Raw genomic sequence first — 57,671 nt, forward strand, 5'->3', positions numbered from 1 at the left:
GCTTTTGGAACCAACTCACTGCCCACTGGATTTTACCCCCTTTTCCTTGCTTGCCTTTTGGTTGGCTCTGCTCTGCCTCTATGAACTTACGTCTTGCATGGTAAGCGTTCACCAGGATAGTTTGATTGTAAACGTTCACCAAGATAGTTTCATTTATTAAAAAGGACGGGTACGCCTTAAAGATTAAAGACGTTTGGGTACGGTTTCTTCTCAACGACTGACGTGATGATTTCACTCAACACTGACATTGCTGATAGACCGCGCTTTTTGCAGGTTTCGATAAGTGTATGGATACGGCTACGGAATTTATCGCCTGCATCCGAGGTCGTTCCGAAGCTGATTTTCCTTTGAATGACAAAACCTCTAATACATCGCTCAGCTTCATTATTGGTTAAGGGGATCGACGTTTTCTTGAGGAAAACCCACAAGCTCTCTCTATGTTTGAGCAGTAACTTGCATCGCCCTCGATACCGCTTGACCATCACACCTGTCCCTTTGCTCAACCAATGGTCGAACGATTTTTTTAGCCTGTGCATTCGCCGCAAGTACCGTGAATAATCCAATTCACCTTGCTCGTAACGATGTCGAGTATGGAAAATGGCGTTCGTCAGCAAACATAGATGTTTGCCAATATAAGCAGTATGGCCACCGCCACTATAAACCGCCATTTGTTGAAGGTTGCGTTTCACATGTGCCCAACATAGCTGATGACGGTCTGCGGCTATCCAGTTATAGCTTGGGCACTGGTCGCTCACCACAATGCCGGCATAGTCTTCATCAATGACCTTTTTCGCTGAGGAGGTCGATCGAGAATACAATATTTGTTCATAGACAAGGTCATCACTGGCCACTAACCAACACCAACGAAGGCTTTGCTCATCATTCCTATGATGAGAGGTTTCGTCGGTATGAACCAAAGGGGCTTTCTTTAACGCTTGTTTTATCGCTTGATGCAATGGAGTCAACATTTAAGCGACTTTGGTTTGCGCTTCGCTAATCGCACCGACCGAAAAGGTTGTGCCAAGCTGCTCTTTGAGCAGTGATTGGATTTTTCGAACGCTGAGATGATATTGTCCCGCAAGCACGCCAATGTAGCTGAGTAAATTGGGACCGATAATACCTTGTGATGCATTGTCGGGCTTTCGAGCATTCACTGTTTCTTTACAGTGGCGGCATTGACCTGAAAATAAACGGTATTCAGTGATATCGACAGTGGGTTTTGGAATATCGAAGACCTGATGACGGTAGTAAGGACCACCTTGAATATCGATATCTGACTGGGCACAGCAAGGGCACACTTCAGGAAAACAATCGATAACTACATCCGTTGCTTTCAGTCGTGAGAGTTTTCGTTGATGCCCTGTGTGGCCTTCTTTAGCTCCTCTCGAATTGCGACCACCAGAGCTTTGATCTTTTTTCGCTCATGCTTGTCCTTAGGGTTGTCAGACGAAGGTGGTTTCGAGGAATTTTTGGAGTTAGTTGCTTGTTTATCTGTAAGGTGGCGCAACTGTTCCCACAGCTCTTCAATCAGTGCGTTTGCTTCATTAAGGTCAGAGGCTACGGGTGGTTCCTCTTGAAATTTAGGGGCTTTCTTTCTGCTCATAACAAACAGGATGAAGCACTGGAATGATCACTCAATAGTAAAAAGTGGATCAAGTGCTGAGTGTCACACTTTTTCTGTCAATAGGGCTTGGTGAACACTTACGACTGACAACACGAGCAGGTTTTTTCTGATTCTGGTATGTCCACCACGACTCGCTCTCGTGGCAGGTCTTCGGGAAGCTTTGGGCGACCACGACGTTTTGTCTCGGATGAAGTGTTTTCCGCTTCCGAAGCGTCATCATTCGGATTATCGGATGCTTCCTCTTCACCTGTCGTATCGGCATGAGTCTTGGCCTCATTGAACTCTAAGTCCTGAGGGGGCAGGGTTTCATTAGGCTTGCGCCCTAAATGCTGCTCAATTGTTTGGATATTTAGTCTTCGCCCAAAACACTTAATTTACTTTTGATGAAGTCTTTGTGGTCAACATAGAGTAGTTCTGCGGTTTTTCGGATCACTGAATCTTCAAGTGGGTCAATCTCTCCATCGGCATGCGCGACTTCCCACATAGCTTTGATCAAGTCTATGCGAACTGGCTGAGAAAGTTCTCGCAGTTGAGAAGTGAAGTCGTACAGAGAAACAAATTGTTCAACTTGAGGTTCAGCTTGTGCCAATAAGGCTTTTGATTCTTCTTCGGTTATGTTCAACAAACGTTGAAGCAAGTGAAGCTTGGCTTCTTGTTCTGAATCATTGATCGCGTGGTCTGCACCAGTGACTTCACATAACAAGCTGGCGATAGCTAAGTTAGGTGAGGCGGTGGGCGTTTTGCCTAAATCAGAGCCTTCAACTAATTGTTTAAATAACGAGGTAAGTGAGTTAAACATAAAAGCGTTCCAGTTATGGTAAATATAATTACTATTGGGCCTACAGAGTGTGATTGCAAGCGTCTTTACTTAAAACTGACATTACGGATGCGCGAGCGATAAGGAGCAATTTATTAATTAGGCTCAGGAAAATGCGTGACTTTTCCATCACCACTTAACGTCATAATCGCTTGTGGTTTCCCGTCGCTATCTAACCTTAACTCACCAATGGCACTGAGGTTTGAAAGACGATAAAAGGTCTGATTATCAGGGCTACGCTTTTCGATTTTTAGGCGCTTTCGCTTGGTGAAATAGTTAAGAACTGAGCGCGGGCTATACAATAATCGGTCACACACATCGCAGAATTTAAGCAATGGTGCAGGGAACTGATTTTTGATACCACTACAAGTAATCTGGTAGATATTCGGGCTGTTTCGGCGATACCTAAGCTTGATGTCGTAGGCAAACGAGTAGTGAACATCACCAGAAAGCACCACGAAGTTGGTGGGCGTTTTGGTGTGGGTAAAGATACTGATGAGCGTGTTAGCACTGCCTGGGTGTGCCATCCAGTTTTCAGCATCAATCATCAATGGCTTACCTATTGTCGTCGCCATCTTTTGTAGTGTTTCAATGAACTTAACACCGAACATTGGCGCAGCAGAAACAATCACCACCTTTTCTTGGTTAATCAATTGATGCTGAAATTCGGTCAGCGCTTCCCAGTCCATCAAACCCGATGGCTTGTTCATTCGTGATTCAGAACGCCAACGACGTGTCCGAGTGTCCAGCACAATCACTTTTGGTGACGTGTTGATGGTGTAATGCCACTCTTCAAAGCGATCGATCATCTCTAAGTATTGTTGCTGCTTTTGGGGATCGATATTCTTACTGCGATCGCCGTGGTTTTTGCCATTCTTTTCGACATAACTTTCGCTATCGCTTTCGACGTGGCTTTCGCTTTCGTTACTGCTAATCACTGGAGAGAAAAGCTGTTTGGTCTGCTCAATAAATTCACGGCTGAACTTCTCTGGCGCATTACCCCAGCCTTGGCAAATCCAATAAGCAGCAAGGCCGTTACCAATCACTTGAGTCGCAAAGCGATTTTGATCGACGGCATGTTCCCAACCGACTGTTAAGTTCCAATCATCAGTGACATCGTGGTCATCGAAGATCATGTAAGTCGGAATATGAGCGAACAATCGTTGCACTTGTGGTAAGCCTGCGACGAAGTCATCAATGATAATGCTCTCATCTCGCCACTGTTGTTGCTCGGCAGGCGTTAATTGACGTTCGGCCTGCTTGAAATCATTTTCGATTAATCGTTCACGGTTGATGCATTGCCACAAGGCCGGAGACCAAACCAATAGGTACATCGCGATGAATTCAGACAAGGTGACCAAGTGGTTCTCACAATCAGTTGAGCTGAAGATAGGAATCCCGCGTTTAGGCAATAACTTATCGAGCAGCGAATCCGAAGTGTTGTGGTGTGGCAGTAGGTGATGGCGTTGGTAGAGGTGATATTCACTCTCAAACAAGGCATTACTACTATTGATTTGGTTAACCTGTGAATCGGTTGGTAACTCTTCACCAATCAGACCAAGCAACTGAATCACTTGCTGAATGGCATCCAACGTTGGACCTGCAACGTGATCAGCGTAGATCTGATCGCCACTCATCATCAGCATATCTGGTCGTTCAAGTACCGTTTGATTTGCGATTTTGTTGTCTGCAGCGACTAGGCTGTCTTTGCTCGGGTGATGAGGGTTACGACAAGATCCATGCAAGATGTAGTCGGCAGCTGTAGATATCTTAAATTCGATTCGAGAACTGTCGTTGTTGGTTCGCGTGTCCTTATAAACCAAATGCGGTGCCAGCTCAGTGATTGAACCTTGCTCGGTCTCTATTTGATATTCCAACGGAACGTTGGTGGGGAACTCGCCCAGTAAATGAATCAAGGTGACCCAAGCGTATGTGCCGACCTGTATCGACTCTTGCTCATCGAGTGATGACGAATAAAATGGCGTCTCTTGCTCTGCATTGAATAGTTGAGTTGTGCCCGAAATCTGGGTGCTGGTGACGACCCAGAGTACCACCTCAGTTGCGGTGGTTTTTCTTAAAATTGGGCCAGCAAGCAATAGGGGGAGAGGTGATGTCGTCGAGCGTTTCAATGCGGTTCCTAAATCGTTGGAGGTGAGTCGTTGAGTTGTTTCGTTTCAAGAGCGGAGATTTCGATTTCTGGTGTTTAAGTTTCGTTAGTTTTGCAAGCCGATGTTACCGGTACTGTAATATCAAATTCATTTTTTCGTACTTTGTCGTTTTATGCTCTGCAGCTTTCTGCTCCGTTACCTAAGACTCAGCCATTTCAGTTTCTGTCGTCTCAAGAACTTCGATAACTTCTGAGCTAGAAAGTTCATGACCCATTAGAAATATTGCCAATAGGGCATCGGCTTTAGTCTTAGTATCGGAGGGTTCGCCTAACAAGTGTTCAAGCTTTTCTCTAATCATAGCAACCTCGTGCTCAACAAAGCCACGGCCTTCTTCGTCCCCTTGGTTTTCTTCAGGGGCATTATCAAACTCCATAAACAGCAGCTCACCGTCTAACTTTGTATTGACTAATCGCTCTGGCAACCATTCCTCGCCCACAACGATATCTGGGTCGGAATCATTGGGTAATTGCTCTATAATGTTTTGTAATTCTGAGACTTTCACAATACGTTCATTTAACCGAGAATATTCTACATTGTAACGGCCTATCCCGATCAAACCTAAAATTTGTTGGCTACATTGGTCAATAAATGTCTATTCAGTAACACAATATTTATTACAAAGAGTAATTACACAAGAATGAAGCACAAATTTTCACCTAAGCTCATTTCATATGGAGCGGTTTTATTAAGTAACGCTGTTTTAGGTAATAGCGTGGCGTCGGCTGCGGAAGAGCAGGAGTGGGGCATTGCCGCAATGTTCCGTACTGCGAGTATTCCTTACGACACGTCTGGTGGTGACCAATCGGTTAACTCATTTGTACCGATGTTGTTTTTTAAAAATGATTATGTGTTCATTGATGGCACTGAAATGGGCGCATACCTGTATCAAGCCGATGATGAAAAGTGGTCCCTAAACGCTATTTCTCGTATGCGTTTTATTGATATCCCAGCTTCAGAGCAAAACGCGATTGAAGGTGATACCGCCGATTTCGGTGCTCAATTTACTTATCAACTGGATGAACAGTGGGCCCTCGAAACGGAAATTATGAGTGACAGCGATTACAACTTTCACGGTTCCCTGCGAGCAAAAGCCAAGTATGAAAGCGGTGATTGGGAGTTTTCTCCAAGTGCCACGTTGCGATACAAAAGTGCCGACTTCAACAGTGAATATTATTCCGCTTCGGGCGAAACCATCGCCGCCGGGGTTGACCTTAATGTCGGTGTAGAAGCGCGTTATCACGTGTTTTCGAACCTTTACCTATTGGGCTCAACCAGTGTGACTCGATTGGATGATAACGCTTTCGATTCATCCATTATCGAAGACCGTTATCAAGGTGAACTCTACTTTGGTTTTGGTTTCTTTAATGACAAAGAAAAAGCACCAAAACCTAAACTAAGTAATGCACCTTACTTGCGAGTAGCGCATGGTTGGGCAACACCATCGAATATTGGTGAAATTATTGAGTTCGATAGAGAGAAAGACGAATACAACAACCAGCTTACCTCATTCTTCTATGGACACCCTTTAACGGATGAAGTATTCGGCTTCCCATTGGATATCTACCTAACGCCAGGTATCGCGCACCACTGGAGTTCGGATGTTCAATCCAGCAGTACCGAATACATCATTGCAATCAAAGCCTACTATACGTTTAACTGGCCAACAGAGTGGCGATTCGGTGTTGCAGAAGGTATGTCGTACATCGATTCGATTACCTATATCGAAGGCTCTGAGATGGATCGCAAAGGGTATACCGCGAGCCATCTGTTGAACTACTTAGACTTCTCATTTGATGTGAATGTTGGTGACTTAATCGGTAAGAACGATTTGAACAACTTGTGGTTTGGTTATTCTCTACACCACCGTTCAGCAATCTTTGAAAACGCCTCTCAGTTTGGTCGTATTAAAGGCGGCAGTAACTACAACACCGTTTACTTCCAGTACGAGTTTTAAAAGCCAATTCAACAACACATGCCGCTCCCTAAATGAGCGGCATTTTTTATGATCTTTAAGTCTGCTTTCACGCTGAGGAAGTGTTAATTGAGTTCTGCGTATTAATTAAACCATTCAGGGCTCGATATATGTCAATAAAGCGAGGATATTTAAATTGAATATTGATGGTTGTGTAATTAATAAATTGAATTTATTAATTTTTAGTTGTTACTTTTTAACTATTTATGGCTTTGTTGCTTAATTCAGAGAGAAGGCATGCCTGCCCCATTGTGCTTAATTCTTAATCGATATACTGTGTTTCAGGCATACCAAGCCCTGTAAGCTTATTCAGGGCTTTAATCATAGCGTAAGTCTCGCCAACTTGAGCGTTGTAGTTCCTCAGGCTTAATTTCCCACCTAGCAGCTGTTTTACTCGGTACATCGCGGTCTCTGATAGAGAGCGCTTATGATAGCCATACCGCTCTTTCCAATACTTATTTGAGCCATATAACTTCTGGCAACCCACGGCGAGATTTCGGGGGTGACCACGCTCCCAGAAGGCAGCCCCTTCTCTTGGTGGGATGAGCGGAACAGCTCGCTTGATCCGTATGGCATCATGGCAATTCCTTGTGTCATAAGCGCCATCACCTGATATCTCAATGATTTTCCGACGTGTCTGATTGAGTAAGTTGGGGAGCACTTCGGCATCGGTTACGTTAGATAAGCTCAGCTCTGCTGCGACTATTTCGTGGGTGCTTGTATCTACTGCGATGTGCAGCTTACGCCAGACTCTTCGCTTCCCATCAGTTCCATGCTTCTTGACCTTCCATTCACCTTCGCCATAAACCTTGAGACCAGTGGCATCAATGGCTAGGTGTTGTATCGCACCTCTGGTTTTAGTTTTAAATGAAACCTCAACATCCTTAGATCGACGACTTATACAGGTGTAGTGTGGGCAAACCAGAGGGATGTTAGCCAGCTTAAAGACGGAGTCTAGAAAACCTTGCAGCGCTCTCAATGGCATAGAGAAAACGCGTTTCACCATCAGAGCGGTAGTAATGGCTAAGTCGCTGAATCGGCGAGGTCTACCACGCTTGCCTTGTTTGTTTTGCTTCCACTCGGCTAACGTCTCCTCATCAATCCAAAAGGTCAGAGAGCCACGGTTGATTAAGGCTTTATTATACTGCTTCCAGTTAGTTGTTTTGTAACGAGGTTTAGGCATGAGACTACGACGATTGATGGGTGTATCCGATCAGATCGTAGCTTCCTGATTTAGTTCCATCGATTTAAGCAACAAGGCCACTATTTATATCCATTCGCAACTTGTTTTTACTATGCTCTTATCAATGTTGGCTTAGGCGCTCTAAGCCAACATTCTTCCATGATGTTTTTGATGGTACATCTATAACATCTATAACTCTCATAACCCTCCCTCGGTTTGCAAGTACGAAAAATAACCACTTAACACCTTGTTCTCATTGATTTCGTGGACGTTTAGGCCGCTAATTACCCTTGCTTTGTGTTAACTCGTTACCGTCCTTTATGGTACAATCGCGCGAGTTTAATAAGTACAAGAATAGGACACGCTTTGACTTCGTCTCCGGAAAAAGCAGACAACAACAAGAATGCAGCACAGCCAAGTTCTCCACAGAACGAAGCGAAATCGAATAAGCCTGCATCGAAACGACCTGCTAAACAACCAAAAGCTAAACCTGCCGAGCATTCAGCAGCCAATACAAAAGCATCTCAAAATAGTCCAGCTTCTCTTCGTAAAGCGCTCAACGAATGTATGATGCGCGATCGCTTCCGACTGAGTAAGCGAATTGCAGGTGCGAGTAGAATTAAAAACGAACAATCCAAGAACGTTGTCTTCGATGAGATAGCGTTAGACATTGCCAAGTCAATGATGACGGCAAATCAGCGTGCCTCGCAAAAACCAACCATTGAATACCCAGAGATTCTCCCTGTTAGCCAAAAGCGCGATGATATTGCGAAAGCCATTGAAGAAAACCAAGTGGTTATCGTGGCGGGTGAAACGGGTTCGGGTAAGACCACTCAGCTTCCTAAGATCTGTTCTGAGCTTGGCCGCGGCCGCTTTGGCCTAATTGGTCACACTCAGCCTCGTCGTCTGGCTGCTCGTTCGGTTGCGAACCGCATCGCGGAAGAGATGGAAACCCAGCTGGGTGAATTTGTTGGTTATAAGGTTCGATTCAACGACCAGATTTCTGACAACACACAAATCAAACTGATGACCGATGGTATTCTACTGGCGGAGATTCAACACGACCGTTTCTTAAATCAGTACGACACCATCATTATCGATGAAGCGCACGAACGTAGCCTAAACATCGATTTCATCATGGGTTACTTGAGAGAGCTTCTGCCAAAGCGTCCTGATCTTAAAGTTATCATTACATCAGCGACCATCGATCCCGAGCGTTTCTCGAAGCACTTTAACAATGCACCGATCATTGAAGTGTCAGGTCGAACGTACCCTGTCGATACGCGTTACCGCCCGTTAGGTGGTGATGACAGTGATTCAGACCGTGACCAAATTGAAGGCATCTTTGAAGCGGTCGATGAGCTGTGTGATGAAGGGCAAGGCGATATCTTGATCTTCATGAACGGTGAGCGTGAAATTCGTGACACGGCCGATTCATTAAGCAAGCGTAACCTGCGTGATACTGAGATTGTTCCGCTTTACGCACGTCTATCGGCGGGCGAACAGAACCGTATCTTCCAGTCTCATACTGGTCGACGCATCGTTCTGGCAACCAACGTGGCAGAAACCTCATTAACCGTTCCGGGCATCAAGTATGTCATCGACCCAGGTACGGCGCGTATTAGCCGTTATAGCTATCGTACTAAAGTACAACGCCTGCCGATTGAGCCAGTGTCTCAAGCGAGTGCGAACCAGCGTAAAGGTCGTTGTGGTCGTGTTGCGGAAGGTATCTGTATCCGTTTGTACTCCGAAGAAGATTTCGAATCACGCCCAGAATTTACTGATCCTGAGATCCTTCGTACTAACCTAGCATCCGTTATCCTTCAGATGACCGCGCTAGGCCTAGGCGACATTCAAGCATTCCCATTTGTTGAAGCGCCCGATAAGCGCAATATTCAAGATGGTGTAAGACTGCTTGAAGAGCTCGGTGCAATCGCGACAGCCGAACCAGCTGCGAACAAAAACAAGAATCAAGGCGACGATAAGAAGAAGCTAACGGCAATGGGTCGTAAGCTCGCTAAGCTACCGATTGATCCACGTTTAGCGCGTATGGTGATTGAAGCGCCAAACAACCGCTGTTTGCACGAAGTGATGGTGATTGCTTCTGCATTGTCGATTCAAGATCCTCGTGAGCGTCCATCAGACAAGCAACAATCGTCTGACGATAAACACAAGCGCTTCTTTGATAAAGAGTCAGATTTCATCACGTTTGTGAACCTTTGGGATTATGTTAAGCAGCAACAGAAAGAGTTGTCGAGTAACCAGTTCCGCAAACAGTGTAAGCAAGATTACCTGAACTATTTACGTATCCGTGAATGGCAAGATGTGTACTTCCAAATTCACCAAGCAATGCGTGAATTGGATACCAAGCTGAATACAGAGCCGGGTAGCTACGATGGCATTCACATGTCTCTACTATCCGGTCTGCTTTCGCACATCGGTATGAAAGACCAAGAGAAGAATGAATATCAAGGTGCACGTAATGCGCGCTTCCATATTTTCCCTGCGTCTGGCCTATTTAAGAAACAGCCCAAGTGGATCATGTCTGCTGAGCTGGTGGAAACCTCAAAACTTTGGGGTCGTGTTATCGCCAAGATTCAGCCTGAATGGATTGAACCACTAGCAAAACACCTTATTAAGCGAAGCTACAGCGAACCACATTGGTCGAAGAAGCAAGCGGCGGTAATGGCACACGAAAAAGTGATGCTTTACGGAATACCAATCATCCCGAAACGTTTGGTTAACTACGGAACGATTGATGCCACTGTCAGCCGTGAGTTGTTTGTGCGCAGCGCTTTAGTCGAAGGTGAATGGGAAACCAAGCACGCCTTCTTCAAACAAAACCGCAAGCTTCTGCAAGAAGTGGAAGAGCTTGAGCATAAGTCTCGTCGCCGTGACATCTTGATCGACGATGATGAGTTGTTCGACTTTTATGATCAACGTGTTGGCGAAGAGGCTGTGTCAGGTCGTCACTTTGATACATGGTGGAAGAAGACCAGTCAGATAACCCCTGAGCTGCTGAACTTTGAAAAGTCGATGCTGTTCCGTGGTGATGCTAGCCACGTTACTGATTTGGATTACCCGAACTTCTGGCACCAAAATGGTATCAAGCTGAAGCTGAGCTACCAATTTGAGCCGGGCGACGACAACGATGGTGTAACGGTACACATTCCGCTGCCTATCTTGAATCAGATCGACCAGAACGGTTTTGATTGGCAGATCCCAGGTTTACGTCAGGAGCTGGTGATTAGCCTAATCAAGTCGTTGCCAAAAACGCTACGCCGTAACTTTGTGCCTGCGCCAAACTACGCCGATGCGTTCTTGGCTCGTGTGACACCACTTGAAGCACCGTTGCTGGATTCTCTTGAAAAAGAGCTGCGCCGCATGACCGGTGTGGAAGTGCTACGTGATGACTGGAAGTTAGACCAGATCCCAGAGCACTTAAAGGTAACATTCCGCGCTGTAGATCATCGCAAGCGTAAGCTTAAAGAACAGAAAGACTTGCATGAGTTGAAAGATAGCCTGAAAGACAAGGTTCAAGAAACGCTTTCTAAAGTGGCAGACGATGACATCGAACAGCAAAACCTGCATACGTGGAGCTTTGGTGAGTTACCAAAAGTCTACCAGCAGAAACGCGGCGGCTACGATGTTAAAGCGTTCCCAGCGCTGGTGGATTCTAAAGACAGCGTAGAGATCAAATTGTTTGAAACCGAGCAAGAGCAGATCTCGGCAATGAAATCGGGTCAGCGTCGTTTAATCCTGTTGAACGTGCCATCGCCGATCAAATATTTGCACTCGAATTTACCGAACAAATCGAAACTTGGTTTGTACTTCAACCCATACGGACAGGTACTCGATCTTATCGATGACTGTATCGCTTGTGGTATTGATAAGCTGATCGAAGAGAAAGGCGGTTTGGTTTGGGAACCAGAGCAGTTTGAAGCACTGAAAGAGCACGTACGTGCAGAGCTGGGCGACAGCGTGGTTGAGATTGCTCAACAGGTTGAAACCATCCTAACTACGGCATTTAGCATCAGTAAAAAGCTCAAAGGACGTGTCGATCTTTCAATGGCATTTGCACTTTCTGACATAAAAGCTCAGATAGAAGGTTTGATTTTTAAGGGGTTTGCCACAGAATGTGGGTGGAAACGCCTGCCGGATATTCTACGCTATATGAGAGCGATCGAACGCCGCATGGAAAAACTGCCGATTGACCCGAACAAAGATCGCTTGCATATGATCAAAGTTGAGTCAGTAATGAATGATTACAAAGAGCTGCTGAATAAAATCCCAAAAGGGATCGCGGTTCCAGAAAATGTAAAAGAGGTGCGTTGGATGGTAGAAGAGCTTCGTGTGAGTTTCTTCGCACAGCAGCTCGGTACGCCTTACCCTGTATCAGACAAGCGTGTTAAAAACGCGATTGATGCTTGCTAAAGGAATAAAACTAGACGTAATGGCAAGGTTTGGGTATAAATCTTGCTTATTGCATTACTCATTAAATAGTTACTATAAAAAGGGCGACTTGGTGGCAATTTATGACCACGCAAGGCCTGCCACTCGGACGAAAAGGTCAAATATGAAAAAAACGTTATTGGCACTAGCACTGCTAGGTGCATCTTCAACAGCAATGGCTGATTCTTGGTTGTACGGCGGCGTAATGGGTGGCCAAAACTCATTGGGTAATGAAGAAGAGACAGCGGTGGGTATCCACGTGGGTACAGGTATCCTGCCATTTATCGGTGTTGAAGCGGGTTACTGGGATCTAGGCTCTTTCGACAGCGTTAAGTACGGTAACCGCAATGTTACAAACTTAGATGCAAGCACTGCTTACCTAGCAATCAAACCAAGCATCGACTTCGGTCCTCTTCACGTATACGCGAAGGGTGGTCTTCACTCTTACGAGCTAAAAGGCGACAACTTTAAGCAAGACGACGTTGATATCATGTACGGTGTAGGCGCAGAATACTTCATCTTTGGTCCACTATCTGTCGGCGCTAGCTACCAAAACTTCAAAATGAAAGATGACGATTCAGGCGTATTCACGCTAAACGCAACTATTCACCTACTGTAATTGTTTATAGTAAGTGACGAGCTGATAGTGAGTCATTTACTTACATTTGATTATCGATGTTCATTGAAGAGTTCGTAAGAATGTATAAAAATGCCAGCTTGATAGCTGGCATTTTTGTATCTGCTGAATAGCAATGTCACTCTGTTAACTTGCTTGTCTAGAAAGCCAGGAAGTGACTTATTTCCTTTTTAGACAAAGAAGGTTCTATTTTTGAGCAGCAGAGAGTTATATGTTTTTCAGTTCCAGAGAGTTACTTCTTACTGTTTAGAATCTTCTGGATTCTTGGGTTAATCGTTTTACCGTGTTGGCTTTCATACTCTTCGCGTTTCAAGTCGTTCAAGTTCTTCACTGAGTTAGCGGCAAGAAGGAACCCTGGCAACTCGGTTTCCAGCATGCCTTTCTCATCTAAACGCTTTGCTTCCAAGTAGTATTTCTTAAACAGGCCATCGAGCTTGTTTTCAGCCGTGCGCTTCAAGTCGTACAGTTTGTTTTGGATAAGCCATTTTTCAATCTTGTTATCAGCACTACGCGACAACACACGAATGCGGCTGTCTAGAAGCTCTTCTGCAGTCAAAGAATCTTTAAGGATCCAAAGCTCACCCATTTGCGGCGGCCAACTGTTCCCAAGTTGAATACGTTCATGGCAGTGCATTAGCACGCGGTTAAGGCCGTCTGAGTCAACAGAGTGGGCAAACTCAAGAAACTTACCGCTCGGTTCACTACCGTATTGGTATTCCCACTGAGTTTCGTACACGCTCAAGAAAGAACCGAACACATGGATACACCAATCGGTCAGCTCTAATTCTGCTGGTTCTTGATCAACAACAGGCACTTGCTGTGACGCACCAGAGCCAGCAGAATTTGGTGTCGCTATTTTTACTTCGCTACTTTGCGCTTCAATAACGTCAGGTAATGAGGGATCTTTAGGCAGAGCGGTAGCGTCATGAACAACAGGTTGGGCTGGCTCAGAAGGTTGGCTTTTTGCCTTTTTGAATGAGCTGCTGCCTGAAGCGTTCAGATGGGCTAAGCTTTTGTCGATACCCATTTCCTTGAGCTTGTCCTGCATTTCCTGAATATTGAGAGGTCTTCTGCTGTTGTTGTCTTTCATTTTGCTTCTCGTTAACTAGCCAGTACTGCAGCTTGGATTCAATCCGAGATAATGGCATTAATTCATTGGCTTTGGCTTTATACCAGAGGACAAATTTCTTCCATACTAAACTATGGTCACCGGCTAAACCGGAGAATTTAAACGCACGTTCCGCCCACGATGGTATCTCTTCTTCGTTGAGATCATGGGTAGAGACGGTGTTGCTGTTCATTGAGCCTCGACCTTGTGGGCGAGGGGCTTGCTGCATGTGTTGCATTGGTGCCGGAGCAGGCTGAAACTTAGGTGCAGGTGCAGGTGCAGGTGCAGGTGCAGGTGCAGGTGCAGTAGAGTAGACCGGAATACTATTGGTCGGTTGAACCTCAACGTGCGCCGTAGCTTGCTCTTGCTCAATGAGCATTTTGAAAACGTGAATCTCTTGTTTATCTCGATAATCTACTTTTATCTTATCGAGGAAACCTTGGTCGACTAAACACTTAAGGCAGTCGGCTAAACCAAATGTAGATAGAGCACAAAGCTGACCTGCCGTTTGTAGGCACACATTGGTGTAACCGAATTCGTCAGCACCGTCTGCAAGCATCAATAAAACCAGCTTTTCTGCTGGGCTTGAAGTATTCACTTGCCAAGCTAAATAAGAATATTTGGCGCTCAATATCGTGTTCTCAAAAAAGGTAAGACATTGTCACTATTGTAAGTCACCCCTTACCGAATTTATAGCAACTTAACAGAAAACGGCATTAGTAAGTCAAATATTCACCATAAGGAGAGGTCTGCCCTAAAGAATCAGTCTTTGTCGACAAATATCAATAAGACACTCGCAGAATCTCAATGGGTGAACTCACCGACTGAATGGAATCAAACTGTCTCACCTGGTGACGTTTTTGGATCGGTTTCTCTTTGATTTCATCGATTTCAATCAAATTCTGTTTTCTAACGTTAAATTTGCCGTGTTTTTAGTCAATAACTTGTTCTTTTAGCGATTCAATTTGGCATTGGTTGCGTGTTTGATTACTATGTGTAGCTATCTAAAAAAACTAATCATCCGATACGGACACTACCAACGGGTAGATGAGGAAATGATGCAACATCTAGAAGAGATCATTGCTAATGCAACGACTGCTATTGATACAGCAGATTCGTTAGTCGCACTTGATGAAGTGCGAGTTCAGTATTTAGGTAAGAAGGGTGAACTCACTCTTCAACTACAAAGCCTAGGTAAACTTCCACCTGAAGAGCGTCGTACTGCTGGTCAAGAGATCAACAAAGCGAAAGGTGCTGTTCAACAAGCGATCGCAGCTCGCAAAGACGCACTACAACGTGCAGAGCTTGAAGCGAAACTAGCTGAAGAAACTATCGATGTGAGCCTACCAGGTCGTCGCATTGAGAACGGTGGTCTTCACCCAGTTACTCGCACAGTTGAGCGTATCGAACAGTTCTTTGGTGAGCTTGGCTTTAGCACTGAGTCTGGCCCTGAGATCGAAGATGCATTCCACAACTTTGATGCACTAAACATCGCAGACGATCACCCAGCTCGTACTGATCACGATACTTTCTTCTTCAACCCTGATCTAATGCTACGTACGCACACTTCTGGTGTTCAAATCCGTACGATGGAAAACGGCAAACCGCCATTCCGCTTCATTGCTCCGGGTCGTGTTTACCGTAACGACTACGATCAAACTCACACGCCAATGTTCCACCAAGTGGAAGGTATGTTAGTTGATGAGAACGTAAACTTCGCACAACTTAAAGGCATTCTTAACGATTTCCTTTGTAACTTCTTTGAAGAAGAAGTTGAAGTGCGTTTCCGTCCTTCATTCTTCCCGTTCACAGAGCCTTCAGCTGAAGTTGACGTGAAACGTAAAGATGGCAAATGGTTAGAAGTTCTAGGCTGTGGCATGGTTCACCCTAACGTACTTCGCTCTGTTGGCATCGACCCTGAGAAATACTCTGGTTTTGCATTCGGTATGGGTGTAGAGCGTCTAACGATGCTTCGTTACGGCGTAAATGACCTTCGTGCGTTCTTCGAGAACGACCTTCGTTTCCTTAAACAATTCAAGTAATCCGGGGCAGTCAAAACTATGAAATTCAGTGAATCTTGGCTACGCGAGTGGGTTAAACCTGCAATTAACAGCGAAGAGCTAGCTCACCAAATCACTATGGCTGGTTTGGAAGTTGACGATGTAGAACCTGTTGCGGGTGTTTTCACCGGCGTTAAAGTAGGTAAAGTGGTTGAGTGCGGTCAGCACCCAGACGCAGACAAACTACAAGTTACAAAAATTGATATCGGCGCTGTTGATGCAGAAGGTAATAAAGAACTTTTAGACATCGTATGTGGTGCATCTAACTGTCGTCTTGGCCTGACGGTAGCAGTAGCAACCGTTGGCGCAGTACTTCCTGGTGACTTCAAAATCAAGAAAGCAAAACTACGTGGCGTTCCATCGCACGGCATGCTTTGTTCTTTCTCTGAGCTAGGTATCGACGTAGAGTCTGACGGCATCCTTGAGCTACCAGAAGGCACAACGCTAGGTATGGACGTACGTGAGCTTCTTGAGCTTAACGACGTAACTATCGACGTAGACCTAACAGCAAACCGCGCAGACTGCTTCAGCATCCGTGGCCTTGCTCGTGAAGTTGGCGTACTAAACCGCGCAGACGTTACAGAGCCAACAGTTGATGCTGTTGCAACAAGCATTGAAGACACAGTATCTGTTGAAATCAAAGCAACTGATGCTTGTCCACGTTACCTTGGCTGTGTGGTTAAGAACGTAAACGTGAAAGCGGAATCTCCAATCTGGATGCAAGAAAAACTGCGCCGTTGTGGTATCCGTTCAATCGACCCAGTTGTAGACATCACAAACTACGTGATGCTAGAGCAAGGCCAACCAATGCACGCATTTGATCTCGCTAAGATCGAAGGCGGTATCGTGGTTCGTCTAGCAGAGCAGGGCGAAAAGCTAACACTTCTAGATGGCAACGAAGCTGAACTCAACAGCAACACGCTTGTTATCGCAGACCAAAACAAAGCACTAGCAATCGCTGGTATCTTTGGCGGTCAAGATTCAGGTGTTACGACTGAAACGACTGACGTACTTCTTGAAGCAGCATTCTTCGCACCGGATCACATCCGTGGTCGCGCACGTGCTTACGGCCTTCACACAGATTCTTCTCTACGTTTCGAACGTGGTGTGGATTCAACACTTCAAGCAGCAGCAATGGAGCGTGCAACACAGCTTCTAATTGAAATCTGCGGTGGTGAAGTTGCGCCAGTAAACGGCAGCGAATCTGAAGCTGATCTTCCTAAAGCAAACGTAGTTGCTCTACGTCGCGCTAAGCTAGACAGCCTACTAGGTCACGAAATCCCATCTGAAGACGTAGTGGAAATCCTAACTCGTCTAGGTTGTGAAGTAGAGACGACAGAAGCGGGTTGGACGGCAACGTCTCCATCTTGGCGTTTTGATATCGCAATCGAGCAAGACCTAATTGAAGAAGTAGGTCGTATCTACGGTTACGATAACATTCCAAACCAAGCGCCTAAAGCGGCACTTAAAATGAATGACCACAAAGAAGCTAACCAACCGCTTAAGCGCGTTCGTGACCTTCTTGTAGACCGTGGCTACCACGAAGCAATCACATACAGCTTCGTAGAACCAGAACAGCAAAAGCTTGTTCTACCTGGTGTTGAACCGCTAATCCTGCCATTCCCGATCTCTGCGGACATGTCAGCAATGCGTCTTGGCCTAATCCAAGGTCTCCTAAACACAGTGGTTCACAACCAGAAGCGTCAACAGTCTCGCGTTCGTCTATTCGAATCAGGCCTACGTTTCATCCCTGAAGAAACAGCTGAAAACGGCATGCGCCAAGAAATGATGCTTGCGGGCGTTATCTCTGGTACTCGTGGCGAAGAGCACTGGGACATTGCAACTAACACTGTTGACTTCTTCGACCTGAAAGGCGACCTAGAAGCAGTTCTTGAGCTTTCTGCAAACGAAATCGCATACAGCTTCAAAGCAGCTAAGCACCCAGCACTTCACCCAGGTCAAACTGCGGCTATCGTAGTAGACGCTGGTTTAGAAACAGAAAGGGAAGTGGGTATCATTGGTACTGTTCACCCAGAACTAGAGCGTAAGTTTGGTCTTAACGGCCGCACTATCGTATTCGAAATCGAATGGGCAGCTATCAACACTCGCGTGCTTCCAGAAGCAGTAGCCGTATCTAAGTTCCCTGCAAACCGTCGTGATATCGCAGTAGTTGTTGACGAAGCAGTCGCTTCTGGCGACATCGTAGAAGCGTGTATCGCAGCGGGTGGCGAATTCCTAACAGGCGCTAAACTGTTCGACGTATACGTTGGTCAAGGCGTTGAAGAAGGTAAGAAGAGCCTAGCAATCGCACTTAGCCTACAGTCTGTAGAGCGCACACTTGAAGATGCAGACATCGCTGGTTCAGTAGAGGCTATCGTAGCTTCAATCTCAGAGAAATTCGGCGCAGCACTTCGCGACTAATCTCTTCTGATAGATAGAAAAATCAAAGGCCTCGCATTGCGAGGCCTTTTTTAGGATATAAAAGATATAATTTAAGTTGCTTGAACTTATGCTACGGATGTCAAAGTCACTTCTTTCTCGGTAATATCTTCGTATTCTGATAAATAGTTAGCACTGATTATTGGCCAAGATTTGAATAATTGTAGTTTAGTTGGGTCATATTCAATGTTTGCTTTGATTACTCTTTTAGCTTGAGACTCTTGGTCTAGTAAGATATGTGCACATAATTTTACGTGCTCAGAAGGTTCGTTAGCAATGATGTTACGTAATTTTACTTTATCTATAGCTTTACCTGAAAATTTTAATGCTGCTTGAGCATTTACAGTTATAATATTCTTCTCTTCCTGATCAATAAGTTTATCTATATTATTTTCGACAAATGCTTGTAACTGAGTATATTGTTTCATTAGTAAAAGAATATAAACTTTATTTGTAATATAAGTTTGCTTATCGTTTCCTGAGCGATATCCTACTTCACAACAGTCTAGAGCTTCATCTAGCTTATTTTCAAAAATAAGAATGTCACATAAGTTTGAATAATAATCGGACTTTGATATTTTGCTTTTCGAACTTTCTAGAAATTCTCTACAAAAATCAATATCTTTCAATTGTTTAATACCCATATTTATTATTTTATTGGATAAGTTGTAAGCATCTTTACATTTACTTGCTGCTAGCAAATGTTCTTTAAAAGAACTAAAATCCTTGTCAATATTAAAACTGTTAATTGCTTGAATTAATCTGAAACTGCAGATCCGCTCTTTGTCTTCAAAACTTGAAACGCTTTTTAATGTCAAAAACTCTGAGAGGTTCTTTCTATGGTCAACATCTTTTTTTGATTGACCTAATATCTCAATATAAAGCATACAGATATAATCTAAGAATACACTTTTTCTGCTGAGGCGAGAGCTCTCATAACTATATATGATATCATTTATAGTTGTCTCTATAGTATTTGGTATAAATCGTTTACCAAGGGTACTCAACCTTACCTTAAGGGCGGGATCGAACTTTAGTTATTGAAAATAAATAACTTTATTTTCAATTGGAACTTTTCCTGATAGTCACGATCAGATCATGAAATAAAAAATATGAGAAACTCGCATGATTATCATTGAACAGCTAAAAAAAGTGAAAGATACCCGTTCGCACATCAACCAAGTCTACCCTGTTATAGAAGTCGCTTTTGTTGTCATAACAGCCATGCTTTGTGGTCAAAACAAGTGGACGGATATCAAGGATTTTGGTGAAGGAAATATCGACTGGTTACGTGAGTATTTCCCCTACGAAAATGGCCTTCCTACTCGTCATAATATTGCAGCAATTATGAGGACTATTGTTCCTGAAACACTCTTAGAAGCTATGGTGGGCTGGGTTAATTTGCATAGAGAGAGGCATGCTCAACCTATCATCAGTGTTGACGGGAAGGTACTAAAAGGTGCTAAAGCAAACAAACAAGATAACCCCCTTTATATGGTCTCGGCATTCGATGTTGATGAAGGTTTGACCCTCACACATCAACCCTGTAAAGGCAAAGGGACGGAGCTAACAGCGATAAAAAACCTGTTAGATACTTTAGATATAAAAGGATGTCTATTAACGGCTGATGCCCTGCATTGTCAGGTTGAAACTCTGAATAAAGTGGTTGATAAAGGTGGCGATTTCTTAGTGCAAGTCAAACTGAATCAGCCCAGTTTGCTTGCAGAAGTGGATGCACAATTCCAAGACTATTGGTCTTTGCCTGAAGATAAACAAGAGTCATACATCACCGAAGATAAAGGGCATGGCAGAAAAGAGGTTCGTGAGGTTTACGTTCTCCCAGCAGCCTTCAGTGAAGCACTCAGAGAAAAGTGGTCTGTCGTTAAAAGTGTTGTTGCAGTGGTGAGAGATAGAAGTGTCAAAGGGAAAGGAAGTTATGAAACATCGTATTATATTTGCACAGATCACTTGTCGTTAGAGTTAGCCTTACAAGCGACCAGAAAACACTGGCACATCGAGAACCAGCAGCACTGGGCGTTGGACGTTATTTTCAAAGAAGATGAACAATGTATTTATGCTGGAGATTCAGCACTAAATATGGCTTGTTGCAGACGTTTTGTTCAGAACTTGTTTAGAAAATCCGAAGGGAACTTGTCAGTACCCAGGAAGATGAATAAAGCGGTATGGGACAAAGATTACAGAGCTTCGGTTTTGTTTACATCAAATTAACAAAGTACATTCGTGCCCTTACCTTACCTTAAAGCAGGTCATATGGTTTGGATTTATATTTTTTGCTTTATGTATCAGTTCTTCAACATCGACCTTCAGAGCCTTGTTGGCTTTTTGATCGTTAACATTACTGTGCTTAAGAGAAAGAACATCACACTTTAAAATCCAAGCTCCATTATCTAAAGATGGGTCTAGCTTCAAGCTACGCTCTACGATCTCTAAAATCTCGTCAATATTAAATGTAGGAGCATCAGAGTTGTTGATGTCTTTCATTCCTCTGCGAATTATATGATTATTGAAACGCACTACGTTCTTGAAACGCTCTAAAAAAGGTTTAAGGTATTGACAGGTTTCACTAGTTGTTTCATAAATACTCCCTTTTAATATATAATATTCATGATTTTGTTCATCTAGTTCAATTAGTTTGTCACAGTAGTTATGTGCATCTTCTCTATGTTTCATCATATTACTGATGTAAACTAATTTTCTTAAGTACCTTATTTTTAAGTAGATGTTATCAGCGTTAGATAAATGACTTTCAGCTAATGATTTAGCATGCTCGTACTTTTCAGCTTTAACAAAAGTATCGATCTTTAATAGAAAGTTAAATTCGGATTCAGAAATGTGACCAATATCATTTTCATCTGTATTATTTAGTTCTCTTATTGAATTTGAAATATCCAACTCATTCTTGTGTTTCTTTAAATTAGCGAGATCTTTTGATATGAAAGCAGAAGAGATCGCTAAATTTGATTTGTCACGTGTGAAACTCTCTACGATGCGTTCTTGCTTAGATTCTGATAGGTTATCTTTTATTGGTAGGCCGCCTTTCAGATTATGGTGAAGTTCAGCCATGATATTATCAAAACCATCAACTTCAACCCAATACACTCGATCTTTCCATAATAATTTGCGTAACTCTGGGCTAATAGGATCTCCTGTTCTTACACACCAATATATACCATTTTTAAAGTATTCTTCTGACTTAAGTAGATGTGTGATGACATCCATTATAGAGCGGTCGTGTCCGGCATAACCCATTACAATCAGGCCATACTCTTTTGAAAATTCAATAAATTTATTTTTGATGTTTGATTCCAGTGATTCTGTTTCTCGCAACGTACTTTTTATGTCATCGAATAGGTAATCTCCATGAAGTTTAATTATTTTGGGTCTTGTAGAGCTGACGCTAAGAGATTGAACGCTTGAATCATGAGCACAGACCAAAGGACGATGATGTGAAAATTGGTAGAAAGCTTCATTAATTAGGTCGTCAAAATTAGTCGTAAATATTGTATCAAAGAATCGATTTGCACTATCTGCGAGGGATGCTAAATATGCGTAACCTATAGAAGGCATTGCTTTATCCACTTCCATTTCAACAAATCGTCTACGTTGTGACGGTAAGTCAAACTTTTTTTCAAATAGAGCTGAATATTCGTTTGCCTCTGTATACCAAGACCCCTCATTAGATATTAGGTAATCTTTAGCTATCTTATCTGATACAAAAGTTTCACGGCTATACATTTCATAGAGATCTTGTCGCCATTCTTTGACTAATGCTTGTCCGCTTCTAATACCAGAAGTAACAGATGCACCAGCTCCAAGTAATAGACTGTAATTTGGGCAAGTGTCGCTTACTCTAGTTCCTAAATATGAAGTTAAATCTTTAATGCTTCGCTCTTTATGTGACAGCTCTTTTCGCAGATCATCGAATTTCATTATGCATCTCTGTACTATTTTATGTCGGAGTATTATAGCGTTCAAAGTGTTAATTTAGACAGTGATATCAAGCACATATTTTCGATTCCCTTGATAAGTTTGTGAAAGTTAGACTCAGCATTAGAAGCTTGACCTGTCTACAACTTCACACTTTATAGCGACTATATTGATTGAGAGGGGGGCTTTCTGTGTCCCCTCCAAAGTAAGTCGAGAGACACTATGAAACGTTTAATTCTAAACATCACATTCTTGGTATTCATCGCACTTAGTAGCATGAATACCATGGCTTATGACTCAACGGTTAAGTATGATATCGCGTTATCTCACGATGGTGAGCAAATTGCTTATGACAAAAGTGGCAGTGGGGATACGGCACTGATCTTCATTCACGGCTGGAGTTTAGACAGCAGTTCAACGCAACCTTGATGAAAGCGGTGAAGTCAGTGAAGTAGGGCGGTTGTGATCATTTTATAGATAAAACGAAGGCCTCGCGTGTGTGAGGCCGTTAGTTTGATATGGAATAGGGTGCTAATTGTAAATGGTACAAAAGCGAGCCAACATACACCTCCCGACCTCCAAGGTGGACAGACTATAAATCAAGGCAGTCAAGGCTAACTTATCCCTAATGGAGGCGAATTTTATAACTCTTTTACAAGGCAGTATGTGACATGGCCTTTGGGGTAGTCGGGTAACTCACCAAAAACTTTATAGCCACGCTTCTCGTAAAAAGGCTTTGCTTGAAAGCTGAGTGTTTCAGTTCGCATGTAACTGAAGCCTTGTTCTTTAGCATAGGTTTCAGCAGCATCCATTAATTTGTTTCCGCCCCCCTGACCTCGATTCTTATCGGATAGCCATAGTAACTCAAGGATGCAATAGTTCCAGAAAGCACAGGCCCTAACTCCACCTAATACATTTCCATCATCGTCTTTTGCAAAGGCCGCAAATCTTGTGTCTGGCTCAAATACCACAGCATCAGGTATGTGTTTTTGATTAAAGGATTGAATGCCCTTACTTATGGTTTCAAGGTCGTTTTTATTGGGAGATGTGGTTACTTCTATTCTCATGGTACATCCGTAATTTTTGAGTTATGTCCCTATTATGCACATATAATTATTAAGCGTAATGATACCCCTCTATTCCGCAGACCCTAGTAAGGTATGAGGGGAAAGTAAGGCAAAATACATTGTGATGATTTCAAAGGTTAAGCATCGCTGTCACGAAAGGGGAAAGAAATCCTTCATCTTCTTATTATTTTTAGGAAAGTTTTGGTCTAGCTGGTCAAAGGGAAGTAAAAACGTCTAATGTCGGAACCGTTATTCAAACATAGAGCATTGATGCTTGGCACATATCGCTTCTTTTAGCGCCGACTGATCTTTCTTGGCACAAACTGGCTATAACTAACTGTTGCGGGTAGAGCCAACACCCGGAAAAGAGGTGGAGGAGCGAGATGAAAGATGAAGTCATACTAGTGACGGAAGATGATGTGGAAGTCGGTCACTGCGAAAAATTGAAAGCCCACAAAGACGGGAAATTGCATCGTGCTTTCTCCTTAATGATCGCAAGAAAAACGGCCGAGGGGTATGAGTTTTTGCTTCAAAAACGTGCATATGGGAAGTACCACAGTGGCGGAAAATGGAGCAACAGCTGCTGCTCTCACCCGCGTCCAGGTGAAGCCTTAGAAAATGCAGTTCAGCGTCGTGTTGGCGAGGAGCTAGGCATCAGCCAGCCACTACGACTCACCTCTCTCGGGTCATTCATTTATCAAGCACAACTCGAAAACGACCTTACAGAGCATGAGCTCGACCATGTCTTCTTAAGCTTTATCAAACAGCCCTTGTTAGCCCCAAACGCATCTGAAGTCAGCGAAGTTGAATGGTTTTCGACCGAGTCTATCCAGGAGACACTTCACCAACAGCCTGAAGCGTTTACGGTGTGGTTCCCTGACGTTTTTTATAAATTGGTCGAGTACCTTAAGATGGAATCAGAGAGTGCTGACTCACGCCAATTTTCCAAATAAGATTCAACGCTGCTTATCATCATTACTGTCCTCATTGGACCCAGTCTCTTTAAGCACAATTTCTTGAGACTCATCCACTTTTAGAAAGTAAGCATGTTGGGTTTGCGTTGAAATAATGTGTGGTAGGGCGACAGCACACACTTGGACAAGACTGGTATTGAGAAAATATTTACATAAGGAAAATACAGATAGCGATTCGCATGAGAATATTAACCAGTGAACGGCTCTAACTTGCCCATTGAGGTCACTTTATAATCCTCTCGATCCTTTTAAATACATTATCAGTTTCCACTCAAACCGCTTCCGTTAGTTTTTGCTTTCTTCACTCAGTCTAAATTTCATTGTCAATAAATTTTATGTTTCAAAAGTTTCCGGTTTGTTATTTTTGTGATCGTGTTTTAACATTTAATCGTAAGGTCTTGAGAAAAGCGAGGAATTCACGAGCAGTACTCGCGATAACCATAGCTAAAGTGAGATAAAAATTATGGAAATTAAACTAACAGCAGCAAAGCTCGGCGTACGGAAATCGACATCTTTCAAAATAAACGTAATCGCAGTAAGCATGTTCGCTGCATTTTTTTATTCAGGCAGTGCTAATGCCGCTGCAAACCTCAAACCAGATGACTTTGTAGGAATATCTTTTTGGTTAATCTCCATGGCGCTAATGGCGTCGACAGTGTTCTTCTTGTGGGAAACACAAGGGGTGACTGCAAAGTGGAAAACGTCATTGACAGTATCCGCTCTCGTGACTCTCATCGCCGCAGTACACTACTTCTACATGAGAGATGTGTGGGTTGCGACAGGAGAAACTCCAACTGTTTACCGATACATCGATTGGCTCCTTACAGTGCCGCTTCTGATGATCGAATTTTATCTCATCCTGAGAGCAATCGGTGCGGCTTCACCAGGCATTTTCTGGCGTTTGCTCATCGGTACGCTGGTCATGCTGATACCTGGTTTTATGGGCGAGGCGGGCTATATCAACGTCACGGTCGGGTTTGTCATAGGCATGCTTGGTTGGGCCTACATCTTGTACGAAATATTCTTCGGTGAGGCGGGTAAAGCAGCCACTAGAGAAGCCAGTGACTCTGTAAGATTTGCTTACAACTTAATGCGCTGGATAGTCACTGTTGGTTGGGCAATTTATCCAATCGGCTACGTTCTAGGGTACATGATGGGCGCGGTAGATGACGCATCTTTGAACTTGGTTTATAACCTCGCTGATGTCATCAACAAAATCGCGTTTGGTCTGCTCATTTGGTATGCAGCAACTTCTGAAAGCCAAAAGGAAGCTTAGCCAGTTAGAGAGCCGACGTCGGTCGGCTCTCTCTAATTTCGCAGAGTTACACCCACTCACATCAGTACACAGGTGGCACATATGAATAGTCCACTGAGATTGTCATTAGCAGATAAAACAAAGAGCGTGCAAAGACAGTGCGAGCGCTTCCTGAACTCACAAGTAGCCGGTCATCAACCCGCCGACTATCATTTGAGAACTGGTGGTAGCCGTACGAGAATGAAAATTTGTATCGGTGCTTCCCTTTCGTTGGGATTATCTGACAGCGATGCTGTTAGGCTATCAGCATCGATAGAGTTGATGCACAACGCATCCCTAGTGCATGACGACATACAAGACCATGATCCAACGCGTCGAGGTATGGAAGCGGTGTGGTCTAAATTTGGGCACAACGTTGCCATATGTACAGGCGATTACCTCATCACTAAGGCCTTTGGCTCACTCGCGTCGGTGTCTTGTTCTGGAGCTTTGCCATCGCTGTTGGAAGAGATGCAACAATCCGTAAGCGAAACGATCTATGGCCAGCTTGAAGACTTGACCACAGAGGAGGTGACATCTGCTAAGCAATATGAGCAGATTGCGGCGAGGAAAGCCGGACCGCTACTTTATCTGCCGTTAGTTCTTCCACTCGTAGCATCCAATGAGACCGTGTCAGTTTCGATAGCCAAGCGTTCTGCAACCAACTTTGCCGTCGCTTACCAGATACTCGATGATTTGACCGATAGCGTGGATGATGATTCAAAGTCCCGACCAAACTTGCTCAACTTTTATAAGCAACACAACGATTCATCTACGGCGTTTAAGCTGACCGTCCAGCGCGCTCGTTATCTTCTGAAAAGTTGTGAAAGAGACTTTAGAAAGCTCCCGAATGATTGCGCTGCAGGTTTTTTGGATAAAACGATATATTTACTGGGCGAGCTTGAGAGGCAAACGCATGAAAGCAGACACCAATAAGCATTCTATTCCAAGCGCTGTGGTTATCGGTGCGGGCTTCGGCGGAATGGCCTCAGCCCTTAGGCTAAGAGCTAAAGGCTATGACGTTACACTTATCGACAAAGGCGATCAACTGGGAGGCCGCGCTCGGGTGTTTCATCGTGGTGACTTCGTTTTTGACGCTGGACCCACAGTAATCACAGCTCCTTTTCTCATCGATGAACTTTTTCAGCTTTTCGGAGAGAAGACGCAAGATTATGTGACTATCGTTCCTGTCTATCCTTGGTACCGTTTTCACTACCATGATGGCTCTACGTTTGACTATGGCGGCTCATTAAACCAAATTCTAGCGGAAATCGAGTCTATTTCACCCGAAGACGTGGATGGCTATAAGCGGTTGCTCAGTACATCGAGAGACATTTTTGACATCGGCTTCTCCAAGCTTGCCGACGAGCCCTTCGACAAACCAACCTCCATGTTCAAGCAGATTCCAAACCTTGTTAAACTTGGCTGTTACAAAACAGTTTGGCAACTTGTCTCTGATCACCTGCAACATGAAAAGTTGAGACAAGCTTTCTCAATACAACCTCTATTAGTGGGCGGCAACCCATTTGACACAACCAGTATTTACAACTTAATACACTTTTTGGAACAAAAGTGGGGAGTGCATTTCGCCATCGGTGGTATGGGTGCTCTCGTCAAAGCGCTTGAACAGTTAATGCGAAGTAAAGGCATAAAGATCCGTTTAGGTGAAGAGGTTGAAGGTGTCATCGCTAAGGAGAAGAAAGTGACAGCCGTTGAACTTAAGGGAGGCAAAAGGATCCGATGCGACATCGTTGCTTCCAATGCAGACCCGGCATATCTCTATAAGAAGATGGTGCCAAGAGATCAACAACGCTGGTCAGCCAAGGTAAAAGCCAAATATTCGAAGTTTTCAATGGGTCTATACGTTCTCTATTTCGGTACGACTAAACGGTTCCCAAATATCGCGCATCACACCATATGGCTAGGAAAGCGTTATGAAAGTCTTCTTGACGACATATTCAATCGCCAAGTACTCGCGGATGACTTCTCTTTGTATGTTCACCGACCAACGGCGACTGACCCAAGTATGGCGCCGGAGGGCTGCGACAGCTTTTATGTACTGGCACCCGTACCGAACTTACAGTCGGGCGTAGATTGGGAAAAAACCAAAAATAAATATGGCGACCAGATTATTAAGGCTCTCGATAACAGTATGATGCCGGGGCTGTCCGAGTGTATTGTTGAACGCTTTTGCATGACTCCGAAAGATTTTGAGTGTAACTATAACAGTGTCCACGGTGCGGGCTTCTCCATCGCTCCAACACTCACTCAGTCGGCCTATTTTCGTTTTCACAACCGCGGTGAAGGCCCAGAAAACCTATTTGTGGTTGGCGCGGGTAGCCACCCAGGTGCAGGGTTACCCGGCGTACTTTGCTCGGCAAAAGTGTTGGAAAAAATAGTTCCCTCTATCGAACCGATGAAATCCAGTGGCTCTAACATCTTTTGGTTAAAAAGCGATAGCCAGCTAATACAGGATGTTGCCTCTCCCAAAACTAAAGAGTCGGATCAAGAAAGCGGAGGTTAATTATGAAAAATCCAGCGCTCCAAAGCTTGGCAACTCATGGTAAAACATTCAAATTCGCGAGTCTTCTACTGAGCGAGGTACACGTAGAGCAGGCTGCAAGGCTTTATCAGTTCTGCCGCTGGGTTGACGATCTAGCCGATGAAACGCAGGATAAAAGCTTTGCGAAAAAGATGCTAGACAACGTGAAGCAACAAATTATTACCAGCAAACCAAGTCACAAGATAACGGCAGACTACCTAATGTTATCCGGTGAATTAGGTATACCCATCAACCATGCTCTGACCCTCATTGATGGTGTTTCTAGTGATTTGAGTGAGGTTGCCTTTGGTACCGAAGATGAGCTCATCGAATACGCCTATAAAGTTGCTGGGGTTGTGGGACTGATGATGTGCCCGATTCTTGATGCTAAGCCGCAAGGCACTGCGCATGCAATCGATCTGGGAATAGCAATGCAACTGACGAATATAGCGAGAGACGTGATGGAAGACGCGCAACTAGGCAGAAGATACTTGCCTCTTGAATGGTGTGGAGTCAGTGCACATCAAATCGTCGAAGACTCAGACACAACGGTTCGGCCAAAGGTGATGCAAGCGATCAGACGTACACTCGCGCTGGCAGAGGGCTATTACCAAAGTGCGCGTCAAGGGTATCGTTACCTGCCACCGCAAAGCCGCAGAGCAATTGTTGTTGCAGAGGCTGTTTATCGAGAGATAGGAATAAAACTTGAGCGGCAAGGTCTGCGGTATTGGCAAGGGCGAACCACAATTACGCTCGGGGGGAAATTATGGTTAGCGTCTTCCAATTTAATCTCTTTTAAAGTACGTGGGAAAGCACCTCACAATCACGACTTGCACAAACCGTTGAGCAAGATAGTCGGTTTTGACAGGCTTGGGCGTAAATCGAATGGTCATCCGCACCAATAACCGGCCAGTTGTGCCGTATTTGTCAGCCAACCCCCAGTCAGAGTATAAAGCTGATCTCGTCATGGTGGGGGTAGGGCTCTCCTCTTGCTCGTTAGTGCTTGCTCTGATTGAAGCCGGATATCCGGGCGAAATAGTTATGCTTGAGCAAGCCAATGTCGTGAATACTAACAAAACATGGTGTTATTGGAGTGACCAGTATATGCCTCGTTATCTATCTCCTCTTGTGAGCAAACGGTGGCGTCACTGGCGTGTTGCAGAGACAAAGCACTCTGTTTCTAATAATGAATATGGCTACCATTGTATTAAAGCGGCAGATTTTTTTGATTACTGCTTTAAACGTTTTGCCAATCACGGGAAAGTCACCATGTTTTTCAACAAAGCGGTGGATGATTTTGCTGTGGGTACCAGCACGGTTACGGTTCGTTCCGACGATTTCAGCATCACCGCGACACATGGTTTCGACAGTCGTCCTCCACCGCTAACCAATGTTGGTAGAGGCAGCTTGCTCCAGTGTTTCACTGGCGCTTGGGTGGAGAGTACAGAACCCATATTTTGCCCTCAAACCGCCCACTTAATGGCGGATATAAAAACCGTGGGCGATGCCATTCAATTTATTTACATTCTCCCTCTAAGTCGGAGAGAGGCGCTGATTGAAGTGACGCAATTCTCCCCAAAAGCCGAATCATTACAGCATCTCAAACAAATGACGCTCGAGGTACTAGATACTTTCGGCTTGGGTCACGAAGCTGTGACTGGTTGGGAGGGAGGGATCTTGCCGATGACAAACCATATCGCCCCAACTATTGTCGATGAACAAGGTAATAACACGAGCAACCAATGGAGAAATATCGGTATTAGAGGCAACTGCATTAGAGCGGCAACTGGGTACGCTTTCTCGAAAATTCAACAAGATAGCCTACGCATAGCTCGCCAAATCACAGGGCACAAAATGGCAGCTTATAAAGAAAAGAAAATATTGGTGAACGCTGGGCTGTACACTTGGTTAGATTCTATATTCCTAATGGCTCTCACTCAGCGTCCTGAATTGGCACCCGAGGTATTCAAACGAATGGCGAGGGGAACAACCGGTGAGCAGTTCGCGAGATTCATGACTGAGCGTGCTTCGGCGCTTGACCTTCTCAAGGTTATTAGTTCGATGCCTAAACGAGCCTTTGTCCGCGCAGCTTGGGAGACAATGATATGGAATCGACGATGAATCATCTCCATTCTCGACTTTGGCCATTGTTTTGTGCTTCTGCCGCCACCTTGGTAATCCTTAGTTTATGGACATCTCATGGAGACACGGCAGTGTTGGTGCTGATTGCTGCATTTGGTATACCGCACGGGGCCCTAGACGTACTCATGATGATGCGTCTTTCAACAAATCGTAATGGTAGTGATGGCGTAAATGGACGAGTTCGGTTTGGTCTGTATTCGTTGACCTACTTGATAGCCGTTATTTTCTGCTTGTTCTTATGGATGAACGCACCAATGTTGTGTTTGGTTCTACTGCTAATCCTTGCCGCTGGACATTTTGGGGAAGACTGGACTCCACTTGCTCGAAAAAGCAGAGTTTTTTTTGGGGTTGTTGTCGTGACACTACCTTCCATTTTCCATCCTAATGCCCTGAGCAGTTACTTCGTTGCTTTAGGGGTAAGTGGGTATCAAGCAAGCAACGTGGTAACTCTGATGACTTTGGCATGTCTTCTATCGTGCATAGTGCTGATTACTCAGTTTACTAAGCACTCGATGGACTTTCATATTTGGGTATTAAGCCTTTTCGTTGCCGCTGCGCTCTTACCCGTTCTCCAATACTTTTGCCTATATTTTTGTGCGTTGCATGCCCCGCTTCATACTCTAGACGTCAAACAGACCAACCGATTGTCATGGAACCAAGTATTAAAAGCGGCGTTATTGCCGACTATTGGTACGGTACTCATCATGATTGTTTTTTTTAACTGGCTTCCAGATAAAGAATTGCCGGCTCAACTTCTTAATACGGTTTTTATCACTTTATTTGCGCTGACCGTTCCTCACCTTTTTCTCACACGAGTTTATAATGGACGTGTACGAAAGCCCAAACTGATAAAGCCAAACAAATAGTAATGAGAAGGCACACGACACACGACTCTAATTTGCACTATTTATCGTCACAGCGAGATATACACAACGAATTCCTAAAGGGGTAAATGTTACAGCAACTGTTTATATCATTAGTAGCACTGCCATTAACCGCGAAAACCACGTCACAATATTTGAAAGAATCTAATATCTGTCTTTTACAATATCAATATGATGATCCTAATTTAGTACAACAGACTGGTGCTTAACGATCGACTAGTCGTTCCGAGTCATATTAGGCATTTGCCCTAGCATCCCATCTTCGCCGAAATGAAATGTTTCAAGTTGGGCTCTGGGTGTGGAACTCGACTTTATAGAGCTGGTATGGAGCGCTTCATCCTTTGTGTTAGCGGCGTAAAGTTGCCCAGAGAACGGAATGCTGGTGTCGTAATTTTCAAACCATACTGCCATTGCTTCCGTTAGCAAATTATCAGATTTGTCGACATGTGCTAAGTAAGATTTGTGGTTGGCAAATATTCTCAAGTCATGAACTAAGTTGGGCGTGTTGTCGTCCGGGAAAACCGCTGCCATCAAAAAACCGGGAATCTTCTGACGCCAAATGTCGCAGACGGTCTCGAATGACGTACCTAAATTCTGTATTTGTCCAGGCTTCACATAACGCGTGGTAAATCCAAACAACGGAGGGCCTTCTTCCCTACCGCCATCAGGCTTCATGAAGCCGGCAAGGCTTGTCTTAAATTCGTACTGTACGCCCGAAGCTACTTTCGCTCGGTTTTTTGTTTCTTCATTCCACCCACCAAACACGGTTAACGTATCTGGGTTTTCAGGCGAGTAATCATACGTATCCCATAGGGATTCTGTCTGAGTAGGGTGAGACAAGTAATCGTTAAACGCACTGGCACTTCGGACCCATAAAATATGCCAGTATGCCAAAGGATCTTCTGTATCAGGAAAGGCAAAGATTGCCTTAATGTCTGGATTTTCTTCGTAAGCTGACTTTGAATGCGCTTGGTACGTATGCCTAAATTCAGCCAGTTTCTCTTTTTGTATATGACGCTTACCGTAAACAAGAACCGGGGTTACTGGTGTCGAGTCAGAGATAACAGCAGTGCCTTCAAAAAGGCGTAAAACGGGGCTTGCTTGTTTTTATCGTCTTTCTTTTGCATGTCTTATCCTAACTGAGTGTCTATTGCTATCTACTATTGATCGTTTAAGTTTAGTTTTAATTCACGGTAATCTTTTATCTGTTTTGATGCTAACAGTTCATCCCTAGTATTGGGAGACTAAGTATGATGAGCTACAGTGTAACTTATCGTGGTGTCTTCATATCTCTCTCCCGTTTGATGTAGCAACTCATAGAACAGCAGATCAATCTATCGATTTTGCATCACTAAAATCTAATGCTAGATATAAGTTCACGACTTGAGGACATTGGTTATGTTGGTATTCATCTGCTATTTTACAGTCACATAAATCATTAAATTCAGCGAAGGAAACTGGCGGGCCTAATACATTCGAGTTGTCATCCATCTTCACTCTTCCTTAAGTAGCCACACTTGAGTGACTTATGCACAAATAGTACAAACGAACTGTATGACAAAACCATGAGGTAGTATGCCTGTATAATATATTCTGTTCGTTAGCTAGTTGTTCATGTTTTAGCTGATGTAACATCTTTTATATGAATCTAATGTCACTATAAGCGTAGACCAAACATCTTCTGTTATCCTAACTTTCCGAGTTATTTTTCTTTCTTTTTAGTGCAAGTAACCCGCAAGAGAGCTAGAACAACAGTAAACATTAATATTTTATAACTTTAAAGAAAGCAAGTTCGTTATTTTGTTTTTTTGCAAACGTAACAAGTTCATCCGTGGCAGACTGTGACTGCTGCACGGCACTCGCATTTTCATTGACGAGGTCGCGTGCTTTGATCGTAGTGACTGCAATACTTTCTGTAACAGAAAACTGTTGATGAGAAGCGGTCGCGACTAACGCATTCATATCTGAAATAGTCCTAACCGATGCATCAATGTCTTTAAACGCAGCCTTCACTTTTTCTGATATCTCAACCGAACCTTTTATCGACTCTACATCTGATATGATATTGTCGTTCGCCTGCTCTGATTGGTTCTGTAAGCGCGTGATGATTTCCTGAATGCTACGTGTAGACTCTTGTGTCTTACCCGCTAAACTGCGAACTTCATCTGCGACCACCGCGAAACCACGGCCTTGCTCTCCAGCCCTAGCTGCTTCAATTGCAGCATTCAGTGCCAATAAGTTTGTTTGTTCTGATATAGAACTAATAATATTCGTCACTTCACTTATGTTTATTGCACTATTCTTTAGATCTTCAATCAACCTCGCCGTTACCTGAATAGAACCGCTCATTCGTGAAGTAAGTTCTGTTGACTCTTGCAGTAAATGACTCCCTTTTTCAACACTCGACAAAGCAATTCTTGTTTGCTCTTCTGCTTGAGTCGCATTTGAGGAGACCTCACTAGCTGTACTCGACAGTTGGCTAATAGCTGTAGAAATTTCGTCAACCTGAGCTAATTCAACCTGTGCATTATTCGCGGTACTTTCCATAACCGCTGATAGTTTGCCTGTTGCCAAATTAGACTTTTCTGAAGATAACGTTAGTTCGTCAATTAACGAGGTCAACTGCATCATTGAACGGTTGAAACTCTGCCTAATTTTGTAAAACTCATTTTGGGAGGGTTTAGCATTTATTCGCTTGATCTCACCTTTAGCAAAACAATCTATGGCTACTGAGATATCGTCAACATTTTTTAGAATTGTTTTAGTGGCAAGAAAAAGAATAAGAGCTGAGATAAGCCAACTTATGCTTAAAGTGAGTAAAGTCCATCGCTCCAAGCCTTCTAATGACGCTTCCTTATCGATGGCGCGTTGAATAAGCAATGCCTCCTCTCTTACAGATGCTCCATCAAGTATCCTTCTTATCTTGTCAACATACGCCTTTCCTGTCGCTTTATTCACAAATTCAGAAGCTGCTTGATTCGACCCTATCTCCCTAATCGCGATACCAGTATCTAACACTTCACTTTGCCAATTGTTCACCTCGGCAAGAATCGAGTTAAAAGCTATCGTTTGGGTGCTGTTGTCTTTAGTTAGTTCAATCAAACCCTCAAGTGCTATATGAATCTTCTTTTTCCCCTGGTAATAGGGCTCAAGAAAGTTCTTGTTTCCCGTAATCATATAACCCCGGTATCCAGTTTCCATATTAACAACTTGCTCGACTGCTTTATCGATATCGAGCATCACTCGATATGTATGATTCACCCAGTGACTATTTTCACGAATAAGTTTATTGGAAGAACTAATAACCAACAACATTGTTAAGAAAGACAATGATATTGCTGACATTATAATAATAAATAGCCACTTTGTAGGTATGTTTTCTAATCTTGACATATTAAATCCATTTTTTATGACGTTGACTGGTATGAGAGTTATCAGTATTTATATGAAAACAATACAGCATGCGTTTGTTATACCCCAGATGCATTATTAAATAGCAGTCATTCAAAAATGGTATACATCAAAAACCGCTTTACGAATGTGGCTTTTGGTGGGAGAATTAAGTTGAAATTAAAACTATCAGTAATGACTATGGATATAGAATCTTTAAAGATGTTTGCAGTTTTAGCGGAACATCTTAACTTTACCGAAGCCGCAAATGCACTAGAAATAAGCCAGCCTACTTTAAGTCGAAAAATTAGAAGTTTAGAAAAAAAAATCAATGCGACATTAGTTCATCGAATCGGAAATAGGATTAGCCTCACGCCGCATGGTGAAAATTTTTTGGAGTCTACATTAGATATTTTAAGTTTAGTCGAACACAGCGTCGAAAAGCTTCAAGATCAGCAGCAAGGCATAAGCGGGAGGTTACGGATAGGGTGTTTACCTTCAATGTCACGATTCTTAGTACAAAATTTTCTACCTACATTCCACCATAAGTTTCCCAACATTGATATTCATTGGCGTACCTTATCTGTAGATATACCCGTGATCATTGAAGATGCTTGATTTTCAATGAAATCAGGATCATGCTACTCACCATGAAAATGGTACTAACTCCTGAGCAAAAACAACAACTCGAACAGATGCACAATACTGAGCGTGATCGTCGAGTATGCGACCGTATAAAAGCTGTCTTGCTAGCTTCCGAAGGTTGGAGCCCGCCTATGATCTCTCAAGCCCTTCGTATCCATGAATCTACAGTTGCTCGTCATCTTAGTGATTATGCTCTATCTGAAAAACTTAAACCTGAGAATGGCGGGAGCCAGAGTCTACTTTCTGATACTCAGACGATGCAGCTCATCGAGCATTTGACTGAGAAAACCTATTTTCATACGCGTCAAATCGTTACTTACGTCGAAGCTGAATTCGGTGTGAGCTACACCGTTTCTGGGATTAATAAGTGGTTACATCACCACGGTTTTGCATACAAAAAGCCCAAAGGTGTACCACATAAACTAAAGCCTGAAGAGCAGCAAGCATTTATCGAGTATTACAACGAGGTACTTAAGCCCAAGGATGCGCCTGTACTTTTCATGGACGCCGTTCATCCAACTCAATCAACAAAACTTAGCTGTGGCTGGATCCGTAAGGGACAGGATAAGCTAATTGAAACGACAGGTAGCCGCACTCGAGTGAATCTAATCGGTGCTCTGTCATTGAAAAACATCAGCGCAACGATCACAGATACTTATGAAACGATAGATAGCGAGAGTATTGTTCGCTTCTTTTGGAAACTCAAGAAAGAGCATTATCCACTAGAGCAAACCGTGCATATTGTGCTTGATGGTGCAGCCTACCATCGGTCAGAAATGGTTAGGAATGCGGCAAAAGTACTCAATATAGAGCTTCATTACTTACCCTCATACAGCCCAAACTTAAATCCAATAGAGCGGCTTTGGAAAGTAATGAATGAGCATGTGAGGAACAATGTCTATTTTCCCTCCAAAACAGCATTCACCTCTGCTATCAAAAAGTTTTTCGATGTGACGTTACCAGAAGTTGCAGGCTCACTTGTATCCAGAATTACAGATAATTTTCAGGTACTGATACCTGCATCTTCAAGTTGAAAGGGTATAATCTAAAAGTGATGGATAATATCGATCTAGTTATTTCCCCCATAGAGCCTAATGACGATAGGATTGTTTGTCGTAAGTTGTCCCAGTTCCAGCGTGCTTGTTACGCCTCTCCTAAATACCTCTACCAAGCATGTATACCAAGGTTTGTTGATGAGCTGAAACAACACCAATGTATCACACAGGTGAACAAGGTTGGAATCGAACGCTATTGGAAATTAGAAAATACAGAGGGAGAAAAACGTGAGGTTAGCGTCAAAGGAAAAATGACAACAGATTCCATCGATATTGCCACATTTATGGCGATAGAAGGTCTAGGTGTCGCTTTGCTTCCAGTCACGCATGCAAGAGAGTATGTAGTGAATGGTCAGTTAATACCGTTATTTCATAGTTTATGGTTTGAAATAAATTATCTCTATATTTTTTATAAACAAAGTTTACATACTCCCAATCGTTTTAAGATCTTTATTCATGAACTTGAAGAATTCCGAAAGCAGTGGCAAAACGGGCTAAACTATACTTAAAGGGTGGGATTAAAAAGGGGAGGGGGAAGCTGCTATACAGGTAAAACTAAGGCTTCGTGATCACTAGGCCTTAGTTTTTGAGAATCGTAGAGCCAGCATTTCTTACATCAAATCGGTAAAATAATGAATTCTTTCACTTTTGTGGGAATCGATTATTTTTTGTTTTGAGAGTCTTGAATTTTTTTTGCAATCCACTGATGCAAATGAAGTCCCGTTTGACGCTTTACGAGTAAATTTATCCCAGCTAAAATTAATAGTCCAATTATTGTACCCATAATCATCTCCACACTTATTATCGTTTGTAATTCAATTGAATCAATACGTGTTAGTTAGTATTTTTAATCCATCGATTTCATCATTTCATCTATATCTAATCCACCAAGTTCCTTTAGGTTATTCTTTATCTCCTCATCTATAGATAATTGACGTTCAACTTGTTTCACTTTTTTCTCAAGAAATTTTTCAACTTCTTGAGATACATTGAACATTAGCCCTTGTTCACGCGCTGCTTTTCTCGCTAATTTAAGGCGAGCATCCAAGTCTGAAGGGATTTTTATGTTCAGTGATACTTTGGATTGTTTCTTTTGCAATGGCATGTCTATTCTCATTTTTTACTTGAGAATACTATAAAGTTTTCTACCTTTTTAGCAAGAAAATTTTAACTTTACCTATGTCTGAAGCGAAACAAACATCACATCAAGGCGAAAATATCTAATATTTATTTGAGACTTAGCCCCATTTCAATGTTAGACGATATAGTCCAGCTTAGCGTGATCTACGTTAAATAAGTCGAGTCAGTGCAGAAAATTGACAGCACAGATGATGTTTACACTCCTCCAGATCCCGCAGTAAGAACCCCTACCAACAGTTGCGACTTCGCCAAGGTTTCTAGGGCGTGTTGATCTTTCGTGAGTGTTTTTTGAACAGCATGGTAAAGAGTTATAATTTGCTTCGCCAAAAGTAAAACCATAACCAATACCATGCCAAGAACAATGCTAACTGATATTCGCTGGGAACTGCTACTCCAAGTTATGAAAAGTACAGGTCGTATTTACGATAAAACTGAACATCGAATGACATTTGAAGGAATACTTTATCGAATGAGAACAGGTATTCCTTGGCGAGATCTACCCTCTGAGTTCGGAGAGTGGAGTACCGTTTACAGACGATTTAATCTTTGGTCAAAGAAAGGGATTTTAGATAATCTTTTCAAAAGCTTATCTAGCATGGCTGACTTTGAATGGGTATTTCTTGATGGCTCTATAGTTAGAGCGCATCAGCATAGTACAGGTGCAGCTACTGAAAGTTCAGAGCAAATAGGAAAAAGTCGCGGGGGCAACTCAACCAAAATTCACTTAGCTGTAGATAGTGGTGGCCTGCCGATTTGCTTTGATTTATCAGAGGGACAACGCCACGTGCATATTTCGGAGCTATCCGACCGCCTATTTCGGTTTTAATCGACCACCAAATCCGTTTTTAACCGACCACTCATTTCGGTTTTAATCATCCACTTTTCGGTGTGTTTCCGAAATCGATGGTCGATTTACCGAAATAAACCTCTTTTCTCTTTTAAATCAATAGGTTTAACCTGAGTCTTTCATGTTGAGAGCACTAAGGATAAATCATGCCGAAAAAGAGAATGCCAATGAATAAAATTAAGGAAATATTACGCCTCCGATACGAGCGCAATCTTTCTAATCGACAGATCGCCGCTTGCCTCAATATTGCTCATTCCACTGTATCCCAGCATCTATCCCGATTTAAATCCAGTGGCCTCACGTGGCCACTGGAAGAGACTCATCATGAAAATCAAGTCACCCAAGCTTTGTTTGATGGTCGCTCATCTTCTCAGCATAAAGTGATGCCTGATTTCACTCTCTGCTACTTAGAATTGAAGCGTAAAGGGATGACTAAAGCTTTGCTTTGGGAAGAGTATTGTCATCAGCATCAAGACAAAGCCTATGGCTATACACAGTTCTGCGAACTGTATAGACGTTGGCTAAAGACACAAAAACGCAGTATGCGCCAACTTCACCATGCTGGTGACAAGCTCTTCATTGACTACTGTGGCCCAACGATCCCTGTTGTGAATCCAGATACAGGAGAATGCAGACATGCTCAGGTATTTGTCGCCACTTTAGGGGCGTCAAATTACACCTATGTCGAGGCGAGTGAGAGCCAAGGGCTTGAACACTTCCTCATGGCTCATGTGAATACCTTTAATCACTTTGGTGGTGCTCCGAATCTACTTGTACCTGATAATCTGAAATCTGCTATAACGAAAGCAGACCGTCATAGCCCTATCCTCAATGAGAGCTACCGAAAACTGGCACAACATTACGGCGTTGCTGTGATGCCAGCCAGGCCCTACAAGCCTAAAGATAAAGCCAAAGCTGAGAACGCAGTTCTCATCGTAGAGCGCTGGATAATGATGCGCCTTCGCCACCAAGTGTTCTATACAATGGCTGAGCTGAACCTGGCTATCCGAAAGCTGATGCATGACTTAAACCAACGAGAGATGAAGCAGCTTGGTGTCAATCGACATGACTTGTTCAACAAAGTTGACCGTCCAGCGTTAAAACCACTGCCATCGCAACCATATGTGTATATCGAAACTAAACGAGCAACCGTCTCCCCTGATTATCACATTCAATATAAAAAGCACTTCTACTCTGTGCCGCACCAACTTGTTGGGCAACAAGTTGAGCTTGAAGCAACGCATCAAATAATACGTATCTACCACAAAGGGAGCATTGTTGCTCACCACTGCACAAGCCAAAAAGAATATGGTCTCTCTACCGTTTACGAGCATATGCCAAGCAACCATCAATACCAATCATGGACACCCGAGCGTTTTATCCGTTGGGGAAAATCTATTGGGCCAGCCACAGGTGAACTGACTCAGATGTTGCTCAAACGCCCAGAGCATGAAGCATTGGCCTTTAGAAGTTGCTTTGGGTTACTAAGTCTTGCCAAAAAGCACTCAGACGCACGGTTAGAACAAGCTTGCCGAGATGCCTTAGTGACAGAGAAGCCATACCTTGGCTTCGTCAAAAACTTATTGAAGAACCATCGTGAAGGCACTCTCTCTCAGCCTTCCACTGATACACCAAACCTTAAACACACTAATGTTCGTGGTTCCAACTACTACCACTAGGAGAAACAATATGGACGCAATAATCCAACAGTTAAAATCACTACGCCTAAGTCATGCTTCTGATGCACTGGAACAGCAAAGAATACACCCCGCGACCTATGCTGAACTTGGCTTTGAAGAAAGGTTAGGACTCATCCTTGATCATGAGATAGTGAACCGAGATCAAACCAAAATCCAACGACTTAAACGGCAAGCCAAGCTGCGCCTAAGCGCTAGCGGTAATCAACTGGACTACCGCCCAGAACGAGGCTTAAAAAGAGCAATGATGGGAGAGTTATTATCAGGCACTTATTTACAAAAGCGACAGAATGTCCTGATTACAGGTGCAACAGGTGCAGGTAAAACCTATGTTGCTTGTGCGCTCGCCGAGCAGGCGTGTGAGCAACACTGCCCAAGTCGTTATTATCGCCTAAATCGTTTACTTGATGACCTGAGTAGTAGCCGCCTTGATGGCAGCTATCAAAAGCTACTACTGAGCTTGTCTAAGAAAAAACTGTTGGTTATCGATGACTGGGGAATGGAAAAACTCAGCCAAGAGCATGCAAGTAATCTTCTCGAAGTGCTAGAAGATAGATACCAAGAGTGCAGTACGATCATTATCAGCCAACTACCTGTAAAAGAATGGCACGAGATGATCGACAACTCGACGATCGCTGATGCGATCTTAGATAGGTTGGTTCATCAAAGTCATAGAATCGAGTTACGAGGGGAATCAATGAGAAAACTGGCTTAAATCGACCACTTGGAGTAAAACTAAGGAAGAGAAAAGAGAGGCTTAAAAAGGTGGTCGATTAAAAACGAAACTAGGGGTCACATCAGCCGAAATACGCAGCCACGATATAGTGCATGCCGAAAGCTTAGTTGAGCAACTCGATGAAGTTAATACCATCGTTTGTGATAAAGGATATGACAGCGAACTTTTCGGTACTTTTGTTAAGGAACGTGGCGGAGAAACAGTAATTGCTAAACGCAATTACGGACAAGATATAGACAAAGACAGTATGGATTGGTGTCTATACAAGTATCGTCACTTGGTCGAAAATGCCTTTGGGAGAATTAAGCATTATCGAGCTATTTCAAGTAGATATGACAAGCTAGAAAGGAATTATGCCAGCATGTTATCACTGGCATTCATGTTAATGTGGCTACCGATGTATTGTTGAACACGGAATGTACAGCAAAGATCAACACGCCCTAATTCATTACCACACATTGATTTAAACGTTTCATGCGCAATTTGGCTATTTTCTGCTTCTATAATGTCACCTATTGGCTCGAACTCTTGCTCAATAAGTTGAGCATTTTCTCTCGCAAATGAGTCACTATGTACATCTAAATGTGTTGACGTTGTATCTTTCTTATAAAATTGAAATGAAGCCATATTTACATCCTGTGTGGTCATTTAGCAGTCGAATTATGGTAGTTAATGACATATCCAACATCAACAAGTTCTATGAATAAAAGTGTGTCCAGATATTTAGAGCTTTTTAACTATTAGTCGAGTATGACATAAAGAACTTGGGGCTAGAGATATAGGTAAGTTGAGGAAGATACATTCGTAAGCTGGCTTGGTATGAGCTTGGTAAGCATTTTTTGATTCAGAAAGTTGCTCTTTTTATATGGCGTATGTTGTAAACAAGAATCGGTGTTATTTGTGCCGAGTCAGAGATAGCGGTATTGTGTTAATAATGCGTATTTTTTACACTGAAGTAAATCAGATAAGACTTAAATAACCATTGTTCATCTGAATTTCTGACGGTATGTTGAAGGTGGTATACCTTTGTACTTTTTAAACAGACGGTTAAAGTTAGAGCGGTTGGTATAGCCGACTCTTTCTGCAATTAAGTTAATGGGTTGCGACGTTGTTGTGAGCAATTGAGATGCCTTATTCAACCTTAACTTTGTCAAATAGGTGATGTAACTTTCGTTAAAGTGTTGTGTGAACCAACGATGTACAGTGTTTTCACTGACATGTACGTAATTGGCAAGCTTTTTTAAAGTAATATCTGATGAATAATGCTGATCGATGTACTTGCAAACCTTATCAATTTTGCTGAAATCATTACTAACCTTTTCTTTTTCTCCTTGCGAATAATAGGGAAGTAACTCGATAACAGGTTGATCAGAGCACAACTCTCCCAAAACCTGAATGAATACTGCAAGCTGCCCAATTGGGGAGAGCTCACTAAAGTTATTAAGGTGTTGGTAAACCTTCTCTGCTGTTTGTGTTGTAAACCTTATACCTTTGTTGGCATTGCGAATGATAGGGGCCAACTGTCGAAGCTCGGCACTGCTGTACATGAGTTGGCCGATCCACTCCTCTCTGAACCAGATGACATGAGTTTCACACGGATGTTTTTCATCTGAATCTCGTGATTCGAAGCTATGGGCAAGGCCAGGGCCAATTAACAGCAGTTCGTTGTGTTTTATCTGCCCTTCAAAGGTTTCAATTCTCGATTTACCTTGAAAGTTGCGATGCAAAACCAATTCAAATTCTTGATGAGCATGCCAACTTTCCGGTTTGAAGGCTTCTTCAAATTTTTTATAGCGCCAGGACCAGCCATGCCTTTGAGGTACTTTCTGTATTGTTGCTTTCATTCCAAGCCGTTTTAAATCACTGGGTATGTGAACGCATATTGACACGTATTGTTCAATGATCAATAAAAGTATTACTTTTTAGTGGAATAGTATCACTAATGTAAGGTAGGACTGGTATGTTTGAATCATCGTCAGAGATTATAGGAAAACACAAGCATGTCTGAATACCTGAATCGTTTAATACCAAAGCTTACCTCACTTGTGGAGGTCAACCAAAAGGCGTTATCTCAAGCAACGGATTTATTCGCTCAAGCTATTGTTAACGACAATATGATAAAAGTCTTAGGGACAGGCCACTCGCATATGGTTGGTCTAGAGGGGTTTATTCGTGCTGGTGGCCTTGGCAATGTCAATGCTATCTTAGACTCGGTGCTACTAACCAATGATGGTGCGCTAAGAGGTTCGGCTATGGAAAAGTTGCCAGGATTAGCTGAAGTCATTTGGAATGAACAGAATATCTCAGCTAATGATGTAGTGATGGTCATTTCTAATTCGGGGCGAAATGCTCTCCCAATAGAGTTCGCACAACTTGCTAAATCTAAAGGGCATAAGGTTATTGCTATCACGTCGATCGAGCAGTCATCGAAATACCCAAGCCGCCATAGCTCTGGTCTAAAGTTGATGGATATTGCTGATGTAGTTATCGATAATCAGGTTCCGCCTGGTGATGGCCTATGTAATGTAAACGGAAAAGTGACGGGCGCTTTTTCAAGCATAGCGGGCATGATGATCATGAACATGTTAGTTGTGGAGTCCCAGAAAGCCGCATTAAAACAAGGTGCTACACCGCTGATTTTCTCGAGTCAGAACGTAGATGGTTTCGACAATGACTATGTATATCAGCATTTTGGCTCTCGATTAAAATCTATGTAGATAGGCGCTAGACAATTAGCATTGAAGTAATAATGGGTAAGCGATATGTTTCGATTACACCCGATAGGATGTTCCAAGCTAATCATTCGAATGATACACATAAAATAAAGGATTGTTTTTAGATATAAAGTGGTAATGGATTTTCCCTAAAATAGAGAACTTAAATTTATTTAAGTTAATAAACTTGAGCCCACTTCGTAGTGGGCTTCTTTAAGTCATATACCTTGAACCTTAGGTTGAGATGGACTTTTCTCCCTGCTTGCGTTCCAACTTACTACGTACTAAATCTAGTAGTCGCAGATAACGGTCAGCTCCATTCTTTGGTAGTTCACTTGGCCTTTCGAACGATAAAGGTTCTTTTAACTCCTCTGCATCCCAAAACTGATCACCAGTCGAGTCGAATGGAGTGCCGTCTGGTAATTCGTTTGAATAATGTACGCCGTCTTGTTCTTCACCCACAAAAACCTTCCATAGCACTAACTTTCCACCAAAGTAATCATTTATTATGAGTGAGGACATCCCGCACTGCCCACGGCTCGGGTTAGATGGGTTCCAATTTTCTGGGTCATCAGTACTGTCTATAGACCAACTCTCCTGAAGAGCTTGCAATACTTCACTGAGACTTGGATTCATATGTACTCCTGTTATTCCTTCGCGACATAAAACCCCAAGCATTATTGAGGTATCAAGTTAGCGATAGTGCTAATTAATTGTAATTGAGTGACTTTGACTAACTTGCGACTTCCCATTTTTGAGCAACGATAGCATTTTAACACTGTCTTGACGGAATCGGCTGAGTTTGCTGAGCAATCATAGATAGATAAATTAAGGCTTCACGTACACAAAGCCTTTGAATTGCTATCGAAGTTAGCTATCAGTCTAGCTTAACGAAAGCTTGAGATAATAGCTGGAATCCCTGGTAGAAGGCCGACCAATGCCATCACGCTTGTCAGTACAACAAACATAATACCGGGAAGAACCCAGCGGCTCATCTTACTTAGTTCACTGCTACGCTCTTTACAGCCGACCAATCCTAAATTGTCTAGCAGCATAGTGATTGACCAACCAAATGCCGGATTTACGAGTGCTGATGAGAACACAACAATCGCTGCCGATTGCGTGGTTTTACCCTCACGTGTCATCTCCAATCCCGCCTCTAATAGTGGAACGAATACACCCACAATCAGCGCAACACAAAGTACAGGTTGCCAAATAGCTAAGTCCATTGGGTAGCCCCAAACAGCGGCGATGATACAGAACAGAGCAGTTAGCAAAGCACCCGCAGGGATAGGACGTTTCGCAATCGCCGCAGGTACGATGTAAGTACCCCATGAAGACGTAAAGTTAGTACCACCAAGTAGCGATCCGAATGTTTGACGAATAGACGCTGTAGTCATGGTGTCATCAATGTTCATATGTACTTTGTCAGTACGCTCTGGGTAGCTGATCTTTTGGAATACTTGATGCCCTAGGAAATCTGGCGACCACATCGCCACCGCAAGAATCGCGAACGGCAGTACTACCATGAAGTGTTCAATTGTCGGTAGGCCTAACATCCAACCTGTATTTTCTCCCCACCAATACATAGGGTTCATGTTAGGTAAGCCTGGCTCGGTGTGGAAAGCAAATGGCGCACCCATAGCAAATGCAATCGTACCACCCAACAAGCAGCTAAGAGGTACTGCTAGCCAACGCTTGCGGAAATGCTCCAATAGCGCGTACAGAATAATAGTACAAAATATCACCACAAAAGCGATGTGGCTCATGCCGATGCCTTCGGCCCAAGCGAACAGCTTTTTCACCTGAGAAGCGGTGCCCACAAATCCAAGGTAGAGCAACAAGCCACCACACACGCCTTTACTGGTGAGGTTAGCCAACATACTGCCACCTTTACTGATGGCTAATAGCAAGCCGAAAGCGCCAATTAACAAGCCAAATACCATAGGGTGCCCTCCAGCTGCAACTACGATAGGGATCAATGGAATAAGTGGGCCGTGAGTACCAGCAAGGTTAGCCGTCGGAAGTAGGAAGCCAGAGAAAAGGATGATGAAAACAGAGGCGATAAGAAGTTCATAACGAACATTTTCTAGGATGAAGTCTTCATTTAACCCAAGCGCTCCAGCAAAGGTCGCTGCAATAGCACCCACCATAACAATCTTACCAATGGTCGCCGCCATCGCTGGGATGGTGTCTTCTATCTCGAATCGATAATCTTTAAATGGCAAATTGGGACGCCAGCGTTTAGGCGCCATGATTTGTAACTCGTGCTCTAAATACTGTTCTCGGGTATCAAATTCCGATCTTGGTTTGTGTTGTTGCTCATAAGTGAATTCATCCTCATTGGCTTGAGGCTTATCTGCTCGTATATGTACGGACTCTAAAGTACTGCTCATTTTGATTCCTTTCGTTCACACTCTAAGGTGTGTTATTCCAACAAACGTTATTGACTCACGGCACAATGATTTAGCTAAATAGCTATAAATTTTCTGCCACAAAGAACTCGCTGACTGTATTTTATATATGGACAATTTATTTATGAGCAGATTTATTATTAATAAGTGAAATTAACTCACCATAAATACGAATAACAAATCCACCTATAACTAAAAAACTCAGTTGCTAGTACCTTATACCAAACCAAAAAAAACAAATAGTCTCAGCTAGTTAGACATTAGTCGTAGAGTTAGACGACTAGTATGCGACCTTGTAGGGATAGGCATTTATTCAGAAATAATTAAGTAACGTTCGACAATAAATTGCTTGATTTTTAAAGCCCCGAGAAATCTATCGACTCATGTTTGGTTGCGCTCTTGATGTGATTTGATAGTGAACATCTGTTCCAGTTTTATGCCGGATATATTGGGGCGACTAACTGTGTCAGGCCCTGCCTTTTGCAACTAAATCTCTACTACGTTCTGCGCCTGATAGTGATAGAATCTCCGTATCATAATTATCGAAAACTAGGTATTTATAAACAATGTTTATCCATCACGTTAACGGCATTGATTGGCTGGTGATTACAGCTTTTGAAGAACTGAAAACTATGTTTATCGAAGATGCTGATCCCATCCCATCTTACTTCTCTACTGCCAGTGAATTGAGCTTGATTGATCAGGCCAAGCGCAGCTATGGATTTTTGCCCACACTCAGCGGTGTGATCACCGATACTGGCACTTATCAAAGTAAAGATCTTGAAGAAGATTTGAACCCACAGCTTGCGTGTATAGTTGAAGGGCGTGGTCGAGTGTTTATCTATCACGGTGACTATGTGGCTTTTGTGGATGGCAAGCAAACCATCATTACACGGATGGACTGAAGAGCAACTCTGAAGGTGCAATCGGCGAATTGTTATTGTTGGTTAAGGCAAATCAGCTTTCGACTTTTTTGGAGTGTAATTTGATAGTGAATATATCTTCAATTGATATGGCAGCTTGATATAAATAGTCCTTCAGAAAATGACCAAGTATTCACGTTTGTGATGAAGCTGTATGGCTTTTGACATCAATTAAAAAACTATGACGACAAAAGCTCGCTTTATCGGTCAGCTGGAAAGCTACGTTTCATACTTTATGCCCTTTTTAAATCCACCTTAATCTCTCTGCGAACTACATTTTTGCTTAAAACTATTGATAATAATTCTCATTACGATATGTTTGTGGTATCAAACACACTCATTGTTCGGAGACCAACATGAAACACTCGGATATTACTCAACTCCTTGTTCCAAAGAGTGATTGGGCATCGCCTGATCTCTTTCTCTATGAGGGAGAAGATAAACTTCACCTGAGCCTAGAGGGAGCAATTCAATATAGTGGGTTGAACAGTATTGGCGGCGTGGTTCTGGGCTTTAGGATGATCCAACACGCGGTGCAACTCGTGGCGGGTGACCAGTCTTTGCAACGTGATGGTATTAGTATTTATACCGCTTTCCCTGGACGTGGTGCTCAAGACGCCTTTGAGTACACATGTCGTGCACTGCGTGATAGGCGTTATTGTTGTGATACCACACTTCACCACCCTGCAGCACAAACTGGGCAACGTGGTCAGTTTTTGTTTACGATTCGCTTGAACGAACAATCTATGGTGATGACGCCAGCAAACGGACTACCAAGCAAAAGCTACTTTGAAGCTGACCGACATTCACGAGACAGCAGAGAAGCGGCATTGAAATGGCGAGATGAGAAGATTAACTTCGCCAATACACTCTTGAGCTTATCGCCAGAAGAGTGCTTGCGAGTGTTGTAACTCCCGATCTTTGAACCAATAGAACAAATATCGAAAGGTCGCTTTCAAGTTAGCGACCTTTTTTATATCAAGCATTCGCGGAAACCATATTCTTAGTCGTACTTAGGTTTGCGAGAATGAAACGCTTCAAGGTTTGTGAGATAGTCTAAAGTATCGATATCTTTCACTGATGCTCTTAAACCGCTTCAATTTTATTCCGCTGACGCGAAATGGTTAAAAAGGAAGTGACATCGGTTCCCCAACCCAAAAAGAGCATAACCTACATGAAAAGGTTGTTCATTTTATCGATAATTTCGGTAGCAGTGTAAAAAGCAAAATGAACTTTAATTTTGCGGCCTAGGTTATTGCTAAACAAGCGGTTAATGCGATGCAATCGATCATTGCTCGCCAAAAATTGGCAGTTTAACCCGCCGGTATTATGCTTGAGCCTCTACATAATGACTGTGGCGCCGTAAACTCACAATGCGAAAACTTCACTTCAAATGTCTGCCACCATCAAGGTTTAAGGTTCTTCCTGTCATGTAGCGACTGGCCAACACAAACTTAATGCCATCTATTATTTCCTCAAAGCCAGCTTCTATAGGAATTAGAGCCTTTTTCAGCGCTTTGATTTTGTATGCCTCATCGTCATGTTCATTGAACTTAATCATGGCTGGAGAAATGGTATTTACTTTGACTTTGGGAGCCAGCATCGCTGAAAACGACAACGTCAGATTGTTGAGCGCAGCTTTACTAGCAGCATAAGCAATGTGTTTTTTACTGCCTTGTTCCGCAACGTAATCACTGATGTGAATGATGTCTGAAGTTTCATCGCCAGACAACAGATGGTCTTTGAGAGTTAAATTGAACAGATAAGGCACGGTAGCGTGAATCGTCATCATCTGGTGCATGATTTGTGAGGCATTTTCACTGGGGTTGCTTTTGTTCTCAGGCTTCCAGTCTGAAGCGTTGTGTATGACGGCTCGGAGTGTTTTATATTCTTGCCCGACATAATGAAGAAATTCGTCTAGGCTGCTTTGTTGATAAAAGTCGACCTGTTGCAAGTCGGCTCCATTGTCGCGCAACAGTTGCAGTTGAGGATAGTCGCTGCGGTAGGTCCCAACCAAGCTGTATCCATCCGCTAAAAGTTGCTGCGCCAGCGCGAAGCCGAGTCGCTTTCCTACGCCGGTTATTAATATCGTTTCACTCATCGTAAAAACTCAGCTCTAGTTTGAGGGTTAGTTTTGAAAATACCACCAAGTGCGGTTGTTGAGGTTTCAGAGTTTGCATCCATGACGCCTCTGGATTTAACGCAATAGTGAGTCGCTTTAATCGTCACAGCCACGTTTTCTGTTTCAACAAGAGTTTGTATTGCGACCAATATTTGCTGTGTAAGACGTTCTTGTACCTGAGGACGCTGAGCAAAGAATCGGACAATACGATTGATTTTAGACAGTCCAAGAATCTTGTTTTCAGGGATATAAGCCACTTCCGCTAAACCATCGATGGTGATGAAGTGATGTTCGCACGTAGATGTTAAGTCGATATCCGATACTTTAACCATCTCATCAACTGACATCTTATTTTCTATAACACTGATTTTTGGGAAATTATCGTAGTCAAGCCCTGAAAAAATCTCGTGTACGTACATCTTAGCAATGCGATGAGGTGTTTCAGCAAGGCTATCATCGGTTAAGTCCAGTCCGAGCGTACTGACCACTTCCGTTAAAAGTCCTTTGATGCGGTTATACTTTTGGCTGGGGTTCATTTCGCTCAGTGTCATTGGGGTTTCAAGTCCTTTTGCGAGCAAAGCTTCTCTTACTTTTTCGGCTTCTGTATTCAGCATGACTTTCTCCTTATGAATTATTGTCGTTGTCTGCTTCATAGCTCAGGGTGAGCGAAACAGAGTCGGCAAAACGTAGCGCATGAGGCTTATCAATTCTCACTTGAGCGTATTTCACCCATGGATGATCGATACAGATGCCGAGTACGTCGCTGGTCAATTTTTCTAAAAGCAGAAACCTTCCGGATTCGACGTGTTGAATGACCTTCTTGCAGATGTTTTTGTAGTTAAGCGCGTTGTCCACATCATCAGAGAGACAGAGGTTGTTGGCGGGGTAGTGAATTTCAGCATTGATAACGATGTCTTGCTGCTTCGACTTTTCTTCTTCGTTGAAGCCGATGAAGGTTCTTAGTCTCAGGTTTGTAATGGTGATAATGGCGTTGTGATTCATAACAGTGTCCAATCCTTAGAAAGTGAAGTCAGTTACGTGCTTATTTTAAGAAAAGATCAGTAAAGTTCAGGTGTTCAGTTGCAGTCGTTCTGTCTACAGTTATGTGAAGGCTAAGTAAAATTAAGCTCGAAAGGGATAGGTTCGGTTTTCTGGCTCAACTGATCGAAGCTTTCCCATAGCTGCTGAAACGAAATGTCTAGAGTGGGGTGGCGTTCTTGTGCGGCAATATCAACTAACGGCCTTAGCACAAAAGCATACTCGGTGATCTCGCCTCTTGGCAGCTCTACGCCATCGATAATGCCCACTTGATTACCATAAAGAAGGATGTCGATGTCCATCGTACGTGAAGCATAAGCTTTGGTTTGACGCTTGCGAGCGTTCTCTGATTCGATTTGATGTAGAACCTTAACTAACTCTGCGACTGGGAGAGCACATTCGAACCCAACGACTAGGTTGAGGAAGTTATCCCCTTTGAAGCCGACTGGTTCGCAATCGTAAAAATTAGAAATATGCAGAGGGGCAAAGCGGTCATTCAGTGCTTTGAGAGATTCTGTCACGTGGTGTTCGCGGTTAATGTTGCTTCCGATGCTTACATAGACGTTGACCATATTATTTCCTTCCTTTTTGCGGTCTTATACGTTCGACCCGCTGTGAAGATCAGCTGCATGCACTCACAAAAGCATGAGATAAAAGAAAGATAGGATCTGCTGTAAATTTTGCAAGTTTTGAACCCGTAGGATGGTACTTACGAGCTAGAAAGTGCCATGAGTAAAAGTTCACCCGATGAAGGTTTTGGATAAAAATGAGCTTCCAGTTAATCGAGTGAATACCCCAAATAGCCACAGAACTACCGCCTCTAGGAAAAAATAACGATGCAGTGTTCCATTTTCTGATAGTGATAGAATATCCACATAAAAATTATCGTGAATCTAGGTATTTATAAATAATGTTCATCCATTATGCATCTCTAATGCCTCTCAATAAAAAAAGCCCAAACAAAGGATTGGGCTCAATTCAATAATCATGAAGCCATTGCTATGGTGGTTACACTCCGATTAATTTCCCCAGATTTGGCTTACAAACTCTGGATGGTCAATAAACGGGTTACGATTCCCTTGGAAATCATGTACCGCCTTATTTCGGTCGATTTCTTTTTGGCTTACTGGATCTTCAGAATGCCAACGCTTTAGCATAGTAAGTAGCCAAGGTTCAAAAGCGGTTGTATTGGTTCCATCCAGAGCGGCATCAGCGCTTGTAGAGTTCCCTTCCCAATTAGCGATTTCATTTTCATAGCGTGTTGCCATGTAGAAATATGCTCTTGCGAAATCACCTTTAAACTCATCAATTGGCTCAAACACCGTACCTACATAACCAAGAGAGTTCGCTGCACTGCCTAACTTAGAACCATTGCTTGATGTGTATGTCGCACTACTTACCTCACCAAATGGCCAATTACTACGTTTCGAGTTAACGTAGCCGTCAGTGGCAAATAAATGGTGACCGTCAGAGTTCATTGGCTCGACTTTCCCACCAAACCAGCTTTTCGGGAATGAGTGCTCACGGTTGTAGCAATCACCTTCTTTTCTGTATTGACCACATTGATCGGCCACCTTAGTAAATTGGATTGAATCTGATCCTGAAGGTTTCTCCGAGTACATATCGAGAATCGACCCATCAGTGTCATAGTATGCGTCAAGGTCAGCCTCAGACACTAACGTCCAAATAGCGGTGTAACCCTGACTACTATGATTATCAATAATTTGATATAAGGCCGTTTTTAACGCAAAGCCCACTTTGCCTTCAGCGTCTTTGTAATACTCACCTAACACTGGTGGTTCAGTTGGTGGTGTCGTTGAGCCGCTAATCGTAAATTCTGTACTCTGACTTGCTTGGAAATCACCGCCAGATCTCACAACGGTTCCATTAACCGACAAACTGTATGAACCATTCCCCACACTGCAGCACATTCCATCGCCATAAGAGTCTATAACTTCTAGAGTGTAGCTGCCGTTTGCTAAACACATTTCCACTTCATTGGTAGTGTTACTTTGATAGTCTGAACCAGAATAAAGAGTTTGAGAAACTGAGTTTTTGATAGACCAACTGGTTTCATAACCATAGTTATCCGTCACTAGCGTGAGTGCGGCACTTGTGTCATTGCAGCTTTGTGTTGGTGGAGTTTCCGTAGGCTGAAAGTTATCTAAATACACCACTTCCGAACCATCAAAACCTGTATCATCATAAAATCGTATGCCCACAACGATATCTTTAGTGCTCGTAGCGCTGTACGAGTGAGTCAATGCTTGCCACTGATTCGTTAAACCATTATTCGAGTAGCCTGAATAGCCATCAACAAAAAGGCGAGCTTTCACGTTACCTTCAGTGTGATAAACATCGACAGAGAAATCATAAGTTTTCCCTTGTTCAACATTTATCGTTTGAAGAAAATCGGTATTACTTTGAGTTCTTGTATTCACGGTTACTTGTGCAGAGAAACTGCCGTTATTTACAGGGTCGGTAGAGAGCGAAAGTGCAATGCCGGAGTCAATCACGCTCCATCCAGATGGTACGTTTCCTTCCCAGTTTTCGAAACTTCCATTTTGCATTTGCGCATACGCACTCGCTGAACAAAGTAATGCAACGCCACTCAGTGTTATTATTCTATTTATCATATAACCTTCTGTTTAATTGGATAAAAACCAACTAAGCTTAGAAAGTAATCAAAAGATGAATGGGGATATACATCACATTTATAAATGTAAGCATTATCACTTTGATTAATATATGTGATGTAAAGCAATGCGATATCTATCTGTTAAATGTTTTCACACGCTAGATTATTGAAAAAAAAGGTTCATCTCGGCTTTCAGGGGAAAGCCGCGATGAAACAAAAATAAGCACTTATCCACAAGCACTGCCTCCAGTAAATGTAACCTCTACTATAGCCTGAAGAAGTACCCAAGTTGTCGGTCTCGAGTGAAACTATGGGGAAATCACTTTTGGGCTAGAGGGTATTTTGTCGATACGGTCGGTGTGAATGGAGAAGTCATTCGACAATATGTACGATACCAAGATAAATAGGACATAGAGTATGAACAACAACTGCAGTTATTTAAGAACTGATAGCGTGGATGCCCACTTCTAGGGGTTATAAAGTAAAACCGCCTTTATAAAGGCGGATATTCTATATGATAATTATTGGACGCCTTACAAACAGCTAAACCTAAAACTGTCGTTTAAATCAAGGGGCAAAATTAGGGTACTAAATTGGTTGTCCCTAGATTCTTGGCATATTGCTGCCCTCTCACTAGAGTTGTTGACATACTTATCTAAGTATTCAGCTGTTAAAACAGGCTTGCCGTGATTAATAAAAGGCAGCAGTGCACCACATTCGTTATACTCAAAACATTGTTCGTTAACTGCAAAGTCAAAGTATTCTACCAGTTCACTTATTTGATTAAGGTCATTTTTCAATCCAACCGCAAGGCCTCTTTTATGCGCCTCGTTCGCAATAAATCGATTGTATGCAAGCTGATCTTGAGAAGTCAGGTTGAACCCAGATTTATTGGTGTATCCATCCATATTATCAGGTTCAACACCATCACAACCTTTTTGCTTGGCAATATCCAGACGTTTTTTCATGATTGAATGAACGTTATCCGAACGAATATCAAGCCAGCGCTCATCAGCCCAGCCATCAAGCGTATTTCCAAGCGTGTTTGGCAAGAAGAGGTCTTTATCATCTCGATAATTCTCATAAGAGCCGGCTGAAAAGTAACATACCACTTTTTTTCCTGAGTGTTGTAAGTTTTGTATTGTCGTATGTTTCGTATCAAAAAGGTCTACATCATAAAGAGTAACAGGGTAAGAGATGTTTAAACTACCCTCTAGCTGCCATTGCCATGTGACTGAAACTGGGGGACGATACCAAGAACCTGCTGTAATAGGGGGAACATTTGGTTCAAGAATAACTTGAGAGTTTGAATGATGGGATTGAGTTCCATCATCATTTGAATAACAGCCAGAAGAAATAACCGCACTAAGGGCAACCGATAAATATTTCACGCTTCTCTCCACTCACAATTGATTATTCTGGTGAATGTATTTTATAAAATCATCATAATCAATAATTGTTTTCTGTTGGGTGATTTGTTGCCAAGAAAAGTATTAATAAACCTAAAACGAGGGGGGAGGGAGATGGCTTTAAGTTTGCGACTTAGAGGCTATGAAATGTATATAAAAGGTAGTGCTATTTATATTGTATCAATAATACAGAGCAAACGACGGCTATCTTGTTCTATCTGCCTTTTTTATTTGGTTGAGGTAGCGAGAAAGTACTTCGACGAGGTCATCTTTTATCAAGGGTTTCGTTAACACTTCATTTGCACCAGCCTCTCTTTAGGGATCCCGATACCGTTATCTTCTACTGAAAACTCAATGGCAGAATTGTCCCGAGGTTTGATTATGACGTTGATTGAGCCACTTTCAGTAAACTTGAGTGCATTTCCTACTAAATTGAGAATGACCTGTCGAATTCGAACGGAATCGCCATTATCAAGCAAAGAAAACTCAATCCCTTTTCTGAACACAAGGGTTTGATACGTGTTCAATACGGGTTTAGTTATGTCGGACATTTTGAATGGATGCGGATCAATGTTTAAACTGTCATTTTCTATTTTGGCTAAGTCTAAAATATCATTAAGAATAGCGATTAAGTGCTCGCCTGAGTCAAGCGCTAACCGGAGCACTTCTCTTTGTTCTTTCTACTCTGTTTCCTCATTGAGTAAGCAAGGTATTGCCCAACTTCTTCATCACAATCTAGATTCTCGGTGCCAATGTTGCGGCTATCTAGATACTGCCATCTCTTTTGTCTTTAACATTCACGATGTTGAAAAACTCCCTTAAATATCTATGTTTAATATAGGAATACCAATACACAAAGGGTCATTAAAGTATGGATGCCACTCCCGTCAAAGTTCTGTTTGTGTGCGTGAAGAAAGGCGTAAGAGCTGCTATCGCTAAAGCGATTGTCGAGCAGCAATCTAATGGGATGATACACGCTAGCTGCTGTGGTTTTGAGCCAGGTGCAACCCCTAAAGTTCTCTTAGAGGAATTGTCTAACATGCTTGACGTTGAAATCATTGGCGAGAGTAAAACAGTATTTGAGTACAAAAAGACCAATGAAAAATTCGACTACGTGATTACGCTTTGTGACCAAGCAAGTAATGAGCAGTGTCACTTGTTTGTTGGATGCGTCAACCTGGTCTTTTCGCATGTACCCAACAAGCTCCATTGGGCTATCCCCAATTTGGCTAGTGCAATAGATCTGCCAGAGAGAAGAAGGAGGCAGGTTGTAAAAGAGGTTGTAGAACAAATAAACTTTAAAGTGGTGCAACTTTTGGCAATGTCTGAAGCAAAGGCTAGATAAACTCTCCTGTTACACAGAGGTGTTTTTACCTACCTAACTGGCAATTTAGTTTTTGTCTTTACCTGCCCAAACGCGAAGCTCGATTCAATAGAAGCAATATTGGGCAGGCGAGTTAGTTGCTTACGGATAAACTGCTCGTAGCTTTTGAGCGATTCACTGACCACATGCAATAGGTAGTCGTGATTGCCTGTCATCAGAAAGCACTCTAATACTTCATCAATAGCTTCGATGTGGAGCTCAAAGTCTCGCATGTTCTCTTCTGTCGGCTTTTCAAGCTTCACCAACACAAACACATTTACCGGCAGGCCACACGCTTCTTGATTGACACTGGCGTGATAGCCACGAATAATCCCTTGCTTTTCTAATGAGCGAACTCGGCGCAAACAAGGGGAGGGTGACAGCGCTACGCGATCTGCCAGCTCTTGATTCGTCAGCCGAGCGTTGCTTTGCAGTTCAGACAGTATTTTCTTATCGATCTCATCCATTGGCATATTCCATTAATATTTTAGTTCACTTAGCAATATTATTGCTCAAAGTGTATGCATTGCTTCGTAAATAGCAATTTTTAACATCTGCGTAAAACTAAACTTAAAGGAGGAACAACAAGCATGGAATGATTTAGGAACTATGAATACTTCAACTCAACTTAGCCCGCTGCGTAAAACCACCAAACACGGACAAGCAGAAGCCCTTGCCATTGAGCAAGCAAAGCATTTTGGTATCGACCAAAATAGTGATTACGGAGTCACGCTGATTGAACTGGCGACAACCCTGTACAAAGCCAATACCAAGACACACGATCTTTGGGCATTGACCGTTGATGGACTTTCAGAACTCGATAAGAGTGACCGAATCGCTTGGTTTAACGCTAAACGCTTTTTGTCATTCCAGATTGCTAAGATCCTCGATAACTTGCAAAACCCAATGCGTGCTACTTACCAATCTATCGCTACTAACAATGGTAATTTTGCCTCAAAAGGCGCGTATCCTATCTTCGATAATGTGGCGGCTATTTTCTCTGCGAGCCCAGTGATTACGCGCACCGCGACCTATTTGTTTGCTTGTACAGAATGGATTGAAGATGCGTTCAACGGTAAAGAGCCGCTACACGATATTTACTCTCGGCTTCTCAACCCAACATCGATTTCACTGGCTAACCACATGGTTGACATTGAGGCGGGCTCCAGAGCCAACGAGTATCTCGCATGGAACTTTAATTCGGGGATGGCAGCCATTGATGGGTTGTTGAGTCATTTGCTTGGCCATGAAGACATAGTCTTGGCTTCACGTAATATCTATGGCGGTTCTTACCAGCTGTTGGAAGATTGGTTTGGGAAACCGTCTAACCTGAATATAGCGGTAGAGTGGGTCGATGGTTATTCCGGTGATGAGTTTGCCACTCGCCTTGACGAGGTTGCCGAAAAATACGCGGATCGCCTCGCCGCAGGTAAGAAAATCTACGTTTACCTTGAGTCACCGTGTAATCCACATGGATACGTGTTAGATGTTGCCAGTATCAGTAAAGCTGGTCACTCTCGTGGTTGGGATGTGATTGTCGACTCGACAGTCGGCACGCCATTGTTGCACCCAGTACTAAAACCCGATGATGTGGTGGAAAGACCAGATTATGTCATTCACTCTTACACTAAAGAACTGGCGGGTTCAGGTACCACGACTGCTGGGGTTGTCATCGGCCGTAACGAGACTATGTTTGTTCCTAAAGGAGAGGAGGTCACCTGTAACAGACCTAACGGCGATGAGGTCACCATTCTATGGAACGAAACCCTGTTTTGGAATGTGTACTACATTAAGGGCGCATTCTTAGACGCAGACAAAGCGTTTGAAGTACTCAATGGCATGAAAACTTATGAGATGCGCGTGGTGCAAAAGACCATCAACACACTGACTCTCGCGAAAATCTTTGATGCTCACCCAGACATCAATGTGTCTTGTCCTGCTTTGCCAGACAGCGATAACTATGAACACTGCCAAAACAATATGTACTTAGGGCTGCCAGCCGCGCTGTTCACCATAGATATGGAAGGTAACGGTGACCGAGCACCAATCAATCGAGATGGGTTCAAACAGTTCTTCGACATGCTTGAGCCAGCAATCGGCATGCAAGTAAGCCTAGGGCAAACCAATACGGTGGCACTGTGTCCGGCACTAACCACGCACTCAGAACTTAGCGATGAGGCACTCAATGAAGCTGGTATCAAGCCGACCACAATGCGTATTTCGATCGGC

At 43.1% G+C, this 57,671-nt stretch carries 46 protein-coding genes and 9 pseudogenes (2 of these 55 cut by a window edge); 28 read left to right on the plus strand and 27 right to left on the minus strand.

Features of this window, described 5'->3' with window-relative positions:
• From ACMAZD_RS07540 to ACMAZD_RS07565, 6 genes and pseudogenes are all read right to left on the minus strand, one after another.
• Positions 1-100, minus strand: a pseudogene (locus tag ACMAZD_RS07540) (IS66 family transposase) (its annotated part extends 461 nt beyond the left edge of the window); the annotation flags it as partial.
• A 76-nt stretch (positions 101-176) separates the two neighbouring features.
• Positions 177-1,603: pseudogene (gene tnpC, locus ACMAZD_RS07545) on the minus strand (IS66 family transposase).
• 101 nt (positions 1,604-1,704) lie between these two features.
• Positions 1,705-1,935: pseudogene (locus ACMAZD_RS07550) on the minus strand (IS66 family transposase); the annotation flags it as partial.
• Between the two features lie 38 nt (positions 1,936-1,973).
• The gene (locus ACMAZD_RS07555) at positions 1,974-2,423 is read right to left on the minus strand and encodes a TerB family tellurite resistance protein (RefSeq protein WP_435249142.1); all 450 of its coding nucleotides are present in this window, start codon (positions 2,421-2,423) and stop codon (positions 1,974-1,976) included.
• A gap of 113 nt (positions 2,424-2,536) precedes the next feature.
• A complete protein-coding gene (locus tag ACMAZD_RS07560) occupies positions 2,537-4,570 on the minus strand; it encodes an alkaline phosphatase family protein (protein ID WP_435249143.1) in 2,034 nt (677 codons plus the stop codon).
• Positions 4,571-4,751: 181 nt separating this feature from the next.
• Positions 4,752-5,165: pseudogene (locus ACMAZD_RS07565) on the minus strand (hypothetical protein); the annotation flags it as partial.
• Positions 5,166-5,246: 81 nt separating this feature from the next.
• On the opposite strand from ACMAZD_RS07565, the gene ACMAZD_RS07570 reads away from it, so the two are divergent.
• Positions 5,247-6,563 (plus strand): MipA/OmpV family protein, encoded by a 1,317-nt coding sequence (locus ACMAZD_RS07570; protein WP_435249144.1) that lies wholly within the window; start codon positions 5,247-5,249, stop codon positions 6,561-6,563.
• A gap of 280 nt (positions 6,564-6,843) precedes the next feature.
• Here the strand turns inward: ACMAZD_RS07570 and ACMAZD_RS07575 are convergent, their stop codons facing one another.
• Positions 6,844-7,764 (minus strand): IS5 family transposase, encoded by a 921-nt coding sequence (locus tag ACMAZD_RS07575; RefSeq protein ID WP_435246996.1) that lies wholly within the window; start codon positions 7,762-7,764, stop codon positions 6,844-6,846.
• Positions 7,765-8,130: 366 nt separating this feature from the next.
• Here ACMAZD_RS07575 and hrpA point away from each other — a divergent pair, with 366 nt between their 5' ends.
• Complete coding sequence (gene hrpA / locus ACMAZD_RS07580) at positions 8,131-12,198, plus strand: ATP-dependent RNA helicase HrpA (protein ID WP_435249145.1); 4,068 nt, start codon at positions 8,131-8,133, stop codon at positions 12,196-12,198.
• Positions 12,199-12,340: 142 nt separating this feature from the next.
• Positions 12,341-12,835, plus strand: coding sequence for an outer membrane beta-barrel protein (locus ACMAZD_RS07585; RefSeq protein ID WP_435249146.1), 495 nt, complete (start codon positions 12,341-12,343; stop codon positions 12,833-12,835).
• Between the two features lie 250 nt (positions 12,836-13,085).
• Here ACMAZD_RS07585 and ACMAZD_RS07590 read toward each other — a convergent pair whose 3' ends face one another.
• Together ACMAZD_RS07590 and ACMAZD_RS07595 are read right to left on the minus strand one after the other, a co-directional pair.
• Entirely contained in the window at positions 13,086-13,880 is a 795-nt protein-coding gene (locus ACMAZD_RS07590; RefSeq protein ID WP_435249147.1) for a hypothetical protein, read from the minus strand.
• Positions 13,801-14,592 (minus strand): hypothetical protein, encoded by a 792-nt coding sequence (locus ACMAZD_RS07595; protein WP_435249148.1) that lies wholly within the window; start codon positions 14,590-14,592, stop codon positions 13,801-13,803. Before ACMAZD_RS07595 ends, ACMAZD_RS07590 begins: the two co-directional genes overlap by 80 nt.
• A 427-nt stretch (positions 14,593-15,019) precedes the next feature.
• Between ACMAZD_RS07595 and pheS the strand changes: the two genes are divergently transcribed.
• A complete protein-coding gene (gene pheS / locus ACMAZD_RS07600; RefSeq protein WP_004734764.1) occupies positions 15,020-16,003 on the plus strand; it encodes a phenylalanine--tRNA ligase subunit alpha in 984 nt (327 codons plus the stop codon).
• Between the two features lie 18 nt (positions 16,004-16,021).
• The gene (gene pheT, locus ACMAZD_RS07605) at positions 16,022-18,442 is read left to right on the plus strand and encodes a phenylalanine--tRNA ligase subunit beta (RefSeq protein WP_435249149.1); all 2,421 of its coding nucleotides are present in this window, start codon (positions 16,022-16,024) and stop codon (positions 18,440-18,442) included.
• Between the two features lie 86 nt (positions 18,443-18,528).
• On the opposite strand, the gene ACMAZD_RS07610 is transcribed toward pheT, so the two are convergent.
• Entirely contained in the window at positions 18,529-19,347 is an 819-nt protein-coding gene (locus ACMAZD_RS07610; protein ID WP_435249150.1) for a hypothetical protein, read from the minus strand.
• Between the two features lie 238 nt (positions 19,348-19,585).
• Between ACMAZD_RS07610 and ACMAZD_RS07615 the strand changes: the two genes are divergently transcribed.
• Positions 19,586-20,689 (plus strand): ISAs1 family transposase, encoded by a 1,104-nt coding sequence (locus ACMAZD_RS07615; RefSeq protein ID WP_435247249.1) that lies wholly within the window; start codon positions 19,586-19,588, stop codon positions 20,687-20,689.
• Between the two features lie 18 nt (positions 20,690-20,707).
• Here ACMAZD_RS07615 and ACMAZD_RS07620 read toward each other — a convergent pair whose 3' ends face one another.
• Positions 20,708-22,411 (minus strand): SIR2 family protein, encoded by a 1,704-nt coding sequence (locus ACMAZD_RS07620; protein ID WP_435249151.1) that lies wholly within the window; start codon positions 22,409-22,411, stop codon positions 20,708-20,710.
• A 219-nt stretch (positions 22,412-22,630) separates the two neighbouring features.
• On the opposite strand from ACMAZD_RS07620, the pseudogene ACMAZD_RS07625 reads away from it, so the two are divergent.
• Positions 22,631-22,819, plus strand: a pseudogene (locus ACMAZD_RS07625) (alpha/beta fold hydrolase); the annotation flags it as partial.
• A gap of 230 nt (positions 22,820-23,049) precedes the next feature.
• Here ACMAZD_RS07625 and ACMAZD_RS07630 read toward each other — a convergent pair.
• A complete protein-coding gene (locus ACMAZD_RS07630; RefSeq protein ID WP_435249152.1) occupies positions 23,050-23,475 on the minus strand; it encodes a GNAT family N-acetyltransferase in 426 nt (141 codons plus the stop codon).
• 383 nt (positions 23,476-23,858) lie between these two features.
• Between ACMAZD_RS07630 and idi the strand changes: the two genes are divergently transcribed.
• The 7 genes from idi (at position 23,859) to ACMAZD_RS07665 (ending at position 31,293) form a co-directional block, all read left to right on the plus strand.
• Positions 23,859-24,428: an isopentenyl-diphosphate Delta-isomerase gene (idi, locus tag ACMAZD_RS07635; RefSeq protein WP_435249153.1), complete on the plus strand. Its 570-nt coding sequence runs from the start codon at positions 23,859-23,861 to the stop codon at positions 24,426-24,428.
• Between the two features lie 484 nt (positions 24,429-24,912).
• The gene (locus ACMAZD_RS07640; RefSeq protein WP_435249154.1) at positions 24,913-25,725 is read left to right on the plus strand and encodes a bacteriorhodopsin-like; all 813 of its coding nucleotides are present in this window, start codon (positions 24,913-24,915) and stop codon (positions 25,723-25,725) included.
• 81 nt (positions 25,726-25,806) lie between these two features.
• Positions 25,807-26,679: a polyprenyl synthetase family protein gene (locus ACMAZD_RS07645; protein ID WP_435249155.1), complete on the plus strand. Its 873-nt coding sequence runs from the start codon at positions 25,807-25,809 to the stop codon at positions 26,677-26,679.
• Positions 26,660-28,267, plus strand: coding sequence for a phytoene desaturase family protein (crtI, locus tag ACMAZD_RS07650; RefSeq protein WP_435249156.1), 1,608 nt, complete (start codon positions 26,660-26,662; stop codon positions 28,265-28,267). The genes ACMAZD_RS07645 and crtI overlap by 20 nt, the downstream gene beginning before the upstream one ends.
• Positions 28,268-28,269: 2 nt before the next feature.
• Positions 28,270-29,190 carry a phytoene/squalene synthase family protein gene (locus tag ACMAZD_RS07655; protein WP_435249157.1) on the plus strand — a complete coding sequence of 307 codons (921 nt, stop codon included), beginning with the start codon at positions 28,270-28,272 and terminating at the stop codon, positions 29,188-29,190.
• Entirely contained in the window at positions 29,171-30,406 is a 1,236-nt protein-coding gene (locus tag ACMAZD_RS07660; protein ID WP_435249158.1) for a lycopene cyclase family protein, read from the plus strand. The genes ACMAZD_RS07655 and ACMAZD_RS07660 overlap by 20 nt, the downstream gene beginning before the upstream one ends.
• Positions 30,403-31,293, plus strand: a complete 891-nt coding sequence (locus ACMAZD_RS07665) for a Brp/Blh family beta-carotene 15,15'-dioxygenase (protein WP_435249159.1) — start codon at positions 30,403-30,405, stop codon at positions 31,291-31,293. Before ACMAZD_RS07660 ends, ACMAZD_RS07665 begins: the two co-directional genes overlap by 4 nt.
• A 234-nt stretch (positions 31,294-31,527) precedes the next feature.
• Here ACMAZD_RS07665 and ACMAZD_RS07670 read toward each other — a convergent pair whose 3' ends face one another.
• Positions 31,528-32,205 (minus strand): hypothetical protein, encoded by a 678-nt coding sequence (locus ACMAZD_RS07670; protein WP_435249160.1) that lies wholly within the window; start codon positions 32,203-32,205, stop codon positions 31,528-31,530.
• Between the two features lie 867 nt (positions 32,206-33,072).
• Positions 33,073-34,704, minus strand: a complete 1,632-nt coding sequence (locus ACMAZD_RS07675; RefSeq protein ID WP_435249161.1) for a methyl-accepting chemotaxis protein — start codon at positions 34,702-34,704, stop codon at positions 33,073-33,075.
• A 171-nt stretch (positions 34,705-34,875) separates the two neighbouring features.
• On the opposite strand from ACMAZD_RS07675, the gene ACMAZD_RS07680 reads away from it, so the two are divergent.
• The 3 genes from ACMAZD_RS07680 to ACMAZD_RS07690 are packed head-to-tail and all read left to right on the plus strand — an operon-like array spanning position 34,876 to position 36,910.
• The gene (locus ACMAZD_RS07680) at positions 34,876-35,319 is read left to right on the plus strand and encodes a LysR family transcriptional regulator (RefSeq protein WP_435249162.1); all 444 of its coding nucleotides are present in this window, start codon (positions 34,876-34,878) and stop codon (positions 35,317-35,319) included.
• A gap of 32 nt (positions 35,320-35,351) precedes the next feature.
• Positions 35,352-36,380 carry an IS630 family transposase gene (locus tag ACMAZD_RS07685; RefSeq protein ID WP_435247117.1) on the plus strand — a complete coding sequence of 343 codons (1,029 nt, stop codon included), beginning with the start codon at positions 35,352-35,354 and terminating at the stop codon, positions 36,378-36,380.
• Positions 36,381-36,400: 20 nt separating this feature from the next.
• Entirely contained in the window at positions 36,401-36,910 is a 510-nt protein-coding gene (locus ACMAZD_RS07690) for a LysR substrate-binding domain-containing protein (RefSeq protein ID WP_435249163.1), read from the plus strand.
• Between the two features lie 338 nt (positions 36,911-37,248).
• Here the strand turns inward: ACMAZD_RS07690 and ACMAZD_RS07695 are convergent, their stop codons facing one another.
• On the minus strand, positions 37,249-37,506 hold the full coding sequence (locus ACMAZD_RS07695; RefSeq protein ID WP_435249164.1) for a hypothetical protein: 258 nt from the start codon (positions 37,504-37,506) through the stop codon (positions 37,249-37,251).
• A gap of 384 nt (positions 37,507-37,890) precedes the next feature.
• On the opposite strand from ACMAZD_RS07695, the pseudogene ACMAZD_RS07700 reads away from it, so the two are divergent.
• From ACMAZD_RS07700 to ACMAZD_RS07715, 4 genes and pseudogenes are all read left to right on the plus strand, one after another.
• A pseudogene (locus ACMAZD_RS07700) lies at positions 37,891-38,325 on the plus strand (IS5 family transposase); the annotation flags it as partial.
• Positions 38,326-38,534: 209 nt separating this feature from the next.
• Complete coding sequence (istA, locus tag ACMAZD_RS07705; RefSeq protein WP_435249165.1) at positions 38,535-40,067, plus strand: IS21 family transposase; 1,533 nt, start codon at positions 38,535-38,537, stop codon at positions 40,065-40,067.
• Positions 40,068-40,077: 10 nt separating this feature from the next.
• Complete coding sequence (gene istB / locus ACMAZD_RS07710; RefSeq protein WP_286291966.1) at positions 40,078-40,800, plus strand: IS21-like element helper ATPase IstB; 723 nt, start codon at positions 40,078-40,080, stop codon at positions 40,798-40,800.
• Positions 40,801-40,885: 85 nt separating this feature from the next.
• Positions 40,886-41,230, plus strand: a pseudogene (locus ACMAZD_RS07715) (transposase); the annotation flags it as partial.
• Here the strand turns inward: ACMAZD_RS07715 and ACMAZD_RS07720 are convergent.
• Together ACMAZD_RS07720 and ACMAZD_RS07725 are read right to left on the minus strand one after the other, a co-directional pair.
• The gene (locus ACMAZD_RS07720) at positions 41,173-41,448 is read right to left on the minus strand and encodes a hypothetical protein (protein ID WP_435249166.1); all 276 of its coding nucleotides are present in this window, start codon (positions 41,446-41,448) and stop codon (positions 41,173-41,175) included. The pseudogene ACMAZD_RS07715 and the gene ACMAZD_RS07720 sit on opposite strands and share 58 nt — an antisense overlap.
• Before the next feature lie 359 nt (positions 41,449-41,807).
• Positions 41,808-42,665: an AraC family transcriptional regulator gene (locus ACMAZD_RS07725; RefSeq protein WP_435249167.1), complete on the minus strand. Its 858-nt coding sequence runs from the start codon at positions 42,663-42,665 to the stop codon at positions 41,808-41,810.
• Positions 42,666-42,821: 156 nt separating this feature from the next.
• Between ACMAZD_RS07725 and ACMAZD_RS07730 the strand changes: the two genes are divergently transcribed.
• The gene (locus tag ACMAZD_RS07730) at positions 42,822-43,538 is read left to right on the plus strand and encodes a sugar isomerase domain-containing protein (protein WP_435249168.1); all 717 of its coding nucleotides are present in this window, start codon (positions 42,822-42,824) and stop codon (positions 43,536-43,538) included.
• A gap of 231 nt (positions 43,539-43,769) precedes the next feature.
• On the opposite strand, the gene ACMAZD_RS07735 is transcribed toward ACMAZD_RS07730, so the two are convergent.
• Positions 43,770-44,171, minus strand: a complete 402-nt coding sequence (locus ACMAZD_RS07735; RefSeq protein WP_435249169.1) for a YunG family protein — start codon at positions 44,169-44,171, stop codon at positions 43,770-43,772.
• Positions 44,172-44,422: 251 nt separating this feature from the next.
• Complete coding sequence (locus ACMAZD_RS07740) at positions 44,423-45,931, minus strand: DUF3360 domain-containing protein (RefSeq protein ID WP_435249170.1); 1,509 nt, start codon at positions 45,929-45,931, stop codon at positions 44,423-44,425.
• Positions 45,932-46,515: 584 nt separating this feature from the next.
• Here ACMAZD_RS07740 and ACMAZD_RS07745 point away from each other — a divergent pair.
• The 3 genes and pseudogenes from ACMAZD_RS07745 to ACMAZD_RS07755 form a co-directional block, all read left to right on the plus strand.
• Positions 46,516-46,854, plus strand: a complete 339-nt coding sequence (locus ACMAZD_RS07745) for a cytosolic protein (RefSeq protein WP_435249171.1) — start codon at positions 46,516-46,518, stop codon at positions 46,852-46,854.
• A 374-nt stretch (positions 46,855-47,228) separates the two neighbouring features.
• On the plus strand, positions 47,229-47,783 hold the full coding sequence (locus ACMAZD_RS07750; RefSeq protein ID WP_435249172.1) for a hypothetical protein: 555 nt from the start codon (positions 47,229-47,231) through the stop codon (positions 47,781-47,783).
• Positions 47,784-47,989: 206 nt separating this feature from the next.
• Positions 47,990-48,186: pseudogene (locus tag ACMAZD_RS07755) on the plus strand (patatin-like phospholipase family protein); the annotation flags it as partial.
• A 70-nt stretch (positions 48,187-48,256) separates the two neighbouring features.
• On the opposite strand, the gene folM reads toward ACMAZD_RS07755, so the two are convergent.
• From folM to ACMAZD_RS07780, 5 genes are all read right to left on the minus strand, one after another.
• Entirely contained in the window at positions 48,257-48,973 is a 717-nt protein-coding gene (gene folM / locus ACMAZD_RS07760) for a dihydromonapterin reductase (RefSeq protein WP_435249173.1), read from the minus strand.
• The gene (folE, locus tag ACMAZD_RS07765) at positions 48,970-49,608 is read right to left on the minus strand and encodes a GTP cyclohydrolase I FolE (RefSeq protein ID WP_435249174.1); all 639 of its coding nucleotides are present in this window, start codon (positions 49,606-49,608) and stop codon (positions 48,970-48,972) included. The genes folM and folE overlap by 4 nt, the downstream gene beginning before the upstream one ends.
• Before the next feature lie 10 nt (positions 49,609-49,618).
• A complete protein-coding gene (gene folX, locus ACMAZD_RS07770; RefSeq protein WP_435249175.1) occupies positions 49,619-49,996 on the minus strand; it encodes a dihydroneopterin triphosphate 2'-epimerase in 378 nt (125 codons plus the stop codon).
• A gap of 110 nt (positions 49,997-50,106) precedes the next feature.
• Positions 50,107-50,604, minus strand: coding sequence for a 2-amino-4-hydroxy-6-hydroxymethyldihydropteridine diphosphokinase (gene folK, locus ACMAZD_RS07775; protein ID WP_435249176.1), 498 nt, complete (start codon positions 50,602-50,604; stop codon positions 50,107-50,109).
• A gap of 447 nt (positions 50,605-51,051) precedes the next feature.
• Positions 51,052-52,668 carry an endonuclease gene (locus tag ACMAZD_RS07780; protein ID WP_435249177.1) on the minus strand — a complete coding sequence of 539 codons (1,617 nt, stop codon included), beginning with the start codon at positions 52,666-52,668 and terminating at the stop codon, positions 51,052-51,054.
• 280 nt (positions 52,669-52,948) lie between these two features.
• On the opposite strand from ACMAZD_RS07780, the pseudogene ACMAZD_RS07785 reads away from it, so the two are divergent.
• A pseudogene (locus tag ACMAZD_RS07785) lies at positions 52,949-53,077 on the plus strand (transposase); the annotation flags it as partial.
• 126 nt (positions 53,078-53,203) lie between these two features.
• Here the strand turns inward: ACMAZD_RS07785 and ACMAZD_RS07790 are convergent.
• On the minus strand, positions 53,204-54,061 hold the full coding sequence (locus ACMAZD_RS07790; RefSeq protein WP_435249178.1) for an endo alpha-1,4 polygalactosaminidase: 858 nt from the start codon (positions 54,059-54,061) through the stop codon (positions 53,204-53,206).
• Positions 54,062-54,366: 305 nt separating this feature from the next.
• Positions 54,367-54,744: a sensor histidine kinase gene (locus ACMAZD_RS07795; RefSeq protein WP_435249179.1), complete on the minus strand. Its 378-nt coding sequence runs from the start codon at positions 54,742-54,744 to the stop codon at positions 54,367-54,369.
• Positions 54,745-54,950: 206 nt separating this feature from the next.
• On the opposite strand from ACMAZD_RS07795, the gene ACMAZD_RS07800 reads away from it, so the two are divergent.
• Positions 54,951-55,424, plus strand: coding sequence for a hypothetical protein (locus ACMAZD_RS07800; RefSeq protein ID WP_435249180.1), 474 nt, complete (start codon positions 54,951-54,953; stop codon positions 55,422-55,424).
• Between the two features lie 29 nt (positions 55,425-55,453).
• Here the strand turns inward: ACMAZD_RS07800 and ACMAZD_RS07805 are convergent, their stop codons facing one another.
• Positions 55,454-55,909: an Lrp/AsnC family transcriptional regulator gene (locus tag ACMAZD_RS07805; RefSeq protein WP_435249181.1), complete on the minus strand. Its 456-nt coding sequence runs from the start codon at positions 55,907-55,909 to the stop codon at positions 55,454-55,456.
• Between the two features lie 142 nt (positions 55,910-56,051).
• On the opposite strand from ACMAZD_RS07805, the gene ACMAZD_RS07810 reads away from it, so the two are divergent.
• A protein-coding gene (locus tag ACMAZD_RS07810) for a PLP-dependent transferase (protein WP_435249182.1) crosses the window boundary here: on the plus strand, positions 56,052-57,671 show its 5' portion. 192 nt of this gene lie beyond the right edge of the window; only the first 1,620 of its 1,812 coding nucleotides appear in the window; it begins with the start codon at positions 56,052-56,054; its stop codon lies off the right edge, out of view.

It is taken from the genome of Vibrio sp. nBUS_14 (assembly GCF_051201655.1).
GTDB lineage: Bacteria > Pseudomonadota > Gammaproteobacteria > Enterobacterales > Vibrionaceae > Vibrio.

Excerpts from the sequence above, each read along its gene's own strand:
- ACMAZD_RS07555 (WP_435249142.1), bottom strand. The coding sequence starts at position 2,423 with ATGTTTAACTCACTTACCTCGTTATTTAAACAATTAGTTGAAGGCTCT.
- ACMAZD_RS07570 (WP_435249144.1), top strand. The coding sequence starts at position 5,247 with ATGAAGCACAAATTTTCACCTAAGCTCATTTCATATGGAGCGGTTTTA.
- ACMAZD_RS07575 (WP_435246996.1), bottom strand. The coding sequence starts at position 7,764 with ATGCCTAAACCTCGTTACAAAACAACTAACTGGAAGCAGTATAATAAA.
- ACMAZD_RS07585 (WP_435249146.1), top strand. The coding sequence starts at position 12,341 with ATGAAAAAAACGTTATTGGCACTAGCACTGCTAGGTGCATCTTCAACA.
- ACMAZD_RS07590 (WP_435249147.1), bottom strand. The coding sequence starts at position 13,880 with ATGGGTATCGACAAAAGCTTAGCCCATCTGAACGCTTCAGGCAGCAGC.
- pheS (WP_004734764.1), top strand. The coding sequence starts at position 15,020 with ATGCAACATCTAGAAGAGATCATTGCTAATGCAACGACTGCTATTGAT.
- pheT (WP_435249149.1), top strand. The coding sequence starts at position 16,022 with ATGAAATTCAGTGAATCTTGGCTACGCGAGTGGGTTAAACCTGCAATT.
- ACMAZD_RS07610 (WP_435249150.1), bottom strand. The coding sequence starts at position 19,347 with ATGCTTTATATTGAGATATTAGGTCAATCAAAAAAAGATGTTGACCAT.
- ACMAZD_RS07615 (WP_435247249.1), top strand. The coding sequence starts at position 19,586 with ATGATTATCATTGAACAGCTAAAAAAAGTGAAAGATACCCGTTCGCAC.
- ACMAZD_RS07620 (WP_435249151.1), bottom strand. The coding sequence starts at position 22,411 with ATGAAATTCGATGATCTGCGAAAAGAGCTGTCACATAAAGAGCGAAGC.
- ACMAZD_RS07630 (WP_435249152.1), bottom strand. The coding sequence starts at position 23,475 with ATGAGAATAGAAGTAACCACATCTCCCAATAAAAACGACCTTGAAACC.
- idi (WP_435249153.1), top strand. The coding sequence starts at position 23,859 with ATGAAAGATGAAGTCATACTAGTGACGGAAGATGATGTGGAAGTCGGT.
- ACMAZD_RS07640 (WP_435249154.1), top strand. The coding sequence starts at position 24,913 with ATGGAAATTAAACTAACAGCAGCAAAGCTCGGCGTACGGAAATCGACA.
- ACMAZD_RS07645 (WP_435249155.1), top strand. The coding sequence starts at position 25,807 with ATGAATAGTCCACTGAGATTGTCATTAGCAGATAAAACAAAGAGCGTG.
- crtI (WP_435249156.1), top strand. The coding sequence starts at position 26,660 with ATGAAAGCAGACACCAATAAGCATTCTATTCCAAGCGCTGTGGTTATC.
- ACMAZD_RS07655 (WP_435249157.1), top strand. The coding sequence starts at position 28,270 with ATGAAAAATCCAGCGCTCCAAAGCTTGGCAACTCATGGTAAAACATTC.
- ACMAZD_RS07660 (WP_435249158.1), top strand. The coding sequence starts at position 29,171 with ATGGTCATCCGCACCAATAACCGGCCAGTTGTGCCGTATTTGTCAGCC.
- ACMAZD_RS07665 (WP_435249159.1), top strand. The coding sequence starts at position 30,403 with ATGAATCATCTCCATTCTCGACTTTGGCCATTGTTTTGTGCTTCTGCC.
- ACMAZD_RS07675 (WP_435249161.1), bottom strand. The coding sequence starts at position 34,704 with ATGTCAAGATTAGAAAACATACCTACAAAGTGGCTATTTATTATTATA.
- ACMAZD_RS07685 (WP_435247117.1), top strand. The coding sequence starts at position 35,352 with ATGAAAATGGTACTAACTCCTGAGCAAAAACAACAACTCGAACAGATG.
- ACMAZD_RS07690 (WP_435249163.1), top strand. The coding sequence starts at position 36,401 with ATGGATAATATCGATCTAGTTATTTCCCCCATAGAGCCTAATGACGAT.
- ACMAZD_RS07695 (WP_435249164.1), bottom strand. The coding sequence starts at position 37,506 with ATGCCATTGCAAAAGAAACAATCCAAAGTATCACTGAACATAAAAATC.
- istA (WP_435249165.1), top strand. The coding sequence starts at position 38,535 with ATGCCGAAAAAGAGAATGCCAATGAATAAAATTAAGGAAATATTACGC.
- istB (WP_286291966.1), top strand. The coding sequence starts at position 40,078 with ATGGACGCAATAATCCAACAGTTAAAATCACTACGCCTAAGTCATGCT.
- ACMAZD_RS07720 (WP_435249166.1), bottom strand. The coding sequence starts at position 41,448 with ATGGCTTCATTTCAATTTTATAAGAAAGATACAACGTCAACACATTTA.
- ACMAZD_RS07725 (WP_435249167.1), bottom strand. The coding sequence starts at position 42,665 with ATGAAAGCAACAATACAGAAAGTACCTCAAAGGCATGGCTGGTCCTGG.
- ACMAZD_RS07730 (WP_435249168.1), top strand. The coding sequence starts at position 42,822 with ATGTCTGAATACCTGAATCGTTTAATACCAAAGCTTACCTCACTTGTG.
- ACMAZD_RS07735 (WP_435249169.1), bottom strand. The coding sequence starts at position 44,171 with ATGAATCCAAGTCTCAGTGAAGTATTGCAAGCTCTTCAGGAGAGTTGG.
- ACMAZD_RS07740 (WP_435249170.1), bottom strand. The coding sequence starts at position 45,931 with ATGAGCAGTACTTTAGAGTCCGTACATATACGAGCAGATAAGCCTCAA.
- ACMAZD_RS07745 (WP_435249171.1), top strand. The coding sequence starts at position 46,516 with ATGTTTATCCATCACGTTAACGGCATTGATTGGCTGGTGATTACAGCT.
- ACMAZD_RS07750 (WP_435249172.1), top strand. The coding sequence starts at position 47,229 with ATGAAACACTCGGATATTACTCAACTCCTTGTTCCAAAGAGTGATTGG.
- folM (WP_435249173.1), bottom strand. The coding sequence starts at position 48,973 with ATGAGTGAAACGATATTAATAACCGGCGTAGGAAAGCGACTCGGCTTC.
- folE (WP_435249174.1), bottom strand. The coding sequence starts at position 49,608 with ATGCTGAATACAGAAGCCGAAAAAGTAAGAGAAGCTTTGCTCGCAAAA.
- folX (WP_435249175.1), bottom strand. The coding sequence starts at position 49,996 with ATGAATCACAACGCCATTATCACCATTACAAACCTGAGACTAAGAACC.
- folK (WP_435249176.1), bottom strand. The coding sequence starts at position 50,604 with ATGGTCAACGTCTATGTAAGCATCGGAAGCAACATTAACCGCGAACAC.
- ACMAZD_RS07780 (WP_435249177.1), bottom strand. The coding sequence starts at position 52,668 with ATGATAAATAGAATAATAACACTGAGTGGCGTTGCATTACTTTGTTCA.
- ACMAZD_RS07800 (WP_435249180.1), top strand. The coding sequence starts at position 54,951 with ATGGATGCCACTCCCGTCAAAGTTCTGTTTGTGTGCGTGAAGAAAGGC.
- ACMAZD_RS07805 (WP_435249181.1), bottom strand. The coding sequence starts at position 55,909 with ATGGATGAGATCGATAAGAAAATACTGTCTGAACTGCAAAGCAACGCT.